Annotated in this window: 51 protein-coding genes and 1 pseudogene (2 of these 52 cut by a window edge); 22 read left to right on the top strand and 30 right to left on the bottom strand. The window is 63.8% G+C overall.

Translation table 11 applies throughout. From position 1 onward, the window contains the following. The 4 genes from VAR608DRAFT_RS20160 to VAR608DRAFT_RS20145 form a co-directional block, all read right to left on the bottom strand. A protein-coding gene (locus VAR608DRAFT_RS20160) for an NAD(P)/FAD-dependent oxidoreductase (protein ID WP_197700396.1) crosses the window boundary here: on the bottom strand, window positions 1-554 show its start. 724 nt of this gene lie to the left of the window's left edge; only the first 554 of its 1,278 coding nucleotides appear in the window; the start codon lies at window positions 552-554; the stop codon falls past the left edge of the window. A gap of 32 nt (window positions 555-586) precedes the next feature. Continuing rightward, the gene (locus VAR608DRAFT_RS20155) at window positions 587-910 is read right to left on the bottom strand and encodes a 2Fe-2S iron-sulfur cluster-binding protein (protein ID WP_088955671.1); all 324 of its coding nucleotides are present in this window, start codon (window positions 908-910) and stop codon (window positions 587-589) included. Between the two features lie 159 nt (window positions 911-1,069). Then, window positions 1,070-2,266 carry a PrpF domain-containing protein gene (locus tag VAR608DRAFT_RS20150; RefSeq protein ID WP_088955670.1) on the bottom strand — a complete coding sequence of 399 codons (1,197 nt, stop codon included), beginning with the start codon at window positions 2,264-2,266 and terminating at the stop codon, window positions 1,070-1,072. Window positions 2,267-2,274: 8 nt separating this feature from the next. Then, entirely contained in the window at window positions 2,275-3,249 is a 975-nt protein-coding gene (locus VAR608DRAFT_RS20145) for a Bug family tripartite tricarboxylate transporter substrate binding protein (RefSeq protein WP_088955669.1), read from the bottom strand. A 128-nt stretch (window positions 3,250-3,377) separates the two neighbouring features. Here VAR608DRAFT_RS20145 and VAR608DRAFT_RS20140 point away from each other — a divergent pair, with 128 nt between their 5' ends. After that, complete coding sequence (locus VAR608DRAFT_RS20140) at window positions 3,378-4,316, top strand: LysR family transcriptional regulator (RefSeq protein WP_088955668.1); 939 nt, start codon at window positions 3,378-3,380, stop codon at window positions 4,314-4,316. Window positions 4,317-4,327: 11 nt separating this feature from the next. Here VAR608DRAFT_RS20140 and VAR608DRAFT_RS20135 read toward each other — a convergent pair whose 3' ends face one another. The 7 genes from VAR608DRAFT_RS20135 to VAR608DRAFT_RS20105 all read right to left on the bottom strand — a co-directional run bounded on the left by VAR608DRAFT_RS20135 (window position 4,328) and on the right by VAR608DRAFT_RS20105 (window position 11,478). Then, window positions 4,328-5,464 carry a CaiB/BaiF CoA transferase family protein gene (locus tag VAR608DRAFT_RS20135; protein ID WP_157731062.1) on the bottom strand — a complete coding sequence of 379 codons (1,137 nt, stop codon included), beginning with the start codon at window positions 5,462-5,464 and terminating at the stop codon, window positions 4,328-4,330. Continuing rightward, window positions 5,461-6,567, bottom strand: coding sequence for a CoA transferase (locus VAR608DRAFT_RS20130; RefSeq protein WP_088955666.1), 1,107 nt, complete (start codon window positions 6,565-6,567; stop codon window positions 5,461-5,463). Before VAR608DRAFT_RS20130 ends, VAR608DRAFT_RS20135 begins: the two co-directional genes overlap by 4 nt. Further along, on the bottom strand, window positions 6,564-7,328 hold the full coding sequence (locus VAR608DRAFT_RS20125; protein ID WP_088955665.1) for an enoyl-CoA hydratase/isomerase family protein: 765 nt from the start codon (window positions 7,326-7,328) through the stop codon (window positions 6,564-6,566). The genes VAR608DRAFT_RS20130 and VAR608DRAFT_RS20125 overlap by 4 nt, the downstream gene beginning before the upstream one ends. Then, the gene (locus VAR608DRAFT_RS20120; protein WP_088955664.1) at window positions 7,325-7,759 is read right to left on the bottom strand and encodes a Zn-ribbon domain-containing OB-fold protein; all 435 of its coding nucleotides are present in this window, start codon (window positions 7,757-7,759) and stop codon (window positions 7,325-7,327) included. Before VAR608DRAFT_RS20120 ends, VAR608DRAFT_RS20125 begins: the two co-directional genes overlap by 4 nt. Before the next feature lie 4 nt (window positions 7,760-7,763). Then, entirely contained in the window at window positions 7,764-8,879 is a 1,116-nt protein-coding gene (locus VAR608DRAFT_RS20115; RefSeq protein ID WP_088955663.1) for a thiolase family protein, read from the bottom strand. Window positions 8,880-9,319: 440 nt separating this feature from the next. After that, complete coding sequence (locus VAR608DRAFT_RS20110) at window positions 9,320-10,813, bottom strand: NAD-dependent succinate-semialdehyde dehydrogenase (RefSeq protein WP_088955662.1); 1,494 nt, start codon at window positions 10,811-10,813, stop codon at window positions 9,320-9,322. A 266-nt stretch (window positions 10,814-11,079) separates the two neighbouring features. Then, complete coding sequence (locus VAR608DRAFT_RS20105; RefSeq protein ID WP_157731061.1) at window positions 11,080-11,478, bottom strand: transposase; 399 nt, start codon at window positions 11,476-11,478, stop codon at window positions 11,080-11,082. A gap of 164 nt (window positions 11,479-11,642) precedes the next feature. On the opposite strand from VAR608DRAFT_RS20105, the gene VAR608DRAFT_RS20100 reads away from it, so the two are divergent. Continuing rightward, the gene (locus tag VAR608DRAFT_RS20100) at window positions 11,643-12,908 is read left to right on the top strand and encodes an MFS transporter (protein WP_088955660.1); all 1,266 of its coding nucleotides are present in this window, start codon (window positions 11,643-11,645) and stop codon (window positions 12,906-12,908) included. A 540-nt stretch (window positions 12,909-13,448) separates the two neighbouring features. Here the strand turns inward: VAR608DRAFT_RS20100 and VAR608DRAFT_RS20095 are convergent. Further along, the gene (locus tag VAR608DRAFT_RS20095; RefSeq protein WP_088955659.1) at window positions 13,449-14,813 is read right to left on the bottom strand and encodes an IS1380 family transposase; all 1,365 of its coding nucleotides are present in this window, start codon (window positions 14,811-14,813) and stop codon (window positions 13,449-13,451) included. Window positions 14,814-14,872: 59 nt separating this feature from the next. Here VAR608DRAFT_RS20095 and VAR608DRAFT_RS38290 point away from each other — a divergent pair, with 59 nt between their 5' ends. Together VAR608DRAFT_RS38290 and VAR608DRAFT_RS20085 are read left to right on the top strand one after the other, a co-directional pair. Beyond that, window positions 14,873-15,262, top strand: coding sequence for a 2Fe-2S iron-sulfur cluster-binding protein (locus VAR608DRAFT_RS38290; protein ID WP_088955658.1), 390 nt, complete (start codon window positions 14,873-14,875; stop codon window positions 15,260-15,262). Between the two features lie 501 nt (window positions 15,263-15,763). Continuing rightward, complete coding sequence (locus tag VAR608DRAFT_RS20085; RefSeq protein WP_088955657.1) at window positions 15,764-16,225, top strand: HtaA domain-containing protein; 462 nt, start codon at window positions 15,764-15,766, stop codon at window positions 16,223-16,225. An 80-nt stretch (window positions 16,226-16,305) separates the two neighbouring features. On the opposite strand, the gene VAR608DRAFT_RS20080 is transcribed toward VAR608DRAFT_RS20085, so the two are convergent. Continuing rightward, window positions 16,306-17,595 (bottom strand): cytochrome P450, encoded by a 1,290-nt coding sequence (locus VAR608DRAFT_RS20080; protein WP_088955656.1) that lies wholly within the window; start codon window positions 17,593-17,595, stop codon window positions 16,306-16,308. A gap of 20 nt (window positions 17,596-17,615) precedes the next feature. Continuing rightward, window positions 17,616-18,686 (bottom strand): hypothetical protein, encoded by a 1,071-nt coding sequence (locus VAR608DRAFT_RS20075; protein WP_157731060.1) that lies wholly within the window; start codon window positions 18,684-18,686, stop codon window positions 17,616-17,618. Between the two features lie 167 nt (window positions 18,687-18,853). Here VAR608DRAFT_RS20075 and VAR608DRAFT_RS20070 point away from each other — a divergent pair, with 167 nt between their 5' ends. Next, complete coding sequence (locus VAR608DRAFT_RS20070) at window positions 18,854-20,107, top strand: alpha/beta fold hydrolase (protein WP_088955654.1); 1,254 nt, start codon at window positions 18,854-18,856, stop codon at window positions 20,105-20,107. A 482-nt stretch (window positions 20,108-20,589) separates the two neighbouring features. Here VAR608DRAFT_RS20070 and VAR608DRAFT_RS38060 read toward each other — a convergent pair whose 3' ends face one another. Continuing rightward, window positions 20,590-21,186, bottom strand: coding sequence for a TetR/AcrR family transcriptional regulator (locus VAR608DRAFT_RS38060; RefSeq protein ID WP_157731059.1), 597 nt, complete (start codon window positions 21,184-21,186; stop codon window positions 20,590-20,592). 799 nt (window positions 21,187-21,985) lie between these two features. Here VAR608DRAFT_RS38060 and VAR608DRAFT_RS20060 point away from each other — a divergent pair. The 5 genes from VAR608DRAFT_RS20060 to VAR608DRAFT_RS20040 all read left to right on the top strand — a co-directional run bounded on the left by VAR608DRAFT_RS20060 (window position 21,986) and on the right by VAR608DRAFT_RS20040 (window position 28,528). Next, on the top strand, window positions 21,986-22,771 hold the full coding sequence (locus VAR608DRAFT_RS20060; protein ID WP_088955652.1) for a TnsA endonuclease N-terminal domain-containing protein: 786 nt from the start codon (window positions 21,986-21,988) through the stop codon (window positions 22,769-22,771). 176 nt (window positions 22,772-22,947) lie between these two features. Next, window positions 22,948-24,969, top strand: a complete 2,022-nt coding sequence (locus tag VAR608DRAFT_RS20055) for a hypothetical protein (protein ID WP_157731058.1) — start codon at window positions 22,948-22,950, stop codon at window positions 24,967-24,969. Further along, entirely contained in the window at window positions 24,966-26,453 is a 1,488-nt protein-coding gene (locus tag VAR608DRAFT_RS20050) for an ATP-binding protein (RefSeq protein ID WP_088955650.1), read from the top strand. Before VAR608DRAFT_RS20055 ends, VAR608DRAFT_RS20050 begins: the two co-directional genes overlap by 4 nt. Before the next feature lie 13 nt (window positions 26,454-26,466). Next, a complete protein-coding gene (locus tag VAR608DRAFT_RS20045; RefSeq protein WP_088955649.1) occupies window positions 26,467-28,290 on the top strand; it encodes a TnsD family Tn7-like transposition protein in 1,824 nt (607 codons plus the stop codon). Window positions 28,291-28,294: 4 nt separating this feature from the next. Further along, on the top strand, window positions 28,295-28,528 hold the full coding sequence (locus tag VAR608DRAFT_RS20040; protein ID WP_088955648.1) for a hypothetical protein: 234 nt from the start codon (window positions 28,295-28,297) through the stop codon (window positions 28,526-28,528). A gap of 238 nt (window positions 28,529-28,766) precedes the next feature. Here VAR608DRAFT_RS20040 and VAR608DRAFT_RS20035 read toward each other — a convergent pair whose 3' ends face one another. Further along, window positions 28,767-30,131: an IS1380 family transposase gene (locus tag VAR608DRAFT_RS20035; RefSeq protein WP_088955647.1), complete on the bottom strand. Its 1,365-nt coding sequence runs from the start codon at window positions 30,129-30,131 to the stop codon at window positions 28,767-28,769. A gap of 141 nt (window positions 30,132-30,272) precedes the next feature. Here VAR608DRAFT_RS20035 and VAR608DRAFT_RS38575 point away from each other — a divergent pair. Beyond that, window positions 30,273-30,521 (top strand): annotated as a pseudogene (locus VAR608DRAFT_RS38575) (TniQ family protein); the annotation flags it as partial. A 360-nt stretch (window positions 30,522-30,881) separates the two neighbouring features. Then, the gene (locus VAR608DRAFT_RS37150; protein ID WP_157731057.1) at window positions 30,882-31,688 is read left to right on the top strand and encodes a hypothetical protein; all 807 of its coding nucleotides are present in this window, start codon (window positions 30,882-30,884) and stop codon (window positions 31,686-31,688) included. A gap of 70 nt (window positions 31,689-31,758) precedes the next feature. On the opposite strand, the gene VAR608DRAFT_RS20025 is transcribed toward VAR608DRAFT_RS37150, so the two are convergent. Further along, entirely contained in the window at window positions 31,759-32,493 is a 735-nt protein-coding gene (locus VAR608DRAFT_RS20025) for an AAA family ATPase (protein WP_269458486.1), read from the bottom strand. An 85-nt stretch (window positions 32,494-32,578) separates the two neighbouring features. Here VAR608DRAFT_RS20025 and VAR608DRAFT_RS20020 point away from each other — a divergent pair, with 85 nt between their 5' ends. Next, the gene (locus VAR608DRAFT_RS20020) at window positions 32,579-33,598 is read left to right on the top strand and encodes a hypothetical protein (protein ID WP_197700395.1); all 1,020 of its coding nucleotides are present in this window, start codon (window positions 32,579-32,581) and stop codon (window positions 33,596-33,598) included. A 234-nt stretch (window positions 33,599-33,832) separates the two neighbouring features. Here VAR608DRAFT_RS20020 and VAR608DRAFT_RS20015 read toward each other — a convergent pair whose 3' ends face one another. The 3 genes from VAR608DRAFT_RS20015 to VAR608DRAFT_RS20005 are packed head-to-tail and all read right to left on the bottom strand — an operon-like array spanning window position 33,833 to window position 36,107. Then, the gene (locus VAR608DRAFT_RS20015; RefSeq protein ID WP_088955645.1) at window positions 33,833-34,354 is read right to left on the bottom strand and encodes an SLATT domain-containing protein; all 522 of its coding nucleotides are present in this window, start codon (window positions 34,352-34,354) and stop codon (window positions 33,833-33,835) included. Further along, on the bottom strand, window positions 34,351-34,806 hold the full coding sequence (locus tag VAR608DRAFT_RS20010; RefSeq protein WP_231972902.1) for a hypothetical protein: 456 nt from the start codon (window positions 34,804-34,806) through the stop codon (window positions 34,351-34,353). The genes VAR608DRAFT_RS20015 and VAR608DRAFT_RS20010 overlap by 4 nt, the downstream gene beginning before the upstream one ends. A 17-nt stretch (window positions 34,807-34,823) precedes the next feature. After that, window positions 34,824-36,107: a nucleotidyltransferase domain-containing protein gene (locus tag VAR608DRAFT_RS20005; protein ID WP_088955643.1), complete on the bottom strand. Its 1,284-nt coding sequence runs from the start codon at window positions 36,105-36,107 to the stop codon at window positions 34,824-34,826. 252 nt (window positions 36,108-36,359) lie between these two features. On the opposite strand from VAR608DRAFT_RS20005, the gene VAR608DRAFT_RS20000 reads away from it, so the two are divergent. Further along, entirely contained in the window at window positions 36,360-36,743 is a 384-nt protein-coding gene (locus VAR608DRAFT_RS20000; protein WP_088955642.1) for a helix-turn-helix domain-containing protein, read from the top strand. 2 nt (window positions 36,744-36,745) lie between these two features. After that, window positions 36,746-37,615: an ImmA/IrrE family metallo-endopeptidase gene (locus VAR608DRAFT_RS19995; protein WP_197700394.1), complete on the top strand. Its 870-nt coding sequence runs from the start codon at window positions 36,746-36,748 to the stop codon at window positions 37,613-37,615. Window positions 37,616-37,892: 277 nt separating this feature from the next. Here VAR608DRAFT_RS19995 and glmS read toward each other — a convergent pair whose 3' ends face one another. Further along, a complete protein-coding gene (gene glmS, locus VAR608DRAFT_RS19990) occupies window positions 37,893-39,773 on the bottom strand; it encodes a glutamine--fructose-6-phosphate transaminase (isomerizing) (RefSeq protein ID WP_088955641.1) in 1,881 nt (626 codons plus the stop codon). A gap of 137 nt (window positions 39,774-39,910) precedes the next feature. Here glmS and VAR608DRAFT_RS19985 point away from each other — a divergent pair, with 137 nt between their 5' ends. Beyond that, on the top strand, window positions 39,911-40,390 hold the full coding sequence (locus VAR608DRAFT_RS19985; RefSeq protein WP_088955640.1) for an Lrp/AsnC family transcriptional regulator: 480 nt from the start codon (window positions 39,911-39,913) through the stop codon (window positions 40,388-40,390). A gap of 6 nt (window positions 40,391-40,396) precedes the next feature. Here the strand turns inward: VAR608DRAFT_RS19985 and glmU are convergent, their stop codons facing one another. Continuing rightward, window positions 40,397-41,827, bottom strand: coding sequence for a bifunctional UDP-N-acetylglucosamine diphosphorylase/glucosamine-1-phosphate N-acetyltransferase GlmU (gene glmU, locus VAR608DRAFT_RS19980; protein WP_088955639.1), 1,431 nt, complete (start codon window positions 41,825-41,827; stop codon window positions 40,397-40,399). Between glmU and VAR608DRAFT_RS19975 the strand changes: the two genes are divergently transcribed. Beyond that, a complete protein-coding gene (locus VAR608DRAFT_RS19975; protein ID WP_231972901.1) occupies window positions 41,826-42,719 on the top strand; it encodes a DUF6279 family lipoprotein in 894 nt (297 codons plus the stop codon). The two genes, glmU and VAR608DRAFT_RS19975, sit on opposite strands and share 2 nt — an antisense overlap. Window positions 42,720-42,825: 106 nt before the next feature. Then, window positions 42,826-43,758, top strand: a complete 933-nt coding sequence (locus VAR608DRAFT_RS19970) for a hypothetical protein (RefSeq protein ID WP_088955637.1) — start codon at window positions 42,826-42,828, stop codon at window positions 43,756-43,758. A 19-nt stretch (window positions 43,759-43,777) separates the two neighbouring features. Here VAR608DRAFT_RS19970 and VAR608DRAFT_RS19965 read toward each other — a convergent pair whose 3' ends face one another. From VAR608DRAFT_RS19965 to VAR608DRAFT_RS19935, 7 genes are all read right to left on the bottom strand, one after another. Continuing rightward, complete coding sequence (locus VAR608DRAFT_RS19965) at window positions 43,778-44,869, bottom strand: NAD-dependent epimerase/dehydratase family protein (protein ID WP_231973576.1); 1,092 nt, start codon at window positions 44,867-44,869, stop codon at window positions 43,778-43,780. A 2-nt stretch (window positions 44,870-44,871) separates the two neighbouring features. Beyond that, entirely contained in the window at window positions 44,872-45,972 is a 1,101-nt protein-coding gene (locus tag VAR608DRAFT_RS19960; protein ID WP_088955635.1) for a Gfo/Idh/MocA family protein, read from the bottom strand. Then, the gene (locus tag VAR608DRAFT_RS19955; RefSeq protein ID WP_088955634.1) at window positions 45,969-46,841 is read right to left on the bottom strand and encodes a glycosyltransferase; all 873 of its coding nucleotides are present in this window, start codon (window positions 46,839-46,841) and stop codon (window positions 45,969-45,971) included. The genes VAR608DRAFT_RS19960 and VAR608DRAFT_RS19955 overlap by 4 nt, the downstream gene beginning before the upstream one ends. Then, the gene (locus VAR608DRAFT_RS19950; RefSeq protein WP_088955633.1) at window positions 46,841-47,740 is read right to left on the bottom strand and encodes a glycosyltransferase; all 900 of its coding nucleotides are present in this window, start codon (window positions 47,738-47,740) and stop codon (window positions 46,841-46,843) included. The genes VAR608DRAFT_RS19955 and VAR608DRAFT_RS19950 overlap by 1 nt, the downstream gene beginning before the upstream one ends. A gap of 3 nt (window positions 47,741-47,743) precedes the next feature. Next, window positions 47,744-48,979, bottom strand: coding sequence for an ABC transporter ATP-binding protein (locus tag VAR608DRAFT_RS19945; RefSeq protein WP_088955632.1), 1,236 nt, complete (start codon window positions 48,977-48,979; stop codon window positions 47,744-47,746). Then, a complete protein-coding gene (locus VAR608DRAFT_RS19940) occupies window positions 48,969-49,811 on the bottom strand; it encodes an ABC transporter permease (RefSeq protein WP_157731054.1) in 843 nt (280 codons plus the stop codon). The genes VAR608DRAFT_RS19945 and VAR608DRAFT_RS19940 overlap by 11 nt, the downstream gene beginning before the upstream one ends. Before the next feature lie 376 nt (window positions 49,812-50,187). Continuing rightward, window positions 50,188-50,520: a DUF2917 domain-containing protein gene (locus VAR608DRAFT_RS19935; RefSeq protein WP_088955630.1), complete on the bottom strand. Its 333-nt coding sequence runs from the start codon at window positions 50,518-50,520 to the stop codon at window positions 50,188-50,190. A 143-nt stretch (window positions 50,521-50,663) separates the two neighbouring features. Between VAR608DRAFT_RS19935 and VAR608DRAFT_RS19930 the strand changes: the two genes are divergently transcribed. Beyond that, a complete protein-coding gene (locus tag VAR608DRAFT_RS19930) occupies window positions 50,664-51,647 on the top strand; it encodes a LysR substrate-binding domain-containing protein (protein ID WP_088955629.1) in 984 nt (327 codons plus the stop codon). Window positions 51,648-51,772: 125 nt separating this feature from the next. On the opposite strand, the gene VAR608DRAFT_RS19925 is transcribed toward VAR608DRAFT_RS19930, so the two are convergent. Continuing rightward, the gene (locus VAR608DRAFT_RS19925) at window positions 51,773-52,390 is read right to left on the bottom strand and encodes a 5-formyltetrahydrofolate cyclo-ligase (RefSeq protein ID WP_088955628.1); all 618 of its coding nucleotides are present in this window, start codon (window positions 52,388-52,390) and stop codon (window positions 51,773-51,775) included. A 9-nt stretch (window positions 52,391-52,399) separates the two neighbouring features. Between VAR608DRAFT_RS19925 and VAR608DRAFT_RS19920 the strand changes: the two genes are divergently transcribed. The 3 genes from VAR608DRAFT_RS19920 to VAR608DRAFT_RS19910 form a co-directional block, all read left to right on the top strand. Next, the gene (locus VAR608DRAFT_RS19920) at window positions 52,400-54,418 is read left to right on the top strand and encodes a lytic transglycosylase domain-containing protein (protein WP_088955627.1); all 2,019 of its coding nucleotides are present in this window, start codon (window positions 52,400-52,402) and stop codon (window positions 54,416-54,418) included. Window positions 54,419-54,447: 29 nt separating this feature from the next. Then, the gene (locus tag VAR608DRAFT_RS19915) at window positions 54,448-55,050 is read left to right on the top strand and encodes a mechanosensitive ion channel family protein (protein ID WP_231972900.1); all 603 of its coding nucleotides are present in this window, start codon (window positions 54,448-54,450) and stop codon (window positions 55,048-55,050) included. 88 nt (window positions 55,051-55,138) lie between these two features. Next, window positions 55,139-55,763: the 5' portion of a glutathione S-transferase family protein gene (locus VAR608DRAFT_RS19910; RefSeq protein WP_088955626.1), read on the top strand. 59 nt of this gene lie beyond the right edge of the window; the window shows 625 of its 684 coding nt (coding positions 1-625); the start codon lies at window positions 55,139-55,141; the stop codon falls past the right edge of the window.

Below are 55,763 nucleotides of genomic sequence, written 5' to 3'. Positions count from 1 at the left end.
TCCGAAACCGGCTCCGATGTGACCCGCGCCAGCAACCGCGGCTGCGCTTCGAGCACGGTCACTTGCAACCCGAGCTGGCGGGCGGCCGCTGCGGCTTCGAGCCCGATGTAACCGCCGCCCACGATCACCAGCTTCGAGCTCGTGCGCAGGCTCTCCTTGAGCGCAGTGGCGTGCGGCAGTGTCTTGAGGTAGTGGACGTTCAGTGCACACTCGATGTCGTTACCGACAAGGCGCCGTGGCTGGCCACCGGTCGCGAGGATGACGGCGTCGTAGGGAAGCTCGAGCCCATGATGCAGGCGGACGCGCCTGCTCTCTCGGCCAATAGATTCAACCGAGCCCGACAGAAGTTCGATGCGCTGCTCGGCATACATGTTGGCCGGCCGGAAGGCCAAGTCGGCTTCGGTTGCCCCGCCCAGAAGGTAGGCCTTCGAGAGCGGCGGCCGTGCATAGGGCACGCCCGCCTCATCGTTCACCAGCGTGACGGACCCGGTGTAGCCACAGGCGCGCAGTTCCATCGCGACCTCGGCGCCGGCCTGGCCCGCGCCGATGATCACGATAGCGCCGTACTCGCGGGCTTCAGCGGTACTCATTTCTGCGAACGCGGCACGTGGACGACGAGACCTTCGAGGGCCGGCGTGAGACGCACTTGGCACGCGAGGCGGCTGCACACCGTTGGCATCTCTGCCGTGCAGTCGAGCATCTCTTCCTCGACGGCGGAGCGGGCGGGCAATGCCGCAAGCCATTGCTCATCTACCATCACGTGGCACGTGGCGCACGAGAGCTCGCCGCCACAGTCAGCGACGATGCCGGGAACGCCGTGGCGACGCGCAACCTGCATCACGGATTCATTCTCGAGGCCTTGCACGGTCTGGCGCTCGCCGGTGGCCTGAACAAAGGTCACGGCGGTCATGCAGGCCGTCCTGCGCGCTTGGCGATGTGCTGGAAATTCATGGATCTGTCTCCTGCCGATTCAATCGTTGAATGACAGGGATGCTGCCGCCCTCAGGCGACAGCGTCCAATAGAAAGATGCGAGGTCTCAGATACAGGTTCGGTATGGCGCGCGCCGGCTCAGCGCGCAGCCGATTCCGAGAGCCATGGCAGACGGTCCACAGCGGTGTAGACCCGCCCATCTGCGATCCGGCGGGCAGTTCGCACGAACGCCGCACAACGTACGACGGGATTGACGCCAGCCTGGTTTTCGATGGCAGCGGCGACATCGAGCACGCCACATGGGTGCCCGATCCGGATCGTGCCCGTGGCGTGCACATCCGTGCTGACAAGCTCATGCGCCACGCTTCCCTCCAGCATGGAAGCAACGCCTAGGCAGGCGCTTCCTGTACCCGGATATGCCTTGTGCACGTTACCGCCCCGCGCGTAGAGACGTGCGCCGATGTCACACTCATGGGCCTCGTGCCGTTCGCCCGTCGCATGGTCGTGCCAGGACCGCGGCGCGCTGACGATCGCCAGCCAAGGCGTGGAAGGCGGATTGCGGATGGCCGACTCCATGTCCTTCGCGATGCCGGAGAGCAGAGCAGCTTCCAGCCGTATGCGCTCGCACAACTGCATCAGTTCGCGGTTCGCCTGCATCGCCAGCGGGTCTTCGGTCCCCGCCACGCCAAGGTCCTCGGCCCGCACATAGCAGACCAGGTTTGCGAGATCAACGATGGAGACCTCGAGCTTCCTGCCATCTACGACCAGCCGATCGCGTATGCGCCCGGTCGGAAGCAAACGCCCCGTCGCACCTCCCGCCAGCTCCCTGAAATCCAACCGCACGGGCGCACCGGTGCCGGGCACGCCATCGATGCGCTGGGACCCTAGCACGCGGGCCTTGCCGTCCTCACCCACTTCCACTTCGGCGTGAATGATCTGGCCCAAGTTGGTGGCGTGGATGCGCACCGAAGTGATGGGCGCGCGGGGCGCCACCAGTCCTTCATCTATGGAGAACGGGCCTATGGCCGCAGAGATGTTGCCGCAGTTGATGTCCTGGATGACGGTGGCTCGCTCGGGAACAACCTGCAGGAAGGTGTAATCCACGTCCGCATCGGGCCTCGTGGCGGGGCCTACGATTGCGAACTTGCTGGTCAGCGGATCGGCGCCGCCGAGGCCGTCGATCTGACGGCGATCGGGGGACCCCATCACAGCCAGCACCCAAGCGTCCAAGTCCGAAGCGCTTCGCATCGGTGGCAGGTCCGAACGCTTCACGATAGCGGCCTTGCTGGTGCCGCCCCTGTAGTAGGCATATGCGGTTGCAAACTGTTCCATCATGACCTCCCTCACTCCATGCGCAGCTTGTTCTTGGCAATCAGCGCCTGCCAGCGACGACCCTCGCGAGCGAGTTGTTCCGCATAGTCTTGCGGGGTGTGTTGCGACGCGATCTCTACTCCGGAGATCGCCATCCGCGCGCGCAAGGCATCGTCCGCCCACACCTTCGCCAACGCGGCGTGCAGTTTCTGGATGACATCGGGCGCAACGCCACTGGGTACTGCGAGCCCGACGTGCATGTCTGCATCGAACGCAGGGAACCCTGCTTCGGCAAACGTGGGGACATCGGGCACCGCAGCAATTCGCTTGTCGTTGGCGATTGCCAGGACCCGGAGTTCACCGGACCGAACGTGAGGCAGATAGGTATTGAGCGCGGCAAACGCCACTTCCGTGTCGCGGCGCACGAGCGAAGTTGTCATCGGCGCGCCGCCGGGGTACGGTATGTGCACCATCTGCACATCGTTCTGGGCCATGAACATTTCGGCAGCCAGGTGATAGCCCGTGCCGGCGCCGGCAGACGCGTAGTTCACGGCGCCGGGGTGGGCTCGCAGGTAGCTCACCAGCTCACGCACGGTACGCACCGGCAATTTGGCGTTCACGATGAGGCCAAGTGGGAATCGGGCCAGCACACCGACGGGTGCGAGGTCTTTGCGCGGGTCGTAGCTGAGGTCCTTGCGCAGCAGGGCCGCGGTCGCCATGTTGAACTCAGTGCTCATGAGCATCGTGTAGCCATCTGGCGGCGCGTGCGCGACCACATTGGCAGCGAGCGTCGAGGCGCCTCCGGGACGGTTCTCCATCACCAACGGCTGGCCCAAGCTTCGGGCCATGATCTCGCCGGCACTGCGACCAACGTAGTCCGCGATGCCGCCCGCGGACGTGGGTATCACGAGCTTGATCGGACGGCTGGGGTAGGACTGTGCCCGCGCGACATGCGCCAGCACCGAGCCACCCAACATAACGAGAGCTGTGCGTCGATTCATCATCATCTTTGTCTCCTGATCAATATTCAATGTTCCCGGGTGGCGCCGCAAGTTGCGCAGGCTCCTAGCTCGACACTCCGTTGCTTAGAATCCAATGACGAGCGCGGCGGAGTTACGCGACGAGGAGACCCGAGGTGGACATCAAGCAGCTGCGCGCATTTCTGGCCATCGCCGATACCGGCAGCATCACCCGTGCCTCTGAAACCTTGCACTTGGTGCAGCCCGCGCTGTCGCGCCAGCTGCGCATGCTCGAGGAAGAACTGGGCACTACGCTGTTTGAACGCACCGCACGCGGCATGGACCTCACAGATGCAGGTGCGCGCCTGATCGACCGGGCGCGGCGCGCGCTGCGCGAAATCGATGGCGCACGCACAGACATCCTGGCCGCCAACCCGGGCGCGGTGCGTGGCCCGGTGGAACTGGGCCTTCTGACGAGCCACAGCGAGCTCGTCGCCGCTCCGCTGGTAGCCGCGCTTCGGGCCAGCCACCCGGATCTGCTGCTGCGAATCTTCACGGGGTATTCGGACCGCTTGCGCGAGTGGCTGGAGTCGGGTGATGTCGGCTTGGCCATGTTGACCGACTACAAGCAGTCGAGCCAGTTGGACATGCAGCCGCTGTTCGCGGAGCAGCTGTGCCTGGTAGGCGGCCCGGCTTTGGAAGACCATGGATGCGAGCCGATCGGGTTGCAGCGCCTGGTAAGCCTGCCCCTGATCCTGCCGACCTTCTACCGGGGGCTGCGCCTGATCCTCGACCACGCCAGCGAGGCCCAGGGCGTCAAGCTCAATGTCGTCGCCGAGACCAACGACACGCGAGTGCAGAAGGAGCTGGTGCGACTGAACCTCGGCTATGCAGTCCTGCCCATCAGTATCGTGGCCCCGGAGATGGCCGGCGGGCAGGTGCGGTTCACGCCGATCGCCGGCGAGGAGCTCCAGCGCCGCACCGGCATCGCCGTGTCGATGATGCGCCGCAACTCCCTGGCGGTTCGCGCCGTGGCCAACGAGCTGAATAAGCTCACCCGGGCCCTGATCCGGGAGGGCCGTTGGGTGGGGGCCACCTGGCTCGGCGAAGACTGACGCGAAGAGGGTCAGGCGTCCGCGCATTCGATCACGCCATCCTTGCGCAAGGCCGCGATCTCCTGCGGCGTGTAACCGCCGACCTCCTGCAAGACCTGCGCGGTGTCCTGCCCTATCGACGGCGCTGGCTGCATTAACCTCATCGGCTCCTCCTCGAACTGGAAAGGGAAACCCTTGGCCAGCGAGCCATCCGGCAGCATCCCGATGGCCTCCCGCCAGGCGATGCCCCGTCTCTGAGCGACTGCGCGCCCGTCGCCAACGGGCGCAGCAGCGATACCCAGTGCAGCCAATGCCTCTACGGCCTCCTCGGCCGTGCGGGTTGCGATCCACCGCGCCAAGCGATCCTGCATCAGGCCTACGGCTGAATCAGCGACCAATGCAGCCAGCGACGAAAGTTGTCTTTGCTCCACACTGACGGCAATCCATGCATGGTCCCGGGCCGCATAGCAATCCTGCAGCGCATAGAGCGGATCCACATTGCCCCGGGGCTGGCCCGAAGCCCCCTGCACGAACCGCTCGCCGAGCAGGAAGCTGGTCAACTCGCGCTGTGAAAGGTCCAGGTGTACTCCCTGGCCGCCCTGGGCTGCAGGCCAGGCTGTGGCCACCATGCCCGCGGCAAAGATCGCGACGACTTGGTCGGGATAGTTCAAGTCGCGACCACTCACAGTAGGGGTCCCGCCGTCATAGCCCGTTTCCGCGGCAAGGCCGGACATCGCTTCGAGCGTGGTGCCGAACGACACCCGCTCGGCGTCCGGGCCGAATTCACCATGGCTGGACAGCGAGGCCAGGATGATGGAGGGGCGCACCTCGCGTAGCTGCGGGTAGTCGATGCCGAGCTTGGCCAGCACGCCACGCCGGAAGTTCTCCACGACCACGTCAGACCGAGCCACCAGACGCATGAACACCGCCCTGCCCTCAGGCCGTTTGATGTCGATGCCGATTCCCTGCTTGTTGCGATTGGTGAAGCGGAAGAACGGCGAATCGCCGGCGCCCCCCGGCCCGCTCCAGCGCCGGAACGGATCGTGATAACCCGGCGATTCCACCTTGATCACCTGGGCGCCGAGGTCAGCCAGCATGGCCGAGGTCGCCGCGCCGGCGGTAATGATGCCCAGATCCAGCACCCTGCATCCCGCGAGAGGACCGTTCATGCCCACGCCTCCTCTTCCTGCACGTTACGCGCCGGAATCCGACCGGGCGCGAACAGCTCTCCTCCCCAGAGGACCGGAAGACGTGGCATGGACACGTTGCCCGCATCCGAAGCGACGGAATGCACAAACCCACGCGCCTTGTAGTGCGGATCCTCCGCCAGCTCGCCGGCGCTTTGCACAACGCCCAGGGGCAGCCGGTGCCGCACGGCGAGCGCATTCACCTCGGCGCGTGTCGAGTTGGTCAGCGAAGCTTCGAACAGCGCCGAGAGTTCGGCCGCGTGGGCGGCGCGACCTGCGGGCGTGCTGAACCGAGGTTCCTGCAGGCGCGGATCACCTAGCATGTCGCGCAGCGTCTCCCACTCGTGCGGTTGGTAGACCACGGCCACCCAGCCGTCTGCGCATCGCACGACCGGCCAGCTCATAGCTTGGCCCGACCGCGTGGCGGGCATCTCGCCAATTGAAACCGTCGCCAGGTTCTTCCAGTTCAGCCACAAGGCTGTCTCCAACAGGCTCACCCGGACGGGTGCGGGTACCGGCCCCCGGCGGCAGAAGGCCGCCACCATGCCGGTGTATGCGGCAAGCCCGGCCGAGTATGCAACCTGGTGACCGGCAAGCCGCACGGGCTCGCGCCCATCGTCGCCGACCAAGTCCAGCAAGCCGCTCTCCGCCTCGACGGTAAATTCGCTGGCCGGCCGATCGTGGGCATGCTGGAGGGGCAACATGCTCATCTGAACGATTGCCCGCGGAGCATCTGCAATCAGACCCCGGCCGAGCGCATCGGCCGCGGCATCGCGCAGCCAGCCATCCCCCAGCAAGGCATTCGCGCTGCCCGCCAGTTCACGCGCCAGCGCTGTGGCGGCGTCGCCGGCTACGCCCGTCACGATGTTCTTGCCGGCGCCGAGAAACGCATGGAGCGCAGAAGCCTCTTCAACCGCGGCGCTCGAGTCGGGCAGCGCGGACTCGCCGGCAGGCTGCAGGCAAATGACCCGTGCCCCAAGGTCGGCAGCGATTCGTCCCGCGAAAGCCACCGCCAGCCGCACACCCCAACTGCTCCGTGCAGAGACGGCCTCGAGCACGACGCGGCCTTGAAGCGGCCGCGTCATGCTTTTTCCTTGAAGGCTGCGATGCCTTCCGCCTGCGCCGTCGTGCGCGCCCTGATCCCCACATTGAGGCCCATCGCGTAGTCGAAGGCCGGCTCCAACTCGGCGATGCGCCTCGGGACCATCTCGAGCGCACGCTTGCTCTCGGACAGCGCGACGGCGTCGTGCCGGGCAATCCGCTTCGCCAGCGCATCGGTGGCGCTCTCGAGTTCGGCCAGCGGCACACTCTGGTTCACCAGTCCCCACTGGACGGCCGTGCGACCGTCGATGCGGTCAGCGGTCAACACCATCCAGGCCGCATGTTTCGCGGGCAGCACCATCTGCGTCGAGGGGCCCGCCATCGCGGGGTACATCCCGAAGCCGAGTTCGGGCATGCCGATCAGCGCTTCGTCTGCGGCAATCGCGAGGTCGCACACATTGATCAACGACACGCCGCCGCCCAGCGCGTAACCACCAACGGCAGCGATGAAGACAGCCGGATGGCGGCGGATTGCCAGCAATACGTCCACCCATTCGCGGGGCGCCAGCTCGCGTTCGCGCTGGCTGGCTGATGCGACCTCCTTCAGGTCTACGCCGCTGCAGAAGCTGCCGTCCTGTCCCGCGATAACCAGGACCTTGTGTGCGCCGCGGGCTCGTTCGAGGCATTGCAGCAGTCCTTTGCGCGCCGCCCCGTTCATGGCATTGCGTTGGGCCGGCCGGTTCAGCCGGATCAGCCCGTAGTCGCCACGGTCTTCCAGTAGAACGGGTTCTTGCAGTGCGCTCATCGAGCATCCTCGCCCGCCGGCTCGAAGACCGGAATCGAAACCTGCTCGTTGGCATCACGGAATGCCACACGGACACGCTGGCCAATGCGGATGTCATCGTTCGCAATACCCACTAGGTTGGTGAAGATCAACGGGCCTTCATCCAGCTCGACCATTGCCACGTTGTACGGCAGCTCGTCCGCGAAGCCCGCGTAGTATTTCTGATGGAAGACGACCCACGACGCGACGGTGCCAAAACCGGAGAGCTCAGCCCATTCCCATTCCTTGGAGAGCGTGCGCGGCGCCACGGGCGAAGGCGGAAACCAGAACTCGCCGGTCGCTTTATCGCGCTGCATGAGCAGGCGATGCTCACGGCAGGCATTCCAGAAGGGCTTGCTCCATACGTCGATGACGGGAAGCGGCTTGCGGTAGGGGGTCAGCGTCTCGCTCATGGACTCAGTTCCTGAAGATGATGGAAGTTGCGCAGTTGGTCGCGCAGATGTACTGGAGGGCCTTGCAGTCCACGATTTGTCGTTCGCCAGCGGTGCCGCGTAGCTGGCGCACGGCCTCGGCAATCAGCGCCCAGCCTTGCATGTACGACTCCGACAGGTGGCCCCCGCTGGTGTTGGTGGGCCAACGGCCTCGCCCGAGTTCGAGCATGCCGTCACGCACGAATGCGCCGCCCTCGCCGCGCTCGCAGAAGCCCATGCCCTCCAGCGAGAACAGCACGGTTGGTGTGAAGTTGTCGTAGATCATCAGGCCGCTCAGGTCCTCGCGCGTAATCCCCGAGCGCGCATGGACCTCGCGGGAAACCTCCTGCAACGCCGGATGCCACAAGTCCGGATGGAAGGTGGAGCTGTTGTCGTAGGTGTCGCGGCGCGCAAAACCACTCACATACACCGGTTTCTTTCGCAGGTCGCGTGCCCGCTCGGCTGTGGTCATGATCCACGCCACGCCGCCATCGTTGATCAGGCAGTAGTCGTTCAGTCGCAGCGGGTCCGCAATGAACCGCCCCGCCTGGTGCTGCTCCACCGTCAGCGGCTCCCGCATCACCGCGTCGGGGTTGAGCATGGCGTGCTTGCGGAACGCCACCGCCACATGCGCCAGATCTTCGGAACGTGAGCCGTATCGATGCATATGGTGCCGCCACATCATCGCGTGAAGCGCACCGGGCGATGTCATGCCCCAGGGCGACCAAGTGTTGTCGCCCCCGCCATAGTTCATTCGCTGCGAGCGCCCGTTATTGCCATACACAAGAGCGACATAGTTGGCTTCGCCGCAGGCAAGCGCGTTGGCCGCCAGCTCGAGGGAAATCGAGGCGAAACGGCCATGCACGGGCGTCTGCATGGTGAAGCGCGGGTTGAGCCCCGCGACTTCGGCGAAGCGCTCGAACGACGGGATGCGGCTGACGATCAGCCCGTCGATCTGTTCCGGCCTCAGGCCGGCGTCCTCGGCGGCGCGCTGAAGCGCGTCCGCGCCCAGCCCATAAGCATCCGAATCGGGGAAGGATCCATAGGCCGTCGTTCCAACGCCGACGACGCAGGTCCTGTCGCGAAGCGACCAATCTGACATTCGATTCCTCTCAAGTTGAACGCCGGATGGCGTGCAATGGAATCGTCGATCAGGACCCCGCCGCAGTCCAATAGAAAGGCTTGAGGGTCCGCATAACCGAACGGAATAGGCCAGTCCGAGACCAGTAAAGGCGACAGACGAGCATGTCGTTGAACACCCAACTTCATGGCGTGCGGCGTCAGATCAGCGCTAGACGCGCCGCGGATGACCAACAACACAGGCGCAACAATACTGCCGAGCCGACCCGCGAAATTCGGGCTCTGGAACGCGCAGGCGCAAGGAAAGAAATCCGCCGCAGGAAATGCTCCACGGCTTCGTGAATGGCGCGAGTGACATCCACGTGGACCGCCCCACCCGCTTGGTTCCGCACCGGCGTTCCACCTGACGCCGCCGAGCGATTCACCTGGTCTGCGCCAACGCTCCAAGGCACCCGATCAGCATCAGGCAATACCGCCGAAACAGATGTACTTCGTCTCGATGTACTCTTCGATGCCGTACTTCGAGCCCTCACGGCCGATACCGGACTCCTTCACACCTCCGAACGGCGCGAGTTCGGTAGACATGCCGCCTTCGTTCACGCCCACCATGCCGACCTCTAGCGCCTCGGCAACGCGCCATGCGCGCCCAACATCCCGGCTGTAGAAGTAGCCAGCCAGGCCGTATGGCGTGTCATTGGCCTGGGCGACAACCTCGGATTCATGCTCGAAGCGCTGAAGCGGTGCCACAGGCCCGAATATCTCTTCATGGCACATGCGCATCTCGCCCGTGATGCGGGAAAGCACCGTGGGTTGGAAGAAAAGTCCGCCAAGTTCATGCGTGGTGCCGCCAGTTTCGACTTGGGCACCGCGAGCAATGGCGTCATCCACCAGTGCTTGGACCTTTTCCAGGGCCGCGCCATTGATGAGCGGGCCTTGCTGAATGCCTGGCGCGAGCGGATCGCCGGTCTTCATGCCGGCGACCGCCTGGCTCAGCATCCTGCAGAAGCGGTCATACACACCGGCCTGCACGAAAATGCGGTTGGCGCTGACGCAGGTCTGACCTGTGTTTCGGAACTTCACCGCAATCAGTCCAGCCAGTGCGGCATCCAAGTCGGCATCGTCAAACACGATAAAGGCCGCGTTCCCGCCCAGTTCCAAAGATACCTTCTTGACTGTTCCGGCGCACTGCGACATGAGCAGCTTGCCCACGCGCGTGGAGCCAGTGAAGGACAACTTGCGCACTGCCGGGTGGGTCGTGAAGACCTCGCCCACCGGGGCTGGCTTGGCCGTCGTCACGATGTTGAATACGCCGGCCGGTACGCCCGCCCGCAGCGCCAACTCACCCAGGGCCAAGGCCGACAGCGGTGTGTCCTCGGCGGGCTTGAGCACCACCGAGCAGCCCGCGGCCAGAGCGGGTCCGGCCTTGCGAGTAATCATGGCGCTGGGGAAGTTCCAGGGCGTGACCAGCGCGGCGACGCCTACGGCCTGCTTCACGACGACCAGGCGCCGGTCGCGAACGTGGGGCGGGATGACGTCACCGTACACGCGCTTGCCCTCTTCTGCGAACCACTCGACGAAGCCCGCGCCATAGACCACTTCGCCGATCGCCTCGGCCAGCGGCTTTCCCTGCTCGCTGGCCAGGATAATCCCGAGATCCTCGCGGTGCGCAAGGATCAGCTCGTACCAGCGGCGCAGGATGGCGGCGCGCTCCTTCGTGGTGAGGGCAGACCAGGCCGGCAGAGCCCGGTGCGCCGCTTCGACGGCCGCAGTGGCATCTTCGGCACCGGACGCGGGCACCCGTGCCAATTCCCCGCCGTTTGCAGGGTTGATCACCGGGAGCAGATCGCCGGAGGCTGCACCGCGCCACTCGCCGTCGATCAGATTGAGCTGTCGCAGCAGCGCCTTGTCGGCAAGTTGATCCGTGAGTGTCTGAAATTGAGATTGTTTGAGCGTCATGGCTCAAGGCATTCTCCGCAGCAGCCGTGAGCGCGCAATCGACGAATACTCACGTCGGACCAGACAATCTCACGCTTGCGCCATCTTTGTCGTTCACACAGGCGAACTAACGCAGTTACCGTTCAGGGTCTGCTCATTGCGATATCGCGGATGCGCTCGCGCACGGCGCTCCGGTCCCGTGCTTTGCTCTTGTCGTCCCACGGCGGGCGCTGCAGCGACGTCAGTTGCACGAAGCGCTGCGAGCTCACCTTGAAGCGCTACTGCATCTAGGGCTGCCAGCACGCGCCGCTTGGCAACGCTGATAGCTCCTTTCGTACGGCTCCCTGCAGGCACTGCTTGCCCAGCGTCTGGTCGGCAACGACGCGCCCTTGCACAGTTCGCGCATGCTGAGGTCCGCATACTTCTTCGTCCGGCGTATAGAACGTCCCCTCCCAGATGCCGATCTGCCGGCACATATCCACCACAGGTGTGCCGCTGTCGGCCAGCCGCAGCGCGTAGGTGATCTGCTCCTCGGCGAATCTAGACCTCTTCATCACTCCTGCCCTGCCTCTCCTGACGCACTGCGAGGCGACCATTTGTCTAGTTTTGATCTGCATGACGTCACCACCGACACAATGCCTCGCGGCGAGAAAATGCCCAAAAACCTTCGTGACAGTGACTGTCATGACGACACCCGTTGACAGATTGTTGAGGTTCAGATTAGATTGAGCTGTGTCGGCGAAAACTCCTGCCCGACGCTACCGCAGCCACGCCTCGCTTACCCAGACACCGTCGTCCGGATACTGAAGCACTTTCAACTTGACCAAAGAAGAAGAGACGGAGACACGCCATGACATCTACGCACGATCTTTCTCCCCTTGAACGGATCGCATGCGCGAAACGCCTCAGGTCCACCATTGGTGCGGCCTTGATGATGTTCGCTTTTGCCGGCACATTGACCAGCATCGGGCTGTTGATTCCGTCGGGAACAGCCCGCTTCCATGTGCCGGTGTCTGCCTATCTGTTGCAGTACACCATTCTTGGCATCGTAGGTGCGCTGATGATGCCGCTGATCGGGCGGGTCGTCAGGCGCTTCGGGATCCGGTTGCCGGTATTTGTGGCCTCCATCTGGTCGTTTATCTGGATTGTTGCGCTTTCGTTCACCACTGAACTCTGGCAGTTCTACCTCTTCACGGTACTCTGGAGCCTTCTGTGGTCCTTCGCCACCGTTGTGCCCGTGACCTTCCTCGTCAACAGCTGGCACCAGCATTCCCGGCGCGGGCTAGTGTTTGGGCTGGTGATGGCCGGAGGCGCAGCAGGCTCGATCGTTTGGGGACTCGCTATGCCGGCAATCGTCAAAGTCGTCGGCTGGGAGGGTGCGGTGCGGGCTGTTGCATGTATCGTCTTTCTCTGCATGACCATCCCGGCGATTGCGCTCATTAAGGATCCTCCTAAGGTGGCTGCTGAGGCCGCCAGCAAGGTCGCACCCCGTGTCCGGCGCCACCTGACCCCCGTCGCCCTGATTGTCCTTGGAGCTGGGCTACTTTCCGTTGAGGCTGGCCTTACTCAAGTAATTACACCGATCGTGATATCTAAAGGTCTCGACTTTTCGACCGCCGGCCTCCTGGTGTCGTATTACGCCGTCTTTCAAATGGTGTTGAAGCCTCTTGGCGGTGTCATTTTTGACAAGTTTGGATTGACCGCTGCAGCCGGAATGATGATCGTTTGCTATGTCTTTGGATTCGGTGCCCTGACATTTGTCACTAAGGTAAGCGGATTTTTAATCGTTCTCCCGTTTGCAGCGATGGCCCTGACCAGCCACCTGGTGCTACTTCCCCTGTTCGTTAGTAGCAGCGTTAGCCCGGAACGCTTCCAGAATATCTATGGAATTCTCATGATGGTGTACTACCTTGGTGCCTCGCTGGCGGCGCCGCTATGGGGACTGGGTTTCGACATCACAGGTTCGTACGATGTCCCCCTCCTCGTTGCCCTTCTCGCCGGCGTCGTGGCAGTATTACTTTTGCTCTCCGGTGTCAGACTTGCTTCGCGCCCAGCTGCGCGTAACACTATCCACGTCGACGAAGCAGGGCTAGGACTCAGGCGCGAGTCTAGGTAGTTCTCGCCTCACTTATTACGACCAGAGCCCACTTCTATTGAAGCTGAGTTGCGAGAGAGCACCGAGTCACGATCCAGTTGAGCGCGAGGATTGTCGACTGTGGCCAACGACACTCCTGCGGGTTGGGGGTCTCGGTATGGTCAGGTGACACGTTTCCAACAAAAATTGGATAACCATGATCTGAGTGATCCGTGATCCTTATTTAGCAATGACGTACTAATGTCAGCCATGACTGCAACATCCCATATTTCGGCCTTGTCGAGGCGCATCCCATGACCTCTGTCATATTCCTGAATCCGTGACCCCTGTATGCCGATCCGGTTCAATTGCCCTGCCAATTCGCCCTTAATGGGTGCGCAGCGGATGTCCAGTGACCGCATGGCTCAATTGCAGCCTCTTCGTTCCGTACTGAACGCCCAGAGATGCTCTGCAACCGTGCGCACAGGGGCGATTTCCGTGCGCCGTTGCACGCTTGTGCGCGCTGCGCGACGTGGGGCCGCCGGCGAGGTACTGGATGTTGTGCTGGCGCCTGGACTGCCTTCAGCCGCCGGTGCCGGCAAGTTGCCAGTGCAATCGCTCGAAGGCGCTGGCCGCGCGATCGTTGGCCCCCAGGCCGAGGATGACGCGCCGGCCATGCTCGATGAGACGACCGGCGCGGTAGATGAGCTCCTGCATCACCGTCTTGATGCGCCGGCGCTTGGCCGCGTGACGCACTGGCGCATTCGGCCCGTGCAGCCCGGCCTGGCCCATCAGGCGCAGGATGTTCATGGCCAGCGCCGCGAGTTCGCACACCAGGTAGTTGGTATCGAACTTGCCCGAGGGCAGCCGCTCCAGGTCGAGGTCGGTCTTGAACTCGGAATGGAACTGCTCGTGCGTGCCGTGGTCGGCGTACAGCGCGATGACGGCCTTCGCATCGAACTGTCTGGCCTCCAGGCTCGTGCTCCAGCCGTCCAGCGTGAGCTTGGGTTCGATCAACAGCTGACCCTTCGCATCGATGGTGCGCTCGGTCAGGCGCAGCACGCGGCGCAGCGGCCGCTCGATGCCTTCGATGGACAGCGATTCCTCCCACACTGTCACGCGCTTGCCCGCGCGCGGATGCTCCCAGAGCGTGGCTGCGTCGGCATCGAGTCGCTCGGCCAGCGCCACCACGTGGGTGGTGCGCGGATTCCATTTGATCAGCCAGTCCACCTGCGGCTGGCCGGCATGGTTATAGGACTCGATGACGCGCATCAGCGCCGCCGAGTCGAAGCCAGAATCCAGGCGCGCCAGGATCGGCGCCTTCGGGCCCGCCGCACTCAGGCGCTGCGCCATCGGGATCACGCGCTCGAAGTTGAATTGTGTCTCCGACGCCGAGTGCTGCACGCCCGGGCGCAGCGCCAACTCCAGGCAGAACCCGTGCGAGCCCAGATAGGCCGCCAGCGGACAGTAGCCATCGACCCCGGCATAGGTGCGCCCCACGCCGTCCTTGGCGGTGCCGCCGTTGTCCATGGCGAACGTATCGACATCCAGCGCCACCCAGCCGCAAGGCAGCACGCCGTAGTCCGGGCGCGCGCCAGCCAGCAGTGTCTCGATCAGCGGCGGCATGAAGTCAAACAGGTCGCCCGCGCGGGCATCCATGCGCTGGCGCAGCGTCGGGCTCGAAGGCAGCAGTTTGATGCCCAGTGCCTGCTTGAAGAACGCATCACCGCGGAAGTTCTCGATCGCATCGAAATCGCTCTTGCCCTGCACCAGCAGCCCGACGTAGCTGCGCAGGATGTCGCTGTTGGCCACGCCGCCGACGACGCGCAGCGCGGTGTCGATGTGCCTGAACACCGGGGCGAGTCGCTTCAGGTGGTGTCCCACCAGGGCCAACCCCGCCACGGGCGTGAGGTCGTAGTCGAGTTGCTTGACGATGAAGGGGCGCATTGGAGGTTGACTCGGGTGCTGTGTCTTGCAACAGCAGCATTAAACGCGCCACATCGGTCATGCCCCTGATCAACCCCCCCGAATCGACCCCCACCCTCAGGGTGAGCCACCTTCACTCTCGCGCTCACGGATTCAGGATATTCATACAGCCAGATGGCAACAAAGTGAAGGTTGATGCCGTTGACGGAACGTCGGTAATGAAAGCCGCGATAGCCTCTGGGGTCCGAGGCATCATCGGAGAATGTGGTGGGGACCTTTCGTGTGCTTCGTGCCATGTCTTTGTAGTTAAGGAGTGGTTCGACCTGCTCGGTCCAATCGGAGCGTTCGAAGACGAGATGCTGGACGCTACCTCCGAAGACCGTACCGACTGCAGTCGGCTGTCATGTCAGATCGTGGTGACTCCTTCTCTGGAGGGTCTGACCTTGACTGTGCCGGCAAGCCAACGGTGACCAGCACAGTGAACGTCGCGGTCGTCGGGCTGGGCAATCAGGGGGAGAGGCGGTGGCTGCGCTACGCTCCGCAGGCCACCAGGGCCGGATCTCTCCGATCGGCACCGAGCCTCATTTACCGTACACCCGACCGCCACCGTCCAAGACTTTCTTGATGGGTCTCCCACTCAAAACCCTCTGATCTCCTCAGACGACCGACTCCCCGTGACCGGATGAAAAACGGCATGCTCTGCAAACCAGATTTGCTCGCACTCCTAAGCGAACTTTGTATCGACGGGCGCGCGGTGTCCGCGTCCGCAGCGCTCTGTGAGATGAGCCGGCTACGGAGCAGGTCTACGCGGCGGATGCCGATGTCACGCTCGAGTGTGCGCGCTCTGGATGCCGCAGCCGCGATTGCGGATGGTTGGAAATCGACGCCCGTCCGGGAGCGCGAAGCCTATGCATTCGCGCACTGTATGAAAGCGGATAGGGTGCGAGGCGACTTTGCCTTGTTGATGGCTCATGATCGCTGAAGATGCGGTCGGCCTCGAATGGGGCTTCAAGGCGAGCTTCCGTGACTACCTGGCTCGGATGCGCGGCTCGGTTGAAGTAATCGAACCCGCGGAAGCCACCGGCGACTCGTTCTTTTTTCCCTATGTTGGGCGAAAGAGGGTGGAGTCCTCCCTCGTGCTTCGGTTTGGGGGCGAGGTCGGGTTTACAGGACATGGCGGGTTGCTACGTCTCCGTCTCGCCCAGCCCATGCTCGTCTTCGACCAGACAACGGTGGGCGTCGCCGTGAAGCACCCGCAGGACGAAAGCGCATTTGTCGTCATCGCGCGGCTGACGCCGGGAAGCAGCGCCGGGCCCATTCAAGCCACCCTCTCCCAGGCCGGCTCCAACATCCTCATGGGCACGTATTCCGAAGGGACGGAACTTGACCCGATTCGATTGCGTCTCCCCAAGAGGTTAAAGCACCGCGGGTAGCAGGCGCGCGACGCGCGAGAGCCCGCGCCGACAACATCGAAGAAGCCTCCCGCGCAATGCGTGGAAGGCCCGTTCAGAGGTCAGGAGGTGGAGACGCGTTTACCCGGGGTGAACGTCGTCCGAACGCTCTCAAAGCCGTTGAAGGACTTGTCAGCGTACGGAACGATGTCGTCCGTGGCGATGTGGAAGTCCGGAATGCGCTTGAGGATCTCTTCGATCATGATGCGCAACTCGAGCCGCGCCAACGGAGCACCGAGGCATCGGTGCGGGCCAGCGCCGAAGGCGAGGTGGTCTTTGGCATTTGCTCGGTCGAACTTGATCGTCTCGGGTTCTTCAAACTTGCGCGGATCGCGATTACCCGGCGCGAAGCCCAACATGACCGCATCACCCGCTTTAAGTTTCTGCCCCCCGAGTTCGATGTCATTCATGACCGTACGCGACGTACCGAAGAACGGGCTGTTGTAGCGGAGTATCTCTTCAATCGCATTCGGAATTAGCGTCGGGTCATCGATCAGCCGCTGCCTGTGGGTCGGGTTCACGCTGAGGTAGATCATCATATGCGCTAGCGTGGACGTGGTTGTGTCCGTCGCGGCGAAGGTGAGTCCGTTCAGAATCGTTGCGGCCTCCGCCTCGCTCACCGGAGTGCCTTGGATCGAACCTGCGAGAAGAGCACTAGCGACATCGTTCTTCGGTTCCTTCGCGCGCTCGGCCACCAGAGCTGCGAGCTTTTTGCGCGTCTCGACGACGCGGCGCCCGGCTTCCTGCGAACCCGGTCGCGCACCCATCTCGTGAACCGCGAGTGCGAAATCAAGCCAGTCCGCCTTGTCGAACCCGATGATTCCAATCGTTACCTTTGTCGTGATCTGAAGAGCAAACTCCATGATGAGTTCCACTGAACCAGTCTCGATCACAGAATCCAGAGCTTCTGTAACAAGACGCCGGACCTCTTCATCGTGGCCACGCACCGCTTTAGGGGTAAAGAATGGCACCTCGAGCCTGCGGATGTCTGTGTGCATCGGCGGATCGCACTCGCTCGGTACGAAGCGAACACCGGTTCCAAGCTTGCTAAAGGGGATACTCACGCCGCGCCGTTGGAACGGCAACGGCTCCGGAAGGTTCGCGAGGTCACGCGATACGAAAGGGTCACCTTCGATCCCGTCATGCGCCGAGGAAAAAACGGGCCAGTTGTCTGCTGCCGCATTGACCTCCTCGAAGCCCGCAAGCATCCAGAACCCGTTCCAAGCTGGCGTATAGGCCACCGGGAAATCGGCGGCCATCTCGTTCAGCTCATTTGAATAGTTCGACGCGAACTCCCGGCTGTGGTGGTCGAAGTGGCGTTCGACCCGGGGAGTCTTGATCTCGATTGACATAGCTTTGCTCCTTTGTTTTATCAGTTGATGGGTTCGTTGCCCCGCTGGTTAATCTTGTGCTGGAGGGCGCACAAGATCATCGTGAGCTCCATGACGTGCTCACCCGTCTTCCAGAGCTTGTCGGTCTCGGTCGGTTCGACCGCCCTCCCGAACGATGCCGGTGTCCACGACCCGTCCGCATTCTGGCGTTCGAGGAACCATTCGCCCATCCGGATCGCGTGGATGGTGAGATCGGATGCCCGGTCGACAAGGATCCCATTCGCGACCCCCCACGCGAACTTGCAGATCTGTACCGACCGCCGATCGTTGTACTGGGCCTCAGTGCCATCGATGTTCAGTTGCAGGTACTGACGAGCTAACGCGATCGCTGCGCTTTCCCTGGTCAGCGAACCGTAGTCGTAGAGAAACGCAGCAGCGATCGCGGGGTTGTAATACGGCTGCAGCGGAGCGGAGAGGTCGACCTTGTATTTGAACTGTGAGGGGAAGTCGTCACCCGACGGCTTGGTCAGCTCTCCGTTGTCATCCATTACCGGGTAAAGCACCTTGGGCAACTCAGGCTGGGCAGCCCACAGTCGAACGAACCAGCCATAGATAGGATCGGCGATATCGCGCCGGTTCGCGACGATCGCGGCAAGTCCGAGCTGCGCAGTTTTGAGAACATCCTGCTCCGTGTTCACGCGCTTTCGACGGTCGTAGACCCCGCCCGTCACCTGGCTCTGGAAGGTCGCGCACCGGTCGAGCAGGCAATTCGCCAGGTCGTAGCGACCAAGCCTCCAAGCGGCAATCGCCAACGCGGAGAGCTCATAGATGGGACTCGCGCCCGGGGCGAACTCCATCGGCCCCGGTCGGAGGTCGTACTGCTCGTCGAAGGCATTGTGCTCGGCCCAGGCAAGCACTGACGCGGCGGTGACTGAGTCGCCCGCAATACTCAGAGCCCAGGGGAGCCGCCACCAGCGATTCGTCGACTCGGCACCGACGGGCTTACCGTCAGCACCAACATGCGAGCGCAACCACTCCACGGCAGCGCTGCGGCCCTTTTGGAGGGCCAGAAGCTGAGCGTCGGTCACCACGCCGGTCCGTAGATCGGTCATCTTCAACTCCTCTTTTTGTTGAGTCGTGCTTGTCATTGAATAAGTGGGTTTTGCTCATGTCATCTTCATAGAATTTGACGTACCCTGTCAAGATGGCATACATTGACAGATGTGGCCGTGACATGGTGTTGCAGGTGGCCCGCATATCGAATGGAAGGCTTCAATAGATGAGACTTGACCAAGGAGCGCTGTTTTCCCGCGCATCCACAGACCCCGAACTTCTGTGGAAGCTCCGCGGCTTTGATGGCACCGTCCGCATTGGGCTGGGCCAGCAAATGATCGATCTAATCATCGAGGGCGGCAGTCTCATCGCGCTCGGCAACGGGGAAGGCGACGCAACTGTGACGCTCGCCGAATCCGCCGAGTTCTGGGATAACGCGTTAATGTCCAAGCCCGAGCGAGGCTACGAGAAGTTCTTCTTTAACCTCAAGGGCGATTGGATCAAAGACGTCGCTCCATACGTGGGCGCGTGGATGCGTCTCTTCCATATCGTGCGCGAGACGGCGAACGGGCGCTCCCTTGAGATTCCCGGTATCACTGACCCTTTCATCGATTCCGACGACCCCGTCGGCCGCTATGTGCGCTACTCCGTGGACGGGACGGAGTATCGGGTGTACTACGAGACTGCAGGAAGCGGCCCCATCCCGGTCCTTCTTCTGCACACTGCGGGAGCCGACGCCCGTCAGTGGCGGCACCTGCTTGCCGATCCGGAACTCCAGCGGCGATATACCCTCGTCGCCCTTGATTTGCCGTACCACGGCAAGTCGATTCCCCCTACGACGGCGCGCTGGTGGGAGGGAAAAATGGTCTTTACTAAGGAAATACTAGAGGGCTGGATTGTGGGGTTCATCGATGCGATTTCGCTCGACCGACCTATCTTCGTCGGCTGCTCGGTCGGCGGCCAGCTTGCTTCTGATCTCTGCGCCGACCACCCCGAAAAAATCCGCGGCGCCGTCGGCATTAACGGGCTGTACCACATGGACAACTTCGACAAATTCGACAATGACATGTTCCGCGATCCCCGCGTACCCGCCGAACTGTTCGGAACGATGAACTTCGGGGCCACCTCACTGTTCGGACCGGAGCCGTTCCGCCGCGAGCTGTATTGGATCTATAAGGCGAACTTCCCAGGCGTCTACGCAGCCGATAACGAGTACTTCATGCACGGTCACGACCTCCGCAAGAACGGCCACCTCATCGACACCACCAAAACTCCATTGACGATTCTTAACGGTGAATATGACCTCAGCCAAGGCGCTCCGGATGCCGGCGGCCAGAAGATCGCCGAAATGATCCCTGGCGTGAAGTACCGCACCATGATCGGTCAAAGCCACTTTGCCCCAACCGACGACCCCTTGGGATTCAGGGAGTGGCTGATTCCTGCCCTGGACGAAGTGGCAGCAGACAGTACGCCGACGTAGTCCCGACCGCTCTCGGGAAAGGGCTTGATGTCACGACCATCCCCGACCCTCCTCTCAACCGGCGCCCCACCGCCGTCGACCCTCAACACGGTTGACAACCCCATGGTCAAACTCTACCCGCTGCGGCCGGCTTAACGGGCCGAGCGGCTTCTTCCCGGCTGGCGAGATCGCTGGCGTGCAGACCAGACCCGCTTTATCTGATCGACTACCCAGAAGGCCAGGAACTGTTCGACACGGGCGTGAACCTGCGTATAAAGAGTGGGGCAATGCCAGCAACACGGGCTACCACGTGTCAAGTCCGACGCGGCTTGCAAATGCCACTTTGGTCATTCAGCCATCCAGCAGCGAGCCAAACGCGGTGTCACCCTGGCCCCGAGCACAAGCCGAACTATTTCGAATCGACCACCCGGTGAAGCGCGGCTGGGGCCGCTTTGCGGGCACTTCGCTTAAGGAAAGGCCCTTCCTGCGCGGCGAATGGCGACTTACTGCGCAGGAATTGGGCCCGACCGCAGGAGAAAGTAGCGATCAAGGTGGGTAGCCAGCTTAGTCCTAGGAATGAGGGCCCGGCGTCGCCAAGCGGCACGAAGTCCGGCCATCGTGAAGGCCGCATAGAAGCTCGGACGATCATCTTGCGTGGTGTCGACGTTCATCCGGATGCCGATAGCGAGTGACAGATCGTGCTCCCAGTACTCCCAGTGCTGCAGAATCCCAGAGTGCAAGCTCGGAGATTCCTGGGACAGGCGCGCCACCAAGTCAAATTCCCGCTTTTGCTGACCTGTCAATGACGAGAACGGGTCGAGGCAGCGGCGCAGCGCTTCAAGCATCGGTTCGGAAGCTGGGCGTTCGATTAGACGTCGTCGTACGACGGGGCCGAGATCGTCGAGCCAGCTCAAGACGAGCTCCTCCTTAGAGCTGAAATAACGGTAAAAGGTGCGCGGGGAAATTCCGGCCAACAAAGCGATCTCGTCCACAGACGTCGCTTCGAACCCGAACCGCTCGAACAGCTCGCGCCCCGCCTCGGAGATCTGTTTAGAAACAGCTCGCTTCCCTATTGCTCGTGCACCCTCGTTCACTGCCACGATCCGATATCTCCTTTACGTCCACCCTTACTGTAGCAGTAAGACAAGTCGGCACCCCTTGTCATCATGGCAGTACGCCTAGAGTTCGCGGAGCGGGAGGAAGAAACCTCGCGCCGCACACCACGACCGGCGTGTGCCGTCCGCTCTCGCGGTCCGATGTGCAGATGTCGCTGAGCGCGATCCAGCGGCTACTTTCCGAACTCGCGCGCTGCGCACCCAGCGCCATGGCGAATATCCGTGCGAACTTGAGCGTTCTCTGGTCGGAGCGACCTTCGATGACCAGGCTTGGATTGAAGAGCGGTTCCCATCCAACCTCAACTTGCGATAGGAATATCCACGAATGGCGTAGGAGGCAACGTCGCGATCGTCACGGGTGACCTCGCGGTTGATCGGTCGCTCAGGCCCATCTGTCGGTCGTCGAGGCGCTCTTCGAGGCGAGTACCACTGCACCTTCCCACGGCTTCGTGTATGACGCCAGCTGGAGCCGTGGTCCTCGATCCCCCCATCCGGCGCACCCTCGCGGCACTGCGTTCTTGAAACTTGAAATCCGAAGACTAAGCTAGGACCATGGACACGCCGCGGCGATGCGGTACCTCGCGAAAGCGATTCGCAAGAGCGCTGTACGTGTCGCTGCAGGGCACTGAGCTGACTCGCCTCTCCCCACAGCACGTTGGTGCAGCTGGATCGGATCGACAGAGACCAGCTGAACACCGGTTTCTACCGGGACGCGAATCCTTTGGTCGCCTCTGGTCTAGCAAACTCCACTTTACTCGGAGACGGGCGCTGACAGCCGACGGTCATGGACTGGCCCCACGATCCTTCTCTGTATCCCCCGTATCTGCAAGCCGCTATCCGGAGAGGAATCGGCTTGGGGGAAGGAGCTGCCTATCAGTCATGGATCAAGACATCCGACTTCGGATCTCGTGGCACTTGTTCGAACTTTGAAGGTATCAGGATCAACCGTCCTTTTCACTTTTTGTCGTCCCAAGAAGCTACCTACTTTCTCATGGAGGAACGCAACCGCGAAAACGCTGACATTCAGGAACAACACGCAATTCTGGACATCCAGAGCACGATGCGCCTCTGTGCGCGGTTCGGCGTGAAGCACATTTATCGGGGACGAAATCCAAGTCCCTTCACCATCGATTTCGTCCTCAGCAAGCGCGTCGGCAAGAAGATCGTTCCTCACGCACGAAGCATCAAACCTCCGAAGGAGCTGCTCAAACCGAAGGTGGTTGGGCGCCTCAACATCGAGTATCAGTGGTGCCTGGAGGTCGGGCTCGACTGGGCATGGGTAGACACGAGAGACTTCACGCCAGAACTCCTCAGCAGTCTGCGATTCATCCGGCAGTGGTTTGTGGATCGCTATGAGCCGAACGAGGCGACAGCCAGACGCTTCGCAGACGCGTTCCAACGCTCATTTGAGATGGGTGCACCCCTCGAGGAACTCGTGCAAAAGGCCGCATCCAGAGCCCGGCAACGGGATGGGCTCAGCCTCTTCAGGTACTGCGCATGGTCCGACCTGATCCGGCTCGACCTGCGGCGACCCATCAGCCTGGATCACTCAGTGATCCTCTTGCCATGAAGGCGGACGGTTTAACGCCCGCCGGCACAACAACCCTCGCCGTCGGATTGCTGATTCGCTACAAGGGCCGACACACAGGGTGGCCTCTTCGCATTACACACGTCTTCAAATCCAGCGTGTATGTGATGGCGTACTCGACGCCCGCCGGGGCGCGGTCCGCCCTAAAGCCTCGTCGAATGAGCCGACTCAGCGTTGAAGGTGACCTCAAGGCTCGCAAAGCAGAGCTTTGCAAGGTTGAGCTCCCCGATGAGTTCTACAGGACGCATCCAGTACCCGCCGAAGAGGAGCTGCTGGACAAGAAGCGGAAGAAACCTGAGCGGACCATCGACGTCCTTTTTGAGTGGATCGCGCCGCTCGTGAAAAAATTTGATGTCGAGAGCAACCTCTCGCGGGCGCGCTTTAAGTCGGAGATCAAGAACCGGGCCGACGAGCTCGCAATGAGCTTCACGACCATCTATCGGACCCTTCTTCGCTTCTACTACTTTGGGCGAATCCTGGAAGGGTTGACGCCCATGGTTCCCGGCCCGGAGCCCGGGACAGGCACGACAACCGGAGCCGACCCATCCAATCCCCGTCGAAGAAGAGCCCGCCAACCCGTGTTGGCGTCGACGCTTGGAAAAAACACATTCGTCGTGGGAGATGACGATGTCGGCGACATGATTCGTGCGGCCAAGAGGGCCGCCAAACGCAAGTCCGACCTTGAAGACGTGCATGACCAGTACATGAAGCGCGAGTTCAAGAAGCGGCATCCTGAAATCTTTGAGGACTGGATCAACGAGCGATGCGTGTTGCCGGTCACGGAACGCCAGTTTGCCATGTACACCAAAGCCCACGCCGACTACGAGCAGGAGGTACTGGACAACATTCCCGCCCTTGCTGGAAACGACCCCGGCACGTCAGTGCGCGCGAGCGGTCCCGGCGAGATCTATGAGGTTGACGCGACCGGCGGAAGGATTGACGTCGTGGGCAAAGACGCATCCGGCGAGCCCGTACTGCTGTACAGGCCGTGGATCTACTTGATGATCGATCGGTGGAGTCGGTTCATCGTGAGCGTGTATGTCACCTTGGGCGCACCGTCGTGGGAGGAACTCAAGTACGTGCTCCTTCTGGCGTTCACTCCGCGCGTTGCACGATTTCGTTGCTTGGCAATCGAAGTTGACGAAGGCCGATGGGCTGTCGGACGCATACCTTCTGCACTCGCGCATGACAGAGGAAGCGAGCTTGTATCCATCGCCAACCTCAACGCATCGGTAAGGCAGTTGCGCATGGAGTCCCTTACGATGCCGCCCCTGACCCCGAACGCCAGACTGATAGAGCGAAGCATCCGGGAGCTCAAGCGGAACATGGCCCGGCAAAGGTTGCCCGGTGTTTATGCTGAACGCCCCATGGATCCGGTGAGCAGGCGAGTTGCACAGAGCGCGCGAAGGGTTGCCGCCAGCTCTCTCCAGGATGTGTACAGGGCCGTTCTCAAAGCCGTAGACGAACACAACAACAGGCCTCACAGCGCTCTCAAAGGGAATCTCCGATTGATTCGGGCGGGTGTCCCTCCGACACCGCTCCAGGCGTATCTCTGGGGGTGCGAGCACATGACCGGATCACGCGTGTCATCCCTTAAGGAGAAGGATCTGAGGCGTATGCTGCTTTCTATCGGGAAGGGGTCGATTGCTGATAGCAGAGTGAGATTCGCGAAGCGGACCTATGAGCCGGTTGATGCGGCGGCACTCGCACTGGCAAATGAGTCGACGACGAAGCCCAAGGGCGTGGAGATCAGGTTCGACAAGACGTTCCGTGAAGAACTGCATGTCGTGACATCCACAGGTGAGTGGTCCTTATGGCGGATGATCGACTCGGACAGACAGCAGACCCGGGGGGCCATGATGGAGGAAGAAGCGGCCCTTGAAAAGCACGGTGCGCTCCTATGGGCCAAGGCGAAGAACGACCACAAGAGAGAGCGTGCCTCGACGAACGCGAAGAGACCGGCACCGGCTAGGCAGCCGGCTCGCCATGCGAGTCGTGATGAGGTCCGGGCGCGGCGGGGCAGCCAGACCCGCAAACTGAAGGAAGCATTGACCGGCCGAAAGACCGACCTGCCCGATCGCCCCGCGCCTTCAAAATCCCGCGCCCCGAACTGGAAGGATCTTGAAAAGCAAGAGCGCCTCAAGATCATCAACCGGACGAGCCAACGGAGGTCATCATGATCGAATTCCGTTCCATCCCAGCCGTGTACAGGCCGACCGGAGTGAAGAGGTACGACGGCAACCCTTACATCGAGGCTCTTCCACAAATGGAGGAGACCAAGAACGACATCCTGGACCGCATTGAATACTTCCCTCCGATCTTCACTGCGAAGGACAGAGCCAAAGGCGAGCTTGTTCGGATCGCCGAACTGGCTCGCATTGGATCGATCATCTATCCGTTTGCGGAATACAGAAAACCTGCCAGCAACACGACCCTCAATATCCGAGAGGCGTACGTCAGCCGCAATCCATGCAAGGTGGAAACGCAACGGCGGGACACCATGATCGCCACGATGAAGGATCTGAATGACGAGGAGGCATTCCGATCGATTGCTTTCAAATCGAGTGCGCTCGGCCAACTGATCATGGCCGTCAGCGGGAGCGGTAAGACAACGCTTGGCGGCGGGGTGCTGGCACCTTACTGCTGTGTGATCGAACATACGGAGTACAAGGGTCAGCCGTTCCGGCGCAGGCAGATCCCGGTGATCCCCATGTCAGTCTTGAACAACGGATCACTGATGGGCTTTTGCATCCAATTTTTCGAAACGATCGACATGGTTCTGGGAAACACGCACTACGCCAGGGAAGCCAAGGCTCTGCGAACGATTCCGCTGATGACCTTGCTGATCCGTAAAGTGGTCAAGGCCGTGGGTCTCGGCTTGATCTTCATCGATGACGTTCAGAATCTAAGAGCCGTTAGGGGAAAACAGGCCGAGATGGTCTTGGACCTCTTCAGTTACCTGCTCGAAATCGCAGGCGTATCCCTGCTTCTGTCGGCGACGCCCGCGTTGGAGCCCGTAATGGCAAGGAGCGTGCGTAATATCCGGAAGCTGACCACAGGAGGGATGAGCAGGTTTCCTGTCATGACCCGACACGATCCGCAATGGATTGCGCTCGCTACGGCCGTGTGGCGCTACCAAAACGTCAAGCATCCCGGTCCTCTGACAGAAGACATTCTCGATGCGTGGCATGCCTGCAGTGGCGGCAACCCGGCGTTCACCTTGCTGAGCTTTGCTTTGGCACAGAGGCAAGAGATCGGCGAACGGGAGACACTGGACGTATCGTCGTTCGAGAGGGTCTTCGAAACGGACATGATCCTTCTCAAGCCTGCCATCAAAGCACTGCTTTCAGGAAAGGCAACTGATCTTCAGAAGTTCGACGATCTGGTTCCCAAGAGCGGCTTGATGGAATTGCTCGACCAACTTGGGTGGGCGCGTGAGACCACGGAGAGTGCTGCAGGCGAGCCCGAGTTCGAAGAACTGGAAGAGAAGGACAACGAGCAACAGGAGCGGCCAGACGCCCCGGCGCGAGGGGAACACAAGGCCGGCATTCCGACCAGAGGGAAAAGAAAGGCAACACCGGAAAGTGCCACCAAAGGGCCAGCGACCTCCAAGACGCCCCAGCGGAAAGCCAGGGGCCTTCCTTCGGTCAAACCTTCCTTCTAGTCCGTCGGCTGCCATGGCTCCAAGAGGCCCCCTCCCCTTCACGCCTCTGCACCAGAAGGACGAGACGCTCTACAGCCATCTCGGACGTGTGAACGCCCACAACTGCTGCGCGGGCTCGAGCCGGCGTTTTTTGCATGAGGTCTTTGGGGACATGAAAGCTGTCTCCAGTGCCGACCTCCCCTCAAGGCTCGACTCGATGCTCGACCGCTGGCCTGAGGTCAGCCCGTATCCAACGGTCGACGAGGTGATCGAGAAGACGACTCAGTATCCCTACCACCGGTCCTTCATGCCCGCGGAACGTTGGAAGGAGCTTGTTCGGCGCGCGTCTTGCGGCCCCGGAAGCTCATTGAAGACCTGGCTCGGCTTGGTCGCTCACCGCTTCTCCGCCAGCGCGATGTTTCGTTCATGCATCGAATGCGACCGGCTGTCATGGGACATCAATGGCGTGCTCTACTGGCACCGGTCCCACATGCTGCCGGGCGTCGTGGTCTGCCCGATCCACCGGATGCCCCTCATCGAGCACTTCATGCAGAGCAAGGACAGCGAGCGAAGCGCTTTGCGTCTTCCGCCACTCGCGGGCACTCTCGCCATCGTCACGCGTTCGTCCCTCAGCTCGCTCACTCGGTTTTCCGTGACCTCGGGCGATGCGCTCTGGTCAGAGGACCGCTCACTGACTGGCGACCTATGCGTCGCCACTTATAGGGCCAGGCTGCGGGAGCTGGGCCTTTGCAGCACTTCCGGGAGGGTTCGGTGGGCGGAACTTTCCTCGCTCATCCTGGAATCAAACGACGGATTTCGCGGGTGGTCGGTTGGGGAGCGAATCTCCCAACGCACGGGATCTGTCCTGGGATGGCTTTACGGGCTGCTTCGCGATCGCGAAAGGCTATGCCATCCTTTGACGCACATCGTCCTCATTAACCTCCTCTTCGATTCGTTTGCTGCATATGCAGCTGCGGCGAAGGAGGCCCAAGGCCCCGACCTCAGCAACATCTCGCCGAGGACTGAGGAGATCCTCGATCCAGTGCCACCCGTCGACGTTGCCAACTGCGACGTCAGTTGTCGGGTGGCGGCGATTGAACTCGGCATTTCCGTGACGACAGTGGTCAAGCGTAGACGCGCGCTCGGTCTTCCTATTTCGGAACGGCGCAAGACACTGACACCCGATCGCCTAGCCATCGTCCGGAAGCGGCTTGCCACGGGGGTCCCACCTGCACAAGTGGCGCAAGAAGCACACGTTTCATTGAGTTCGGTGTATCGGATCCGATCCGAGACAGCTGGTCTGGCTTCGCATCCCATGAAAGTGTCCGATGAGGAAGTGGTCGCCTATCGCAAAAGGTGGGTCAGCACGGGCCTGCGGGCCTCTTCTTTCAGGCAACGTCGTGTCCTGGACGGCGCCGCCTATGCGTGGCTCTACCGTCACGACCGTGACTGGTTGACGGCGAATCGTGGGCGCGCCGCCCTGCCGGTCGGTCGAAAGTTGCGGCAGGCCAGGATTGATTGGGACAAACGCGACGAGAACTACGCCCGTCGAATTGCCGCACTGAGCGACGATCAGCGCGGGCGATCGCCGAGGAAAAGGGTATCCGCCTCGGCATTGCTTCGGGGGACAGGAGCTCAGACCTCGATACGAGCGCATCTCTATCGCCTTCCGAAGACCAGGGAAGCACTGCGGACCTGTTCTGAAAGCGTCGGGTCGTTCCAGAAGCAGCGCTATGCGCAAGCGGCCGCAAGTTTGGTCGGTTCCGACGGGTTCTTCGCGCAGTGGAAGGCGCTCAAACTGGCCGGGCTGCGCCAAGCTCCCGCGGACGGCGAGGTCGAACGCGAAAGAAAAGGATAGACGCATGCTCCCCTTCCCGTCGATGGTCGAGTGGGATGCAGACGAACTCGCGGGCAACTACTTTTCTCGCTTGGCGGGAGAGAACGGGGTGTCCTCCAAGTATGCGTTTTTGAGATGGCTCGGGTTCTCGAGGAACCTTTGTCACGGCCAGATCATGGACATCGTCAATTTGAGCCCGACATGGATCGCTCTAGCGGAGAAACTGGAGATCAGTCTTGACGACATCCTGAATCCGTGACCCCTGTATGCCGATCCGGTTCAATTGCCCTGCCAATTCGCCCTTAATGGGTGCGCAGCGGATGTCCAGTGACCGCATGGCTCAATTGCAGCCTCTTCGTTCCGTACTGAACGCCCAGAGATGCTCTGCAACCGTGCGCACAGGGGCGATTTCCGTGCGCCGTTGCACGCTTGTGCGCGCTGCGCGACGTGGGGCCGCCGGCGAGGTACTGGATGTTGTGCTGGCGCCTGGACTGCCTTCAGCCGCCGGTGCCGGCAAGTTGCCAGTGCAATCGCTCGAAGGCGCTGGCCGCGCGATCGTTGGCCCCCAGGCCGAGGATGACGCGCCGGCCATGCTCGATGAGACGACCGGCGCGGTAGATGAGCTCCTGCATCACCGTCTTGATGCGCCGGCGCTTGGCCGCGTGACGCACTGGCGCATTCGGCCCGTGCAGCCCGGCCTGGCCCATCAGGCGCAGGATGTTCATGGCCAGCGCCGCGAGTTCGCACACCAGGTAGTTGGTATCGAACTTGCCCGAGGGCAGCCGCTCCAGGTCGAGGTCGGTCTTGAACTCGGAATGGAACTGCTCGTGCGTGCCGTGGTCGGCGTACAGGGCGATGACGGTCTTCGCATCGAACTGTCTGGCCTCCAGGCTCGTGCTCCAGCCGTCCAGCGTGAACTTGGGTTCGATCAACAGCTGCCCCTTCGCATCGATGGTGCGCTCGGTCAGGCGCAGCACGCGGCGCAGCGGCCGCTCGATGCCTTCGATGGACAGCGATTCCTCCCACACTGTCACGCGCTTGCCCGCGCGCGGATGCTCCCAGAGCGTGGCTGCGTCGGCATCGAGTCGCTCGGCCAGCGCCACCACGTGGGTGGTGCGCGGATTCCATTTGATCAGCCAGTCCACCTGCGGCTGGCCGGCATGGTTATAGGACTCGATGACGCGCATCAGCGCCGCCGAGTCGAAGCCAGAATCCAGGCGCGCCAGGATCGGCGCCTTCGGGCCCGCCGCACTCAGGCGCTGCGCCATCGGGATCACGCGCTCGAAGTTGAATTGTGTCTCCGACGCCGAGTGCTGCACGCCCGGGCGCAGCGCCAACTCCAGGCAGAACCCGTGCGAGCCCAGATAGGCCGCCAGCGGACAGTAGCCATCGACCCCGGCATAGGTGCGCCCCACGCCGTCCTTGGCGGTGCCGCCGTTGTCCATGGCGAACGTATCGACATCCAGCGCCACCCAGCCGCAAGGCAGCACGCCGTAGTCCGGGCGCGCGCCAGCCAGCAGTGTCTCGATCAGCGGCGGCATGAAGTCAAACAGGTCGCCCGCGCGGGCATCCATGCGCTGGCGCAGCGTCGGGCTCGAAGGCAGCAGTTTGATGCCCAGTGCCTGCTTGAAGAACGCATCACCGCGGAAGTTCTCGATCGCATCGAAATCGCTCTTGCCCTGCACCAGCAGCCCGACGTAGCTGCGCAGGATGTCGCTGTTGGCCACGCCGCCGACGACGCGCAGCGCGGTGTCGATGTGCCTGAACACCGGGGCGAGTCGCTTCAGGTGGTGTCCCACCAGGGCCAACCCCGCCACGGGCGTGAGGTCGTAGTCGAGTTGCTTGACGATGAAGGGGCGCATTGGAGGTTGACTCGGGTGCTGTGTCTTGCAACAGCAGCATTAAACGCGCCACATCGGTCATGCCCCTGATCAAACCCCCTCGAATCGACCCCCACCCTCAGGGTGAGCCACCTTCACTCTCGCGCTCACGGATTCAGGGACATGATTCGCCACCTGAGCACAAAGCCTTATTGGGCTTGCTTCTATACACAGCGTCAGGTTCCCAGGACGCAGGTCGGAGCCCTCTCCCAACTTCCCGCTAGCTTGGAGACCATCTTGTCCGTGTCTCATCCGCGGTTGGAGCTCAGGATCTGTCCTATCTGCCTTCTACAGGACCATAGCAGCCCAGCGGGTGTCCCAATCGTTCGCCGAAGTCATCAACTTCCTGGATCTCTGGTATGTCACATGCACGGGGTGAGGCTGATTCACCGATGCCCCGGTTGCAATAGAGTCCTAGTGCCAAGGGCCGACTTTGTGCGAGTGCCGACGCGTTGCGAGAGCTGTGATTACGAGCTGACCCGTCACACTAATCTGCCGCTAATTCGCATGTCACCCATCTACAGGCTTGCGGTGTTCGAGCACGACTGCCTTTACTCCACGTACGATCCGAGGCCCGCCGGGGAGGTAGTCGCTCTGATCAGGCGGATCTGCCGTGAGCGAAAAACGACTGTGGAGGAAGTGGTACTCAAGAAGTTTGGGCCCTTCCTCAAGGATTGGCGCCGCAGTACAGCCGATCCGGTACCTAGCCGAGTGTTCTTACACCAGGAGACCATGCCGACTCTCTGCGCTTGCCTGGTGGCTCTCGGTTTCACGCACGATAGCGTGCAGCAGGCAATCAGTCACTTCGAGACAGACAGTAATGCCTGCGAAAAGGCACCCTACAAGATCGAAAGTGTCTCTCAGGCGCGAAAAATTGTGCTCGCAATGAGTCGGGCCGGTGAACGCGTTTGTTGGTATCGATTGAAAGTGAAATCGAGGTACCTCTTTTGGTTTCTTGTCTTGAACGATCGTGTTTGGCTTGAGAGGCGACTGGCGCCTCGCCGACGTGAGCTGAAGATACCTGCAGTAAGCGAGGATCGCGAAGCCATCCTTACTGGCTCTTCAGAGCATCAACGTCGGCAAGCATACGCCAGGGCATACTATCGAGATCGCGAGTGGATGCTGGCCGCGGTTTCTGGTCGTCGGAGCTCAGGTCAACGCAGACAAATCACCGTTGCACGCGATGCAGCACTCCGAGATTCGATCATGAAGGCAATGGCGGCCTGGTTCGCGAAACCCGGCCGCCCCATAAAGTTCACCCTTGAACGTGCCGCGGCCTCGGTTGGCGTGATCCAGAGCAGGATCCTCAATCTGATCAGTCGAAATCCGCAGGGTCAAGGGAGACTGTATGAGTCGACCACTCACTATCGTCTTCGCGTTCTTTCATGGCTAATGAGGGAAAAAGCGCAGCAAGGTGTGCCCGTGACCCCCGGCCAGCTCTACAAGCAGGCGGGGGTCGCGCCCAGTTGGACAATGCGCCACTTCTGGGCTGCCTCCATTGTCTATCTCTTCGGCCCACCGGGGACTGGCGGCCCTTGAACGGTTTTTCCCTAGCCTAGCCCAGTTCACCGCACGTCGGAATCCTCGGGCCGTGCGGCGCTCGCTTCTACTAATGGAGGAGCGGTCGCCGATCGACTCCGAGAACTTCAGCCGGGAAATCGCTTTCGACCAGTTTCGAGCGTCCCGCGCCGGCCGCTCGCGCCACGGCATCGTGCACAGCTTGCGAAATTTCTCGAGCGGTCAGGTGGGCCAACTTGTGCGCCAGTGCACGATCAGGCACTGCGAATCCTGGTACTGCTCTCTGCTCAATCGCCGTAGACACGACAACTCTTGCGACCTGCAGAGCATCCTCTCCTCGGGGCGATCGAATCTCGAATTGCCTGAATCGCGATAGCAGGGTGGACGGCACCTTGTGAGGGTCGTTCGAGGTCGCGATGTAGATGGCCAGACTCGCATCGAACTCCATATCCAATGATGCGTCACGGACCTTCGTGGCAGTTAGGGGCTCCAGCAGCGAATGTAGTGGCGCAACAGGGTCATACTGGCCACCGCGCGGGGCCTTGTCGATTTCATCGATCAGAAATACGGGGTTGGCGAAGTCCCCGAGAACAATCTCCTCAAAGACGATGCCTGGCGCCGCGTTGCTCCAATGTCGCTCCGTGCCGAGCAAAAGCGACGTGGTCTGGGCGTTCTCCATCGACTGGCGCCGGATGGGCGCCTCCAGGGCCTTGGCCAGGTCGCTCGCAAAGCGCGTCTTGCCCACGCCCGGCGGACCCCATAGATGCAGCGGAGGGATCGTGAGGGGTCCTCGGCTGCGCGAGGAGCACGCGACGTGATCAGCCACGAAGTCGGTCACCTCTCGGAAGTGCGGGTATGCCGCTCTGAGTTGGCTCAAGGAATACGTCCAGCGCGTTGGGGTGAAGGCGGGATTGGCCAACCAGATCCTAGCCGGCAGAGACTTGGACCAGGCGATCCAATCGCGAGTGGTGCCATCGATCGTCCTGTTTTCTGCGATCCACTATCGCGGCATCACAGACGGGCCCGACTTCCAATTCGCCCTGAACGTGGCAAACCCGGACTGGATGCATTTCGGCCGGGACAAGAATGCCGAGCCGACCGAGCAAGAGAAGCGCGAGGACCGCTGGCGCTTGCTTATGCAAGAGCTAGGCATCCACGGCTGTGACGAGTTCGAGAAGGTGCTTGTCGAATTCTTGGAATCGGGGCTGTTCGACGCGGAGCAGGTGCAGGTCATCATCGACCGATACGTCGCCGAAACGGAGGCGCTGCAAGTCAGGCAGGCGGCGCGGGACTTCCTGAATGCGGCGTTCTGGGACCATCGGATGAGCGACGCCGATTTGCTGGTAAAGGCCGGCCAGTTTCCTGCCAGCGCCGGATTGCTCGATCCCTATGTCGTGACCCAACTCTTCGACGCGCTGTCCGAGATCACCGACGGGCAGGCTCTTGGCCAGGCCATCGTCAGCGCCTGGATAGCTGCTTTCGCCGCTGGGGATCACCACGATGTCGAAGACGACAACCCGTTCAACAACCCGATCCATCCGGACATCAAGGCGGCTTTCGACGCCGCCAAAGCGCGCGTCCAAGCGAACGCGACGGTAGTCGACGCGTGCATGGACATCATCAATGACAATGGGTGGGGTACGCTGCAGGAGGTTGCCATGAAGCGGGCCACTGCTGCGGATTTCGAGGCCGCGATACGAGGCATGGAAATCGACAAGCTGCGTCGATTCATGCGGCGGATGATCGAGATGCGGCTTCAGCGCGCAACCTACGACGTTCACTTCGGCACCGCGACGCAGCACTTCGTTGACGCCTGCCGCGCGATCTCTAACGATCCGAACTCCCCTCGGCTCGCGGCCTTGGTCAAGAAGCTTGTCTCCAGGACCGCCCTGGCGGCGGAGCTCAGCACACCGGCAGCCGGACCATCCTAACCTGTCTTGAAGGCCGAGTAAGTGAGGGCTCCTCAGGCGGCATACGCTTTTCGGGCTTGGCGAGCTTAGCCAGCGCGTAGATCACTTGCCGGCACCCTTCGGAGAGCCAAATCCAAACACCATGCCGAGGCGCGCCTGGAAAGTGGAAAGGCACGTGATCGACACCACGCCGAAGCAGCAGGACCCTTCTGCCAAGCATATCCGCCGGCTGATCGGATCGCTGGAATCAGTCGATCACTTCTCGACCTCGTCAACACGATACCGAGCTTCTCCTTGAGAGATTCCTTCGCGCGCCTTTTCGAAAGCTCGTCTCGAGGTTGGAGGTGCGATTTCGTTCAGCTCCGTGCGTCGCTGCGCAAGGCGGCGTAATGCCTCGACTTTCTTCGTATCGTCCTTGTTTTCGACTGAGTCGATCTCGCAGAACATGCGCGCGTCGCTGCGCAACGCCAGGTATTGGTTCCCAACCCCTCGGTGCTGCACGGCACGATCGTTCGGTTTCAGGAACGTCAGCAGCGTGACGAACAGCGTCGCCAAAAGTCCCAGAACCTGCGCCAGTTCCGGCGCGCTCTTGGCAATTGCTGTGCTCGCACCTGCAGCAAGGAGGGTTGCCGGGACGCCGAGCCAGTAGTGCAGCCGCCCCCAAAAATCGCAAGCGTTGAACTGTCGCTTGGCCGAGTGGATTGCATCCTCTTCTATGCGCCGGGCTTCCTTGAGCAGTGCTTCGGTGACTACAGGGCTCACGGTGGTTCCAATCATGATAGTTGCCGGGATGGACCTTGCCACCGCTTAGGCCGGGGGTCAGGGTGCTCCCCACCGCCCGACCAGATACCGCTGGCAAGCCATTGCTCGAAGTAGTAGAGCCACTCGGCCGTCCAAGGCACGAACGTGTTGGCGAGCGACATCTGCGGCAGCCATTCGCGCGCCTTTGGCCACCACAGGCACAGAAGCGTGCCGGGTCCATCGTGTCTGTAAACGTGCGGGATTTTTGCGCCACCAGCCAACATGCTCAGATTGGGGTGCAGAACAATGACCTCGGGGCTGGTTGCGCCCGGACGCACCTTGAAGAGGCAGGTGTAGAGCCGGCCAAACGGCCCCGGCGCGATGTTGGCCACCATGTGAGCCTCACGGCCGTGAAAGCTAACTCGCGATCCTGGAAGTTGCAACTGCCGCATTTCCATCGCGCGCTGAGCGACAGTCGGAATTTGCATCGGCGGATCTCGACGCGTCATTGATCGCCGAAGAATCGATGCGCACGGGTTGGCGCCGCAACGGTCACGCTGGGGATCGCGGTTCCGACCGAGACGATCCGACCAGTGCCGATGTTGCTCGTCAAGCTCGTAACCGGCAGGTTGGGCGGCGCTGCCTTCGGGGCCGTTGCGGCCTGCAGTGCTTGAGCGGCGCGCTTGCCGAAACTCTGCTCGACCAGAGTCTGCAGCACATCTTGACCAGCACGCCGCTCGATGCAAGCGATCACACGCTCAAGGTCCGAAACCAGCGAAGCGTGCCACTGCAGAAATGCAGCTTGGCGTCCGGGCGCGTTCATGCCGCTGGCGAGGTTGTCACCGGGCGCGGTAGGGTTCGGAAGGTCCCAGTGTTCGCCGCCACTCGGCAGAGAGCAGCGACGGAAGAGCAGCGGCATGGTTGCGACGATGTCCAAGAGCAAGTCGAGGGGACTCTCGTGTGCGATGGGTGCACGCATCACATATGCGCTGGCGGCCAGACTCGTCACAAACACGGACCGCGGCGAGAGGTCCAGGTTCAACGCCGACCCGAACTTCACATTGCGATGGAGCTTGAGCAACTGCACCAACCTGCTCAGTAGCCTGCTCTGGACCTGATCTGCGTTGGGCAGTTGCACTAGTTCCGCCGCAGAATCCATCGCGCTCGACTTCACGATCAGTTGCCTGGTGAAATTCGCGCGCACCCTTGCGGCGTCATCGAACGTGCGCACGAGCCCCATCGGATTCGTCGGATCGAATAGTTGAAGTTCGCGGTCGGGGACGCGAGCGTGCGTCCCGCCATGGGGGATGCTGAACCTCTCGTCCTCAACGATCGGCGTCAGGTCCACACACATGCCGTCGGCATATTCAAGCGTGACGCAGCGCTCCCAGCGGGTCAGAGCTAGTCCATGCGCATTGGCGTAGCGTTCAATCACCTTGTGCAGCTCGTTGATTAGCCGAACTGGGCTGTTGCCGAAGCGCACCAATGCGTCACGCTGCAGGCGGATCACGATGTCGACGTCAAAGCCCTCAGGCCGCTCGCGGCGCGGTCGCACAAGAGTTCCGATGGCGCGCGAGCCTTGGGCGTGCACCTGCAAGACCAGACCCTTGAACTCGGGAGAATCCATGACGAACTGCCCAGTCGCCATGTACGAACGCTCGAGTGCTTCCAGCTGGCTGGGGGTTGGCTCGTTGGCCACGGCGATCGCGTCCGCCAGGAAAAAGAAATGCGGAGATGCGGCCGCGGACAGGCTCCGCTTGATGGGCTGCGGGAGGGGGTCACGATGCATGGCAACTCCTTTGAGCGAGTAGAAAGCAACCGCGGCTAGCAACTGCCCAACCCCGAGCTTGTGACGGGGCGGGGATACAAGGCCGCAAGGCGAAGAGACCTTGCGCACGCAGGTCCCTCGTGGCATGATGGCTGTCTATCAAGACAACGACGCCACAGCAGGCCTTGTAGCCGGTTTGCCGGGGGAATTTGGCTTCTGTTGTCTGCACAGACAACATCATACACGCGTTCGAATTCTTCGAAGGGATATTTCATGGCGCAGTCCGGCTTGGGGTTGCTCCTGCGAAAGCTGCGGGAGACCCGAGACCTGTCAACGCGCGAGCTCGGTCAGCTCGCGGACGTTGACCACGCATACATCTATCGGCTGGAGACAGGCGCAAAGCAGTCGCCGTCTGCGGAGGTTCTCGCTCGTCTTTTGAGGGTTCTGAAGGCTCCCCCCCGCGAGGTGGAAATGGCTCAGTACATGACAGCGAACGAAGTCAACCCTGATTGGGTCGAGCACGTGCTCCAGAGCGATTTGGGAGCCGAGATGTTCGAGATGGGAGCGAGCATGCGGCACCGTGGGGGCGCGCGGCCGGACATGGCGACTATCGAAGCCAGAGTTCGTAGAGCCTTCGAGGACGTGGACGAAGAGTAGCCATGTTGGATGAAGCAGAGATCCGCATGCACGCGCGTCGCTTCATGGCAGGCCTGGACCTGTCGCTCATCGCCCAGGATCTCTCCGTGTATACCAAGAAGGTCCAGGCAAAGCTTCGCAAAGAGGAACTGGAGCCAGGCGAATCAGGCTACACACTCACGAAGCGAGACGGTTCGTCGGTCATCATCGTGAACGAGCGCGAGCGGCTCGAGCGGCAGCGATTCTCCATCTGCCACGAGGTAGCGCATATCGTTCTTGAACTCAAATCCGACCACCGCGATACGCCGTCTTGGTCGTACGCGAAGCGGGATGAAAACGAGATCGCATGCGACATCTTCGCGGCTGAGTTGCTGATGCCGCTAGATGCGTTCAAACGCGATGCAGATCAGGAGCCACCCTCCTTTCAGCTCGTCGAGCGCCTTCGAGGTCAATACGTGGTCTCGTTCGCCGCTTGCGCCTCTCGCTTGGCTGCAGTTAGCGACTATCCGTGTGCTTTCGTTACCATGAACGCGCGGGTGATACGCCACGCATCCAGATCCAAGGCGTTGCGCGATCTCAGGGCATGGATCGTGCCGAAATCACCGATCCCTCAAGGGTCAGTTGCGCAACGCCTTGTTCGGGATGAAGAATGGTCCGGCGAAGACGATGCGGTTCCGCAGGATGTGTGGTTTCAGGATTGGCCCAAAGGATACGACCTCATCGAGTTGGCCAAGCACTATCCCAGTTACGAAGAGACATTCTCATTGCTTTGGTTCGAACAGGACAGCGGCCCTGACGAACCCGTGAACAATTTCGCCGGCGTACCTGCCGAGCAAGACGATGGCGGCCTGAGGGAACTGGACGGGCACCTGTCGTTCTCGAAGCGGCGCTAGATTTCAGGCAGAGTCGACCGCAAGATCCTCGAAGACGCGATCAGTCGTCAGCGCAAGGCGAAGAGTTGCTGGACACGGCCGATAGCGGGAACCATTGCTGAATTTGACGCGCGCCGTCGCCGCCAGAATCCGAAGGTGTGCCGAAAAAGCCAACCAACTTCTAGTTTTTTAGTCGAAAGTTCCCGCAATTCAATTTTGGGATCTCGGAACCCCTTTCCCTTGGGAAAATTCCCACAACTTTAGTAATCTGAAGGCGCGCGAACATCCGCGAGTAAGCTCACTCGACCGTGACGCTCTTCGCCAGGTTCCGCGGCTTGTCCACGTCGGTGCCGCGCGCGCAGGCGGTGTGGTAGGCCAGCAATTGCAGCGGCACCACGTGCAAGAGCGGCGACAGCGCGCCGTAATGCTCGGGCATGCGGATCACGTGCACGCCTTCGGAGCTCTCGATGCGCGTGTCGCCATCGGCCAGCACATAGAGCACGCCGCCGCGCGCGCGCACTTCCTGCAGGTTGCTCTTGAGCTTTTCGAGCAGCGCGTCGTTGGGTGCGACCGCGACCACCGGCATCTCGCTGGTCACGAGCGCGAGCGGGCCGTGCTTGAGCTCGCCGGCCGCATAGGCCTCGGCGTGGATGTAGGTCACTTCCTTGAGCTTGAGCGCGCCTTCGAGCGCGATCGGGAAGTGCAGGCCGCGGCCGAGGAAGAGCGCGTTCTCCTTGCGCGCGAAGTCCTCGGCCCAGCTGATGATCTGCGGCTCCAGCGCGAGCACCGATTGCAGCGCCACCGGCAGGTGGCGCATCTCCTTGAGCAAGCGCGCTTCGTCCTCGTCCGACAGCCGGCCCCGTGATTGCGCCAGCGCGAGCGTGAGCAGGAAGAGCCCCGCGAGCTGCGTGGTGAAGGCCTTGGTCGATGCCACGCCGATCTCCGCGCCCGCGCGCGTGATGTAGGCCAGCTTGCACTCGCGCACCATCGCGCTGGTAGCGACGTTGCAGATGGTGAGCGTGTGCTCCATGCCCAGCGAACGCGCATGCTTGAGCGCGGCCAGCGTGTCGGCGGTCTCGCCCGACTGGCTGATGGTCACGACCAGGGTCTTGGGATCGGGCACCGATTCGCGATAGCGGTACTCGCTCGCGATCTCGACCTGCGTCGGGATCTTCGCGATGCCTTCGAGCCAGTACTTGGCGGTGCAGCCGCTGTAGTAGCTGGTGCCGCAGGCGAGGATCAGCACCTTGTCGATGTCCTTGAACACGCGCCATGCGGCGGCACCGGGCGAGCCGTCGCTCCCGATGCCGTCGAACAGTTCCGGCACGATGCCTTCCACGCCTTCGAGCGTGTCCGCGATCGCGCGCGGCTGCTCGAAGATTTCCTTCTGCATGTAGTGGCGGTAGGGGCCGAGTTCGGCCGCGCCGCTGTGCGCCTGCACGGTGCGCACCGGCCGCGTCGCCGGCTTGTGCGCGCGATCGACGATCCAGTACTTGCCGGGCTGGATGTCGACCACGTCGCCTTCTTCGAGATAGACGATCTGGTCCGTCACGCCGGCCAGCGCCATCGCGTCGCTGGCGAGGAAGTTCTCGCCCTGTTCCTTGCCGACGCCGAGGATCAGCGGCGATCCGGCGCGCGCCCCGACCACGCGATGCGGCTCGTCGCGGCAGATCGCGGCGATCGCATAGGCGCCCTGCAACTGCCTGACGCTCGCCTTCACGGCGTCGAAGAGGTCGCCGTCGTAGTGGCTGTCGATCAGGTGCGCGATGACTTCGGTGTCGGTCTGGCTCACGAAGGCATAGCCCTTGGCCTGCAGCGCTTCGCGCAGCGTCTCGTGGTTTTCGATGATGCCGTTGTGGACCAGCGCGATGCGGCCGGGCCGCGCCCTTTCGGCATCGGCGCCGGGTCCGTGGCTGAAGTGCGGGTGCGCGTTGTGGACCGCGGGCGCGCCGTGCGTGGCCCAGCGCGTGTGGGCGATGCCGGTGAGCCCTTCGATGTGTTCGCCCTGCACCTGCGCGACCAGGTCGGCCACGCGCGAGGTGGTGCGCGCGCGCTGCAGGCCGCCGGCATGCACGGCGACGCCGCACGAGTCATAGCCGCGGTATTCGAGGCGCTGCAGGCCCTGCACGAGAACGGGAACGATGTTGCGGCCAGAAACGGCGCCGACGATGCCACACATGAGAGATGCTCCTGGATTGGAAGTTGGCGAATCGTATGGGCAGCAGAGAGAAATTAATCGATCGCGTTTCGCCACTTGGTGACGCTTGATTTCATTGTCAAGTCGGTACGCCTTTTTATTTCACGATAATCACATTTGTGAAAGAAATTAACCTCGATGAAACCGACCTGCGTCTTCTGGACGCGCTGCAGCGCGATGCCTTCCAGAGCAACCAGGCGCTTGCGGAGCGTTTCAACATTTCCCCGCCGACCTGCCTGCGCCGGGTGCGCCGGCTGCGCGAGTCGGGCTGGATCGAAAGCGAGGTCGCGATCCTCGACGCCGGGCGCGTCGGGCCGCTGCTGACCGCGATCGTGGAGGTCTCGCTGGACCGGCAGGACGCCTCGGCGCTCGACGCCTTCGAGCAGCGCGCGGCGGCCGAGGACGCGGTGCAGCAGTGCTACCGCGTGTCGCCGGGACCGGATTTCGTGCTGGTCGTGACCGTGCGCGACATGCCGGGCTACCACGCGCTGGCGCAACGGCTTTTCACGAACGACGCCAACGTGCGCAACGTGAAGGCCTTCTTCAGCATCAAGCGCGCGAAGTTCTCGCCGCGCGTGCCGCTGCCCGGGATCGACTGACAGCGTTCAGTTCTTCGGCGCCTTCTTTGGCCTTTGCCAATTGGGGAAGCTCGTCTGGCGCGCGCGCGAGATCGTCAGCGCCCCCGGCTCGGTGCTCTTGGTCACCGTCGAGCCGCCGCCGATGGTGCCGCCCGCGCCGATGCTGATGGGCGCCACCAGCACGCAGTTGCTGCCCACGTGCACGTCGTCGCCGATGATCGTGCGGTGCTTGTTGGCGCCGTCGTAGTTCGCGGTGATGCTGCCGGCGCCGTAGTTGACACGCTCGCCCACCGTCGCATCGCCGAGGTAGGCCAGATGGTTCGCCTTCGCGCCGGCCGCGAGGGTGGAGTTCTTGACCTCGACGAAGTTGCCGATGTGCACCTCGGGCCCGAGCCGCGCGCCCGGACGCAGCCGCGCGAACGGCCCGACGAGCGCGCCCGCGCCCACCGTCACGCCGGCCTTCTCGCCGTCGATGTGGGTGAAGGGATGGATCACCGCGCCGGTCTCGATGCGCGCGTTGGCGATGACGCAGTTCGCGCCCACGCGGACGCCCGCGCCGAGCGACACCGCGCCCTCGAAGAGGCAGTTGACGTCGATCTCCACGTCCGCCTCGCAGGCCAGCGTGCCGCGCAGGTCGAAGCGCGCCGGGTCGGCCAGCCGCACGCCCTGCGCCATCAGCGCCTCGGCCTGGCGCAGCTGGAAGGCGCGTTCGAGCGCGGCCAGCTGCGAGGGCGAATTGACGCCCAGCACCTCGATCGCATCGTCCGTGCGGTGCGCGACGATCGGCACGCCGTCGACCGAAGCGAAGCCCACGACGTCGGTCAGGTAGTACTCGCCCTGCGCGTTCTTGTTGTCCAGGCGCGTGAGCCACGCCTTGAGCAGCCGGCTCGGCACCGCCATCACGCCGGTGTAGATCTCGTCGATGGCGCGCTGGGCGTGGGTCGCGTCCTTCTCCTCGACGATCGCGAGCACCTCGCCTTCGTCATGTCCGTCGGCTCGAATGATCCGGCCGTAGCCCTTGGGGTTGGCGGTGCGGATGGTGAGCAGCGCGAGCCGGCGTCCGGCGCTCTGGGCGACCAGGGCGCGCAGCGTGGCCTCGCCGATCAGCGGCACGTCGCCCGAAAGCACCACCACCGTGCCGTCGTCCGGCAGCTGCGGCGCCGCCTGCTGCATCGCATGGCCGGTGCCGAGCTGCGGCACCTGCCGCGCGAACTTCGGCGTCGCGCCCGCCATCGCGCCTTCGAGCGCGGCCTCGACCTCCGATGCGCCGTGGCCGGTCACGACGACGACGTTGCGCGCGCCGATGCGCGTCGCGGTGTCGATCACATGCGCCACCAGCGCACGGCCGCCCAATCGATGCAACACTTTGGGCATGCTGCTTTTCATGCGCGTGCCTTTGCCGGCCGCCATGATGACGACGTCGATGGGTTCCTGATTCTGCTGCGAGGTCTGATTCATGCCACTTTTCCGGATGCGTTGCGCAAGGCTGGCGCGAATTATCGGGGTGCTGGTCATCGCGGGTTTCATTGCCGGCGGCCTTGCGGCCTGCAGCGCGATCAAGCTCGCCTACAACAACCTGCCGGAAGTGAGCTACTGGTGGCTCGACAGCTACATGGACTTCGACGGCACCCAGACGCCGCGCGTGCGCGACGGGCTCACGCAAGTGCTGGAATGGCACCGGCAGAACGAGCTGCCGAAGCTCATCGACCTGCTGCGGCAGACGCACACGCTGGCGGGCGATGAGGTCACGCCGGCGCAGGCCTGCGAGCTGGTCGAGTCGATCCAGGCCCGGCTGCTCGCGCTGGCGGAGCGCGCGGTGTCCGCGGGTGCGGACGTGGCCTTGACCCTCACCGATGCGCAGCTCGCCCATCTCGAGCGCAAGTACGCGCGGGTCAATGCCGACTACGGCAAGGAGTGGGTCGCGCTGAGCCCGAAGGACCTGCGAGAGAAGCGCTACGAGCAGTTGCTGGACCGCAGCGAGGACTTCTACGGCCAGCTCGATCCGGCGCAGCGCGATCTGCTGCGCCGGCAGGTCGCGCAGTCCAGCTTCGATCCGCGCGAGATCGACGCCAACCGCAAGACCCGCCAGCAGGAGATCCTGGCGCTGCTTCGGCGCCTGCAGGCCGAGAAGAACGCCCCTGCCGAAGCGCAGGCCGCGGTGCGTGCCTTCGTGCGTCGCGTGGCGGAGCCGACCGGAGCGGCGCGCGAGCGCCGGCTGGCGCTGCAGGAAGAGAGCTGCCGCAACATCGCCGAGCTGCACAACCAGACGACGCCCGCGCAGCGCAGCAAGGCCCGGCAGCGCCTGCAAGGCTACGAGGACGATCTGCGCGACTTGGCTTCGGCACTCTGAGCGGCCGAACTATGACGAATGGCACAGGCAATATCCGGCCGCAAAGTACAACATTTGTTTACACTTGGGCGCGTCCGCCCCAGCGCGCCGATCGACCGACTTCCGAATGAACATCAGCCTCTGCACGCTCTTCGAAAAGAACTACCACTACGGTGTCGCCGCGCTGGCCAATTCGCTCATCGCGGCGGGCTATCAAGGCGATCTGTGGGTCGGCTATCGCGGCGAGCTGCCGGCGTGGATCACCGGCGCGGCCGGGTACGACGCGGGCTCCGGCCGCTTCGAGGTCGCCCCTGGGCTCACGCTGCGCATGATGTTCCTCGATACGCCGGTGCATTTCACCTACTACAAGCCCACCTTCATCCGCGACCTGCTCGAAAAGCACGCGCCTGAAGCGGCAGTGATGGCGTACATCGACCCCGACATCGTGATGAAGTGCGACTGGGCCTCGTTCTGCGGCTGGTTCACCGAGGACGGCATCTCGCTGATCGAGGACGTCAACTGCTGCTTCCCGGCGCGGCATCCGAAGCGGCTGCAGTGGAACCGCTTCTTCGAGCCGCACGGCGTGGTGCCCAAGCGCGCGCTCGAGCGCTACTACAACGCCGGCTTCATCGCGATCCCGCGTGCGCACATGGATTTCCTCGACCTGTGGCGGCAGCTGTGCGATCTCGTGCTCGCCCACAACGCCGGCGCCGAGAAGCTCAAGATCGGCGGCGGGGCCGACCTCTTCCATTCGACGGACCAGGATGCGCTCAATTTCGCCTTGACGGTCCACGAAGCCCCGCTCAACACCGCCGGCCCCGAGGCGATGGATTTCGCGCCGGGCGGCTACTACCTCTCGCACGCCATCGGCTCGGTCAAGCCGTGGCACGGCAAGCACATCCGGCAGGCGCTGCGCGGGCAACCGCCGCGACTCGCGGCCAAGGCCTACTACCAGTTCGCGAACGCGCCGATCAAGGTGTGGGAGGACCGCGACCTCGCGCGGCGCCGGCTCGAGCTGAAGATCGCGGCGGCGATCGGCCGCATCTACCGCTCGGCCTGAAGCAGCCGCGCCCGCGGCCTCACTTCTTCGCGGCGGGCGCGGTGACCCACAGGCCCGCGAGCCAGCGCGCGCTGCGGTCCAGCCCTTCGGCGGCAGCGAGCGGCGGCGCATAGCCGAGCACCTCGACCGCACGGTCCATCGGCAATCGCGTCGCGCAGGTGTGCAACTGGCTGATCTCGTAGTCGGCCGAAGGAGAAGGCGGCTGCGGCAGCACGAAGCCGCTCGCGAGCGGCGCCGCCGTGTAGCGCTCCAGGCCGGCCTTGACCGCATCCTTGAGGCGCCGGCTGAACATCGGAAGGATCATCCGCGAGGCCGGCACCTGCTTGGCCCACGCCACGCGCTCGCGCAGCGAGCGCGCCGGAACGCCCGCAGCCGGCACCTCGCGGAAGTCGGACATGTCGAAGCCCAGCGCCTGCACCAGCGGCTGGTAGAACTCGCGCCAGGTCATGCAGCTGCTGTCGGCGACGTAGAAGGCGCCCTCGGTCGCGCGCGCGTGCCTGAGGCCCAGTTCGATCGCATGGATCAGGTTGTCGACGTAGATGTGGTTGCACAAGCCATGGCCGCCCTCGACCAGGAAGGCCTGCTTCGAATGCAGCGCGCGCGGCAGTCCGGCGAACCACTGGCAGCGCGGTCCGTAGACGATGCCGGGCCGCAGGATGCAGACCTCCACGCCCGAGGCTTCGCGCAGCACGCGCTCGGCGCGCACCTTGGCGTTGTTGTAGTCGTTGGGTTGGTCGTCCTTGAGCGGCGTGGCATCGTGGGTGCCGGCCGGCGGGTTCTGCCCGTGCACCGAGGCGCTGCTGAGATACACGAGGCGGCGCACGCCCGCGGTCTTGCACGCCTGGACCGCGGCCTGCGCGGCGGCGACGATCTGCGCGGCATCGCCGACGATGGCATGCACCATCGCATCGCAGCCGCGGACGGCATCGGCCAGCGAGGCCGCGTCGAAGATGTCCGCCTCTTTCCACGACGGCAGCGCGAAGCGCGCCATGCGGGCGAGGCTGGAGGGGCTGCGCACGATCGCGCGCACATCGTGCGTGCCGCCGAGCAGCCACTTCTCCATCAGCCGGGTGCCGACGAATCCGGAACCTCCGAGCACTGCGACTTGCATGGTCACGCGGCCTCCGACAGTTGGCGCGCGCGGGCGGATTCTTCCGGATCGAAATAGGGCATGTCCATCAGTCGCTTGCGGGCGTACATGGTCTCGACGAGCGACAGCGCGGCCATGGCCGTGGCGCCGCTGACGCGGGGCTTGCGGTCTTCGCGCACCGCGTCCACCACGTCCTTCCATTGCTCGGTGAAGGCGCCGAGGTAGCCGTGCGCCGGTGTCGAATACTCGGCGCTGCTGCCGTACTGCATGCGGCTCGCCGCCAGTTGCGGGACGGGCACGCCGTCGATCTCGATCACGAGGTCGGTCGCCTGCCCGGTGCGCCAGGTCACGGTCGCGCGCTCGAACTCGACGCGATAGCGGTTGGCCAGTTCCACGTCCCAGCCGAGGCGGATGTCGGCCTCGGTCCCGCCCGGCCAGCGCAGCTTCGCCGCACTGTTGATCTCCACGCCGCCCATGGCGTCGTCCGCGTAGTCCACGACCTCGGGGATGCCGAGCCACGAGACCAGGATTTCGAGCATGTGGATGCCGATGTCCAGCGTGACGCCGCCGCCGCCTTCCTGCCGCGTGAAGAAGCCCGCCGACGCCGCCGGCCAGCGGAACATCCCGCCCTCGTCGGCGACGATGCGGCGCACCGGCCCGAACACGCCGGAGGCGATCAGGGTGCGGACGGTCTCGATGGCCGGGAAGAAGCGCCGGAAATGGCCCACTGCGAGCATGCGCCCGAGGCGATCCGCCTCGCTGCGCATGGTGCGCGCCTCGGCGGCGGTGGCGCAGATCGGCTTTTCGACCAGCAGGTTGTAGCCGCGTCCGAGCAGCGACAGCGCGAGCTCCGCATGGCTGCGCGCCGGGGTGGCGATCAGCGCGATGTCGGCTTCGCACGCGCGCTCGAGATCGGTGTAGCACTTGGCCGAGGGGAAGAGGTGCTGGCAGCGCGCCAGCCGCTCCTCGCTGCGGTCGACGAGGCCGACGACTTGCAGCCACCCTTGCCGTTCTGCCTCGCGCGCCGCCGGACCCTGGTATTCCTCCACCACCGCGCCGCAGCCGATGATGAGCACCTTGAGCGGAGGCTCTGCCTTCTTGTCTGTTGCGCTGTCGCTATTCATCTGTCGATCCGAAGAACTCGTCGTAGTTGCCAGCCCACGAGGCTGGGGTTGCGAAGCAGGATGCCGGCCGCGCGCGACTTGCCGCCGGGCGAGCGGATCAGGTCCCGCAGCAGCGGCCGCATCGACAGCGAGAAGCCGGCCATGCCGGCACGCCGTGCCTCGGCGCACGCGCGGCAGTTGGCATGCGCGCAGGCATTGCGGCCGATGACCGCGCGCCCGGTGCGCCACATGGTTTCCACGTTCTTGCTCATGCTGCCGGGCACCATGCGGTAGACGCTGCGCATGTCGCGCGCCAGAGCGAACTTGCCGCCGCGCGCGGCGATGCGCAGCCAGAGGTCCCAGTCCTCGCAGGAGCGCAGCCCGACGTCGAAGAGGCCGACCTGCGAGAGCATCTCGCGGCGCACGACGAAGGTGTTCGGCGGGCCGATGTTCTTTCTCAGCAGCGTGTGCAGCGCATCGCCGGCGAGCTCCTGTCCGCCGAATTCGCCGATGACCTTTTCGCCGCCCTCGTCGACCACGTCCGCAAGCCCGTGCACCACGTCGAGATCGGGGGACTGCGCGAAGGCCCGCGCCGCTGCGGCGAGCATGCCGGGGCGCAGGTAGTCGTCCGAGTCGAGGAAGAGCAGGTAGCGGCCGCTGGACCGCAGGATGCCGCGATTGCGCGCCGCGCACAGGCCGGCGTTGGGTTGCCGGATCACGATCACGCCTTCGTAGCGGCTCGCCACTTCGGAGGCGTTGTCGGGCGAACCGTCGTCGACCACGATCACTTCGAGGTCCACGTCGCGCGCCTGCGCCAGCGCCGATTCGATCGCCTTCGGCAGCAGATGCGCCTGCCTGTAGCACGGGATGATGACGCTGAACTCGGGCATCAGTGCGAGCCTTGCCTTCGGCGCAGGCTGCAGAAACCGTCGCGCAGCACCAGCGGCCAGAAGCGCACCGGCAGCCGCGCCACTTCGCGCAGCGCCTCGGCGATCGACGCGCGCGCACGCTGGCGCAGCATCGGCGCGAAGGCCATGTTGTAGACGTAGCGCGCGCCGCCCTGCAATGCATGCCGCGCCGTGACGCGACGCAGCTTCGACGAGCCGACCGGCAACCGGGCCGCCGTGCCGACCACCTGCCGGATGCCGCGCCACATCGCCTGCCCGTTCTTGCTCAGCGAGCCGCCGCGCAGGCGGTACACCGCGAGCGAGTGATCCATGCGGACCCACTTGTCGGTCGCGGCCGCGATGCGCAGCCAGAGGTCGAGGTCTTCCGCGTGATGCAGCCCGGGCCGGAACAGGCCGCTCTTCGCGAACACCTCGCGCCGCACGATGATGCCGTTGGTCGGAACCGATTCGCCGCCGAGGACGCTCAGGAAGGCCGTGGGTTGCAGGCTGGGGGCGGCATGGCGGTCGACCGGACGGCCTTCGTCGTCGACCACCTGCATGCCGCAGACGAAGACATCGGCGTCCGGGTTCGCGGCCAGCGCCGACTCGAAGGCCGTGCGGTAGCCCGGCAAGAGCAGATCGTCGCTGTCGAGGAACAGCACGAAGTCCGCCCGGCTCTCGAGGATCGCGCGGTTGCGCGCCACCGAAGGGCCGGCATTGCGCTGGCGGATGACGCGCACGCCTTCACAGCGCTCGGCGTAGTCGGCAGAGCCGTCGCTGGACCCGTCGTCCACCAGCAGCACCGGAACGCGGTTGTCCTCCCAGGCCGAGGCCAGGGTTTCCGACAGCGTCGCGGCGGAGTTGTACGAGGCCGTGAGGGCTTCCAGCGTCGAGGGCCCCATGGCTCACGCCTGTTGCGAAACGATGCTGTGGGCAGACAGGCGGCTGGCGAGCCTGAGCACGCCGTGGCGGCCTTCATAGGCGCGCGGCGCACCGGGCAGCGCGACGGGATGCACTTCGAGCTGCACGCACTCCGGCGCCGAGAACACTTCCTTGCCCGCCACGTCGTGCAGGAAGAAATCGACGAAGTAGCGGCCCGGCATCAGGCTCATGCGCTCCAGCGCGAGGCGGAACGAGAAGCGCCCCTCATAGCGCTGGAAGTCCACCGATTCCTCGGGCCCCCAGACTTCGGAAAGGATGATGCCGTTGGCGTCGTGCCAGCGGAAGAACGGGATGCACAGCGGCGTCGGCTCCTGCGCCTCGAGCTCGAGCTCGATCTCCACCGGCTTCAGGAAATCGACGTCGCCCACGGCTGTCTGCGCACCGTTGATCTGCAGGTCCGCCAGCTGCAGCTTGGACGACTTGCCATGCCGCGCCTGCACCGCCACCGGCGCGCGGGTCGCGTACTCGGCCAGCACCTCGTCGACCGAGCCCTGGCGCAGCAGCTTGCCGCTCTGCAGCAGCAGGCCCTTGTTGCACAGCGCCTTCACCGCGGCGATGTTGTGGCTCACGAAGAGCACCGTCTTGCCTTCCTGGCTGCTGACGTCCTTCATCTTGCCGAGGCACTTCTGCTGGAACTGCGTGTCGCCGACCGCCAGCACCTCGTCGACGATCAGGATCTCGGGGTTCAGGTGCGCGGCCACCGCGAAGGCGAGGCGCACGTACATGCCGCTCGAATAGCGCTTGACCGGCGTGTCCAGGAAGCGCTCGACCTCGGCGAAGTCGACGATGGCGTCGAACTGGCGGTCGATGTCGCGCTCGCGCATGCCGAGGATCGAGCCGTTGAGGTAGATGTTCTCGCGCCCGGTGAGCTCGGGGTGGAAGCCCGTCCCCACCTCCAGCAGCGAACCCACCTTGCCGTACAGGCGCACTTCGCCCGCCGTCGGCTCGGTGATGCGGCTCAGCACCTTGAGCAGCGTGCTCTTGCCCGCGCCGTTGCGGCCGACCACGCCGACCACGTCGCCCTTCTTCACGTCGAAGGACACGCCGTCGAGCGCCTTGAAGGTCTCGTACTCCTGGCGGTTGAAGACGCTCTTGAGCGCCGCGAAGGCGGCCTCGGTGACCCGGCTGTGCTGGGCCATGTGGGCGATGCGGTATTCCTTGCTGAGGCCGCGCACGGACAGGGCCAGATCAGATGACATCGGCAAATCTCCGCTCCGCGCGTTGGAACATCATGGCGCCCACCAGGAACAGCACCACGGAGACCACGGCGCTCCAGACGACCGAGCTCCAGTTCATCATCGGCGTGCCGAGCACGGCCCACCGGAAGGATTCGAGGATGCCGACCATCGGGTTGATGGCGGCGAGCCATTGCGCCGATGCGGGGATGCTCGACGCGGCATAGGCCACCGGGCTCGCCCACAGCAGGAACTGGCTGAACACCGGAATGACGTAGCGCACGTCGCGGTAGCTCACGTTGAGCGCCGCGGTCCAGAAACCCAGCCCCAGGGCCAGCAGGATCGCCATCAGCATCGAGACCGGCAGGAAGAGAAGCGCAAAAGTCGGCGGAATCCGGTAGATCGCCAGCAGCACCACCATCACGGCCGCGCCGACGGCGAAGTCCAGCAGCACGCCGCGCACGGTCGACAAGGGCAGCACGATGCGCGGGAAATAGATCTTGCTGACCAGCCCCGAATTGCCGACCAGCGAATCACCGGCCTTCTGGAAGATCTGGATGAAGGTGTTCCAGATCAGGAGGCCGGCGAAGCCGAAGACGAAGTACGGGATGCGCGCATCGCCGGTCGGCAGCTTGGCCACCGCCCCGAAGACGAAGGCGAACAGCCCGGCGCCGATGAGCGGCTGCAGCACCACCCAGAGCACGCCGACCGCGGTCTGCCGGTAGCGCAGCCGCACGTCGCGCAGCGCGAGGATGCGCAGGAGGTCGCGGTATTCCAGCACATCCCGCCAGGGGAAGAAGGCCGCACGACGCTGCGGCCTGATGACAAGGTGAGGTTCACCTGCGTTCGACGACATTGACGAAAGACCCTCCGAGCCTGAGAGCACCGAGGAGTCCATGCGAGACGAGCCTCAGAGACATTAGTTGCACGATGATACACATCAAAATTAAACCTTAACTACTACCATTCGGCCAACTGTGCGAAACGCCACGGTGCTATGACTCTCGCAGTATCTGCCGAAGGCAGGGTTGACTGAAGCGCGCGCGTCGTCCAGGCGTGCGCACACGCAACGTTCATTCCATGCGGGGGTGAGGGCGCGGTGCCGCGACGCGCAGCGCCGCCACGCGGGGGTGCGCGTGCTCTTTATGAGGGTAAGGACGAAAAAGCGCAGCGCGAATGCGTCATCGCGCTGCGCTCCCGCTTCGAGATCTCCGGCCGATGGCCGGGCGCGCTCAGGCGGCGCGGGCGGTGGACTGGACGGCGTCCCAGCTGTAGGTGGCGCCGTGGCTGTCCCACGGTTCCATCACGATGCGCTCGCCCGCCGGCACGGTCAGCGATTCGCCGGGCGCAAGCACCAGGTCTTCGCTGCCCCGGTGGGCAGTGGCATCGCGGGTCACCCACACCCGGCCCTGCCGGATGCGCAGCACGCTCGCGCTGGAGGCTTTCAGGCTCATCGCATGCCCGGCCTCGAGCTGCCATGAACCGCGGCGCACGGCCGGCGGCACGGCGGCCGGACGGGCCGATGCAACGGACGGAAGCGTGTGGGTCGTGGCGATGGCGGACATGTGGATCTCCTGGGTGGTGAGCACGCGAATGGCGCGCTTCGGGAATGAATGATCGGCTCGCCGCCGTTGGCAGTCCAATGAAAACGCGCTAGCCTACTGATTCCGATTCCGCATCAATCAACGCCCCCGCCGAAGCACCCCCGATGCTGCATTCCCAGACCCATCTGCGTTCCCGGCCGATCTCCGCCGGGCACCTGCGCGCCTTCGAGGCCGTCGCCCGCCACCTGAACTTCCGCGCCGCCGCCGAGGAGATGGCGCTCACCCAGTCCGCCGTCAGCCGGCAGATCCAGTCACTGGAAGACGAGGTGGGCGTGGGCCTGTTCCTGCGCCACACGCGGGCGGTGGAGCTCACCAGCGCCGGCGCGCAGCTGCTGCTGGCGGTACAACAGTCGTTGCCGCGCATCGACGGCGCGGTGCGCCAGATCCGGCAGAACGCGGGACGCAAGAGCGTCTCGCTGACCACCTTCGCGTCCTTTGCTTCGATGTGGCTGATTCCGCGGCTCGAAGCCTTCCAGCGCGACAACCCCGAGATCGACATCCGCATCGACGCGAGCGACCTCGCGCTCGACATGGATGTCGCCGACGTCGACCTCGCGCTGCGCTACGGCCCGGGCGAGAACATGCCCGCGGGCTCGGTGCGCCTCTTCGGGGAGACGATCACGCCCGTGGCGAGCCCCTGGCTGATCAAGACCAACCCGCCGATCAAGGGCCCGGCGGACATCGCCCGCTTCACGCTGATCGAGGCGGGTGATGCGCACCGCACCCACCTCGAATGGCTGACCTGGCGCCGCTGGTTCGAGGTCAACCACATGGCGCGGGCGCAGCCGCGGCGCTGGCTCTACTTCAACTACGCCTACCAGATGGTGCAGGCCGCGCTCACCGGCCAGGGGCTGGTGCTCGCCCGCAGTTCGCTGATCGCCGAAAGCCTCGCCAACGGCGACCTGGTCGAGGTGCTGCCGCACCACCGCATGGATTCACCGATGGCCTACTGGCTCATCATCGGCCCGCGCAGCGCGCCGCGGCCCGAGATCCAGGCCTTCTGCGAATGGCTGCAGGGCCAGGCCGCGATCACGCGCGAGACGATCGGCGAAGTCCCAGACCCGGACACCCTAGACCAACTGGATTGACCCGAGGCCCGCGCAGCGTGGCCCGTTCGCGAAACACCGCGGAACCGGCTCCGCCGGGCCGCTGGTGTTGCCCCCCGGTAGGGGGGTGTCAGAGCCACACGAAGTGGGCGAGGCTGGGGGGCGAGCTAACCTATCGGCCAGACGACGCCGTTGTCGTTGAGGATGGCGTCAAGGGGTACGTCGTGCGCCTCCGGCTCGAAGTCTTCGAGGAACCCGTTGGTGAACCCGAGCCCGACCGTGAACGGCTTCGGCTCCAAGGCCGCCAGCGTGCGGTCGTAAAAGCCGCCGCCGTAACCCAGGCGATACCCGCCGGCGCTGTAGCCCAGGCAAGGCACGAACAGCAAGGTCGGCACGATCAGCTCGGTGTCCTTCGGCTTCGGGATGTCGTAGGCGTCGTTCTCCATCGGGCAGCCCGGATACCACGCATGGAAGGTCAGCGTCTTGTGCACCCGGTCGACCACCGGCAGGCCGATGCGGCGACGCTGCGGCTCATCGAGCAGTTCGCCGTCCTCCTTCCAGCGGTGCAGCGCCGGCAGCGGATCGAACTCGCCCTTGATCGGCCAGTAGGCGCCGATCACGGTGTCCGGCCGTCCGACGAGCCAGATGCGCATCACGCGCTGGAGCAGGTCGGCGCGCGCGAGCCGGTCCGGCATCGCAAGACGCTGTTCCACCAGTGCATTACGCAGCTGAGTTTTGAGAAAGTTGGCAGTTGCCGATGTGTCGGCACCGTTTGACTTGTCCATAATCCCCCGATGCAATTCGCGAGCATTTTGGCATCGGTACGCCGCCGGCCCCGCGTGGCCCTTTCCAGCCTGGTTTTTTCTCTTTTCGCGGCCGCCGCCGCAAGCCCGTCGGCGCAGGTTCAAAACGCGAACGACGACGTTCTCCTGCAAATGAAACAGGCCGCGCAGCGCGGCGACAAGGCGCGGCTCTCGGCCCTCTTGCCGCAGGCTCGCGGCCACATGCTCGAACCCTGGGCCGCCTACTGGGAACTCAAGGCGCGCCTCTCGGAGGCGAGCCAGGAGGAAGTCCAGGCCTTTCTCGCGCAATACGCCGGCACCTACCAGGAAGACCGCCTGCGCAACGACTGGCTGCTGCTGGCCGGCCAGCGCCGCGACTGGAACGGCTTCACCAGCCTGCACCCTGCCTTCCGCATGAATGACGATGCGCAGGTTCGCTGCTACGCGGTGCTGATCGAGACGCTGCAGTCGGGCACCGCGACGCAGGGCCAGGTGGACGAGGTGCGCCGCAACTGGTTCGGCCAGCGCGATCTCGACGACGGCTGCCTCACCGCCGCCGATCGCATGGTCAGCGCGGGCCAGATGTCGGCCAATGACGCCTGGAAGAAGGCGCGCCTCGCGATCGAGGCCAATCGCCCGCAGGCCGCGCGCGCCGCCGTGCTGATCGTGGCGCCCGATGCGGTCCCGCTGTTCGACGACATGAACGCCAACGTCGGCAAGTTCCTCGCGAGCCGCGCGGTGGTCGCGGCCAAGTCGCGCCGCGAGATCATGGTGCTCGCGCTGATCAAGCTGGCGATCGCCGACCCCGAAATGGCCGCATCGCAGCTCGACGGCAAGTGGGGGCCGATGCTCTCCGCCGAGGAGCGCAACTGGCTCTGGGGCACCATCGGCCGGCAGGCGGCGACCAAGCTCTCGCCCACGGCCAACAGCTATTTCGCCAACGTCACGAAGAACAGCGACCTCTCCGACGAGATGCTCGCGTGGAAGGCGCGCGCCGCGCTGCGCACCGGCGACTGGAAGATCGTGCAGGGCGCGATCGGCGCGATGAGCGACACGCAGCAGCAGGACCCGACCTGGGTCTACTGGAAGGCCCGAGCGCTGGCCAGCTACGGTGGCGACGAACGCCGCGCGCAGGCCCGCGCCCTGTACGAAAGCATCGCCGGCACGCGCGGCTTCTACGAGCTGCTGGCGCTGGAAGAACTGGGCCAGCGCGCCGCCGTGCCCACGCGCCCCGAGCCGCTCACGGCCGAAGAAAAGAAGGCCGCGCGCGACAACCCGGCGCTCAATCGCGCGCTCTATGCGATCTCGATCGGCCTGCGTCCCGAAGGCACGCGCGAGTGGAACTACGCCACCAACCTGCACGACCGCGGCGGCATGGGCGACCGCGAGCTGCTCGCCGCCGCCGACTTCGCCTGCCAGCGCGAAGTGTGGGACCGCTGCATCAACACCAGCGAGCGCACCAAGGGATCGATCGACGCCGAGCAGCGCTTCCCGATGCCCTTCCGCGAGATGGTGGTGCGCAAGAGCCAGGAGATCGGCCTCGATCCCGCCTACGTCTACGGCCTGATCCGGCAGGAAAGCCGCTTCGTCATGGACGCGCGCTCGGGCGTCGGCGCCTCGGGCCTGATGCAGGTCATGCCGGCCACCGCGCGCTGGACCGCGAAGAAGATCGGCCTTTCGGACTTCACGCCGGGCCAGATCACCGACCGCGACACCAACATCACCATCGGCACCAACTACCTGAAGCTCGCACTCGACGACTTCGACGGCTCGATGGCGCTTGCCGCCGCCGCCTACAACGCCGGCCCGGGCCGGCCGCGCAGCTGGCGCAACGGGCCGATCATGGAAGCGGCCATCTGGGCCGAGAACGTGCCCTTCAACGAGACGCGCGACTACGTGAAGAAGGTGCTCGCGAACACCACCAACTACGCCGCCCTGATCACCGGTCGGCCGCAATCGATCAAGGACAAGCTCGGCCGCGTCGGCCCGCGCGACGCCGCGGAGCCCGAGTCGAACAAGGACCTGCCCTGAACCGGACCCTGCAGAGCCTGCGCGCCCAGTTGCCGAACTGGGCGATCGAATGGCTCGAGATCATCGTCCCGATGGCGGAAGTGGCGCTCATCCTGCTGGGCGCATGGCTGCTGTACCGCTTCGTGCGCCGCATGATCGAGCGCGTGGCCAGGAGCTACGCGTTGCCCTACAACGTGGCCACGGTCACCCGCCGCACGGCCGGCTTCCTGATCTACGGCGGCGCCGTCCTGTGGGCGCTCGAACGGCTGGGCGCCTCGGGCACCGTGCTCTGGACCGCCTTCACCGGCTTCGCCACCGTCGGCGCCGTGGCCTTCTTCGCCGCCTGGAGCGTGCTGTCGAACATGTTCTGCGCGCTCCTGATCTTCACCACGCGCATGTTCTGGCCCGGCGACACGGTCGAAGTGCTCGAAAACGGCGAGAAGCCCGGCCTCAAGGGCCGCGTGCTGGACATCAACCTCGTCTTCACCACGCTGGAAGAGACCGGCGACGCGCAGCAAGGCACGACGCTGAAGATCCCCAACAGCATGTTCTTCCAGCGCGCCGTACGACGCTGGCACGGCAGCGCGGCGCCCCTGCCGCCGGCGCTGGCGCCGCATCCGGTGTCCCGCGAAGGCGACCGGACCGCGCGCTGAGCATCAATTCCCGGCGCGTTCCGCATCAATCGCCGGGTTGCCCGCGGCTAGCATGAAAAGCTTTGCAGCACCCCATCGGAGAAACGCGATGACCCAGCTCTACATCGGCAACAAGAACTACTCGTCCTGGTCCATGCGGCCGTGGGTGCTCATGAAGCAGGCCGGCATCGCCTTCGAGGAAGTGATGGTGCGCTTCGATTCCATGGACGCCGGTTCGAAGTTCAAGCGCACGATCCTCCCGCTCAACCCGACCGGCACCGTGCCCGTGCTGAAGGACGGCGACATCGTGGTCTACGACACGCTCGCGATCTGCGAATACCTCGCCGAGACCCATCCCGACAAGAAGCTCTGGCCCGCCGACCGCGCCCGCCGCGCGCAGGCGCGCAGCGCATGCGCCGAAATGCACGCCGGATTCGGATCGCTGCGGAATCACTGCACGATGAACATCGAGGCCGACCTGCGCCAGCAGGGGCAGATCATCCTGCGCGACCAAGCCGGCGTGCGCGCCGATCTCGAGCGCATCGTCCGCCTCTGGGGCGGCCTGCTCGAAGCGTACGGCGGGCCGATGCTGTTCGGCGAATTCAGCATCGCCGATGCCTACTACGCGCCGGTGTGCACGCGCATCCGGACCTTCGGCCTGCCGGTGCCGGCGCCGATCTCGGCGTACGTCGACCGCGTCCTGGCGCTGCCGGGAGTGAAGGCATGGATCGACG

Origin of the sequence: Variovorax sp. HW608 (genome assembly GCF_900090195.1) — a bacterium.
GTDB lineage: Bacteria > Pseudomonadota > Gammaproteobacteria > Burkholderiales > Burkholderiaceae_C > Variovorax.
This window is presented reverse-complemented; position numbering and strand designations above follow the sequence as displayed.

Excerpts from the sequence above, each read along its gene's own strand:
- VAR608DRAFT_RS20155 (WP_088955671.1), bottom strand. The coding sequence starts at position 910 with ATGACCGCCGTGACCTTTGTTCAGGCCACCGGCGAGCGCCAGACCGTG.
- VAR608DRAFT_RS20150 (WP_088955670.1), bottom strand. The coding sequence starts at position 2,266 with ATGATGGAACAGTTTGCAACCGCATATGCCTACTACAGGGGCGGCACC.
- VAR608DRAFT_RS20145 (WP_088955669.1), bottom strand. The coding sequence starts at position 3,249 with ATGATGATGAATCGACGCACAGCTCTCGTTATGTTGGGTGGCTCGGTG.
- VAR608DRAFT_RS20135 (WP_157731062.1), bottom strand. The coding sequence starts at position 5,464 with ATGAACGGTCCTCTCGCGGGATGCAGGGTGCTGGATCTGGGCATCATT.
- VAR608DRAFT_RS20130 (WP_088955666.1), bottom strand. The coding sequence starts at position 6,567 with ATGACGCGGCCGCTTCAAGGCCGCGTCGTGCTCGAGGCCGTCTCTGCA.
- VAR608DRAFT_RS20125 (WP_088955665.1), bottom strand. The coding sequence starts at position 7,328 with ATGAGCGCACTGCAAGAACCCGTTCTACTGGAAGACCGTGGCGACTAC.
- VAR608DRAFT_RS20120 (WP_088955664.1), bottom strand. The coding sequence starts at position 7,759 with ATGAGCGAGACGCTGACCCCCTACCGCAAGCCGCTTCCCGTCATCGAC.
- VAR608DRAFT_RS20115 (WP_088955663.1), bottom strand. The coding sequence starts at position 8,879 with ATGTCAGATTGGTCGCTTCGCGACAGGACCTGCGTCGTCGGCGTTGGA.
- VAR608DRAFT_RS20110 (WP_088955662.1), bottom strand. The coding sequence starts at position 10,813 with ATGACGCTCAAACAATCTCAATTTCAGACACTCACGGATCAACTTGCC.
- VAR608DRAFT_RS20105 (WP_157731061.1), bottom strand. The coding sequence starts at position 11,478 with ATGACAGTCACTGTCACGAAGGTTTTTGGGCATTTTCTCGCCGCGAGG.
- VAR608DRAFT_RS20100 (WP_088955660.1), top strand. The coding sequence starts at position 11,643 with ATGACATCTACGCACGATCTTTCTCCCCTTGAACGGATCGCATGCGCG.
- VAR608DRAFT_RS20095 (WP_088955659.1), bottom strand. The coding sequence starts at position 14,813 with ATGCGCCCCTTCATCGTCAAGCAACTCGACTACGACCTCACGCCCGTG.
- VAR608DRAFT_RS38290 (WP_088955658.1), top strand. The coding sequence starts at position 14,873 with ATGCCCCTGATCAACCCCCCCGAATCGACCCCCACCCTCAGGGTGAGC.
- VAR608DRAFT_RS20085 (WP_088955657.1), top strand. The coding sequence starts at position 15,764 with ATGATCGCTGAAGATGCGGTCGGCCTCGAATGGGGCTTCAAGGCGAGC.
- VAR608DRAFT_RS20080 (WP_088955656.1), bottom strand. The coding sequence starts at position 17,595 with ATGTCAATCGAGATCAAGACTCCCCGGGTCGAACGCCACTTCGACCAC.
- VAR608DRAFT_RS20075 (WP_157731060.1), bottom strand. The coding sequence starts at position 18,686 with ATGACCGATCTACGGACCGGCGTGGTGACCGACGCTCAGCTTCTGGCC.
- VAR608DRAFT_RS20070 (WP_088955654.1), top strand. The coding sequence starts at position 18,854 with ATGAGACTTGACCAAGGAGCGCTGTTTTCCCGCGCATCCACAGACCCC.
- VAR608DRAFT_RS20060 (WP_088955652.1), top strand. The coding sequence starts at position 21,986 with ATGGACTGGCCCCACGATCCTTCTCTGTATCCCCCGTATCTGCAAGCC.
- VAR608DRAFT_RS20055 (WP_157731058.1), top strand. The coding sequence starts at position 22,948 with ATGAGCCGACTCAGCGTTGAAGGTGACCTCAAGGCTCGCAAAGCAGAG.
- VAR608DRAFT_RS20050 (WP_088955650.1), top strand. The coding sequence starts at position 24,966 with ATGATCGAATTCCGTTCCATCCCAGCCGTGTACAGGCCGACCGGAGTG.
- VAR608DRAFT_RS20045 (WP_088955649.1), top strand. The coding sequence starts at position 26,467 with ATGGCTCCAAGAGGCCCCCTCCCCTTCACGCCTCTGCACCAGAAGGAC.
- VAR608DRAFT_RS20040 (WP_088955648.1), top strand. The coding sequence starts at position 28,295 with ATGCTCCCCTTCCCGTCGATGGTCGAGTGGGATGCAGACGAACTCGCG.
- VAR608DRAFT_RS20035 (WP_088955647.1), bottom strand. The coding sequence starts at position 30,131 with ATGCGCCCCTTCATCGTCAAGCAACTCGACTACGACCTCACGCCCGTG.
- VAR608DRAFT_RS37150 (WP_157731057.1), top strand. The coding sequence starts at position 30,882 with ATGCCGACTCTCTGCGCTTGCCTGGTGGCTCTCGGTTTCACGCACGAT.
- VAR608DRAFT_RS20015 (WP_088955645.1), bottom strand. The coding sequence starts at position 34,354 with ATGATTGGAACCACCGTGAGCCCTGTAGTCACCGAAGCACTGCTCAAG.
- VAR608DRAFT_RS20010 (WP_231972902.1), bottom strand. The coding sequence starts at position 34,806 with ATGCAAATTCCGACTGTCGCTCAGCGCGCGATGGAAATGCGGCAGTTG.
- VAR608DRAFT_RS20005 (WP_088955643.1), bottom strand. The coding sequence starts at position 36,107 with ATGCATCGTGACCCCCTCCCGCAGCCCATCAAGCGGAGCCTGTCCGCG.
- VAR608DRAFT_RS20000 (WP_088955642.1), top strand. The coding sequence starts at position 36,360 with ATGGCGCAGTCCGGCTTGGGGTTGCTCCTGCGAAAGCTGCGGGAGACC.
- VAR608DRAFT_RS19995 (WP_197700394.1), top strand. The coding sequence starts at position 36,746 with ATGTTGGATGAAGCAGAGATCCGCATGCACGCGCGTCGCTTCATGGCA.
- glmS (WP_088955641.1), bottom strand. The coding sequence starts at position 39,773 with ATGTGTGGCATCGTCGGCGCCGTTTCTGGCCGCAACATCGTTCCCGTT.
- VAR608DRAFT_RS19975 (WP_231972901.1), top strand. The coding sequence starts at position 41,826 with ATGCCACTTTTCCGGATGCGTTGCGCAAGGCTGGCGCGAATTATCGGG.
- glmU (WP_088955639.1), bottom strand. The coding sequence starts at position 41,827 with ATGAATCAGACCTCGCAGCAGAATCAGGAACCCATCGACGTCGTCATC.
- VAR608DRAFT_RS19970 (WP_088955637.1), top strand. The coding sequence starts at position 42,826 with ATGAACATCAGCCTCTGCACGCTCTTCGAAAAGAACTACCACTACGGT.
- VAR608DRAFT_RS19965 (WP_231973576.1), bottom strand. The coding sequence starts at position 44,869 with ATGCAAGTCGCAGTGCTCGGAGGTTCCGGATTCGTCGGCACCCGGCTG.
- VAR608DRAFT_RS19960 (WP_088955635.1), bottom strand. The coding sequence starts at position 45,972 with ATGAATAGCGACAGCGCAACAGACAAGAAGGCAGAGCCTCCGCTCAAG.
- VAR608DRAFT_RS19955 (WP_088955634.1), bottom strand. The coding sequence starts at position 46,841 with ATGCCCGAGTTCAGCGTCATCATCCCGTGCTACAGGCAGGCGCATCTG.
- VAR608DRAFT_RS19950 (WP_088955633.1), bottom strand. The coding sequence starts at position 47,740 with ATGGGGCCCTCGACGCTGGAAGCCCTCACGGCCTCGTACAACTCCGCC.
- VAR608DRAFT_RS19945 (WP_088955632.1), bottom strand. The coding sequence starts at position 48,979 with ATGTCATCTGATCTGGCCCTGTCCGTGCGCGGCCTCAGCAAGGAATAC.
- VAR608DRAFT_RS19940 (WP_157731054.1), bottom strand. The coding sequence starts at position 49,811 with ATGTCGTCGAACGCAGGTGAACCTCACCTTGTCATCAGGCCGCAGCGT.
- VAR608DRAFT_RS19935 (WP_088955630.1), bottom strand. The coding sequence starts at position 50,520 with ATGTCCGCCATCGCCACGACCCACACGCTTCCGTCCGTTGCATCGGCC.
- VAR608DRAFT_RS19930 (WP_088955629.1), top strand. The coding sequence starts at position 50,664 with ATGCTGCATTCCCAGACCCATCTGCGTTCCCGGCCGATCTCCGCCGGG.
- VAR608DRAFT_RS19925 (WP_088955628.1), bottom strand. The coding sequence starts at position 52,390 with ATGGACAAGTCAAACGGTGCCGACACATCGGCAACTGCCAACTTTCTC.
- VAR608DRAFT_RS19920 (WP_088955627.1), top strand. The coding sequence starts at position 52,400 with ATGCAATTCGCGAGCATTTTGGCATCGGTACGCCGCCGGCCCCGCGTG.